This is a genomic window from Pseudomonas trivialis, assembly GCF_001439805.1.
In the GTDB taxonomy this organism is placed as follows: Bacteria; Pseudomonadota; Gammaproteobacteria; order Pseudomonadales; family Pseudomonadaceae; genus Aquipseudomonas; species Aquipseudomonas trivialis.
In genome coordinates this window covers 109,498-167,168 of sequence record NZ_JYLK01000011.1, presented here as the reverse complement: position 1 = coordinate 167,168, position 57,671 = coordinate 109,498, and the positions used below count along the sequence as shown (strand labels likewise).

Sequence of the window (57,671 nt, the reverse complement as noted above, 5' to 3'; positions counted from 1 at the left end):
CCAGAGAAATCTAACCCCCGGTCGGCTCCCCGATCGGGGGTTTTGTTTTTTCAGCCCTCACCACTTTGCACATACACACAAGGAATCAAGCCATGAACTACGCCACTTATTACCGTTACGACACGTGCACTGCCTGGCGATTTAGCCAGCTCCGCTCGGGACAGCCTGCCGCCTCCGATCGGTCACCCGCTGGTGGCAAATCCACACACGTAGCCAACCCGGCCAATTGTCGAACACCCCAGTAGGCCAAGTGCGCGGGAATAGCCCGCCGCTTGCCCAGGAAGCCCTGAATATGAATTCCTCCGTCGCCGCCCTGCCCCTCCACGCCTTGACCTGCGCCAATGAAGCCCTGACCCGGCGCCTGCCCAGCGCACTGGAACTCAAGCACCGGTTGCCCCTCAGCCCGTTCCTGAATGAACAGATCCACGCCCATCGCCAAGCCGTGCGCGCCATCCTCAATGGCGAAGACTCACGCTTGCTGGTGATTGTCGGCCCGTGTTCGATCCACGACCCGGCATCGGCCATGGAATACGCCCGCAACCTGAAGAAGCTGGCACTGGACGTCAGTGACCAGATGCTGCTGGTGATCCGCGCCTACGTCGAGAAACCCCGCACCACCATTGGCTGGAAAGGCCTGGCCTACGATCCGCACCTGGACGGCAGCGACGATATGGCCGCCGGCCTCACGCTGTCGCGCGAGCTGATGCGCGAGATGCTGCGCCTGGGCCTGCCGGTCGCGACCGAGTTGCTGCAGCCCATGGCGGCCGGCTACTTCGATGACCTGCTCAGTTGGGTCGCGATTGGCGCACGCACCACCGAATCGCAGATCCACCGCGAAATGGCCAGCGGCCTGGGCATGCCCGTGGGCTTCAAGAATGGCACCGACGGCGGCGTCGCCATTGCCTGTGACGCGATGCGCTCGGCCGCCCACCCCCATCGCCACTTCGGTGTCGACAGCCAGGGCCACCCGGCGATCATCCAGACCCCGGGAAACCCCGACACCCACCTGGTGCTGCGCGGCGGTCACCGCGGGCCAAATTACGATGCGCAGAATGTGGAACAGGTAAAGCGAGACCTCGCCAACGCCAAGGTGGCCGCACGCGTCATGGTCGATTGCAGCCATGCCAACAGCGGCAAGGATCCGCTGCGTCAGCCGGCCGTGTTCAACGAGGTGCTGGAGCAACGCTTGCAGGGCGACACGTCGCTGATCGGCATGATGCTCGAAAGCCACCTGTTCGAAGGCTGCCAGCCGCTGAGCGCGTCGATGAAATACGGCGTGTCGGTGACCGACGGCTGCCTGGGCTGGACCGCCACCGAGCAATTGCTGCGCAGTGCGGCCGAACGCTTGCGCGCGCCCCGCCCACTCGCCTGACCGATAAAGCTCAACGTGTGGGAGGGGCTTGCTCCCGATAGCGAGGTGTCAGCCGGCACATGTATTGCTGACGCACCGTCATCGGGAGCAAGCCCCTCCCACTGTTGATCGAGTCGCCCCGCTATTCGTGCCACTCGGTCAACAGTCCTTTGCGGATTCAGCGGTTTTTCCAACGGAACGACGCATGGATACTCGACTCCATTGTTCACACCCGTTCAGGAGCATCCGATGTCCATCCCAACGCAAAAAGTCCCCGCCTTCGGCCTTGGCACCTTCCGTTTGAAAGGCCAGGTGGTGATCGACTCCGTCAGCACCGGTCTGGAACTGGGCTATCGCGCCATCGACACGGCGCAGATCTACGAGAACGAAGCCGAGGTTGGCCAGGCGGTTGTCGACAGTGGCGTGCCGCGTGACGAGCTGTTCATCACCAGCAAAATCTGGGTCGCCAATTTCGCCCAGGGCCAGTTGATTCCCAGCCTGCAGGAGAGCCTGCGCAAGCTCAAAACCGATTACCTGGACCTGACGCTGATTCACTGGCCGTCACCGGAAAACCAGGTGCCCGTCGCCGAGTTCATGGGCCAGTTACTCGAAGCCAAGCGCCTGGGCCTGACGCGTCAGATCGGCATCTCCAACTTCACGGTCGGCCTGATGAAACAAGCGATTGCCGCCGTTGGCGCGGAAAATATCGCCACCAACCAGATCGAGTTGCACCCCTACCTGCAAAACCGCAAGGTGGTGGAATTCGCCCACGCCAACGATATCCAGATAACCTCGTACATGACCCTGGCCTATGGCGAAGTGCTCAACGACCCGGTACTCAAGCAAATCGCCGAACGCCATCAAGCCACTGCGGCGCAAGTAGCGCTGGCCTGGGCCATGCAACTGGGCCACGCGGTGATTCCGTCGTCGACCCAACGCGCCAACCTTGCGAGCAACCTGAGAGCCCTGCAACTGACCTTGAGCGCGGACGACATGGCGCACATTGCCAGCCTGGAACGCGGCCATCGGTTGACCAGCCCCAAGAGTATCGCACCGCAGTGGGATTGAACTCAGGCGGCCGGCTTGCGGGACAACTCCCGCAGCCACGGTAAAACCCGCAGACCCCTGGAGGCTCCGGGCGGGTCAATGATGTCCATGAAGTGTTCCAGATTGACCGTGTCCGGCACGCCGGGCAAACGTACCAGCAACGTCGGCGTTGCGCCGGCGGGTGCTGCCAGGTCCAGGTGGTCGTACACCAACACATGACGGGCCTGGGGCTGTGGCCCACTCGCCTGGGCCGCCAGCCCCGCATTGATGATCAATACATCGAAGGGCTCGGCAGGAATCGCCGTCAGGATCTGGACTTCTTCGAAGGTTTGCACCGGCAGGATGCGGTGATACCCCAACTGATTGAGCATTTTCTCGATGTGCAGTCGTTGCAGGTGCTGTTCATCGGCAATCAGGATGGTCAGTGCTTTGTTCGGCATGTCGGGTACCTGCGCAGGCGGAGCTCGTCGGTGAGCAGGGCCCATTTTCCAGACATATCCCGCAGACAAAATCAGGCTTGTTCCCCCTTCGCGTAGGACTTGTCCCAAACTTACCGAATGGCCATAAAGCACAGTCAAGGCTGGTTGCAATAAGCATTCAAGCCGTGATGCACATCGTCAATCGCCACACCTACCGCCTCTACCGCCGCAACCAGTGCATCGCGTTCCTGGCGCAGACAAGCCTCCTCCAGCGTGTCGCAACACGCGACCAGCACCTGAGCCCTGACCATGCGCGCCCCGCCTTTGACGCGGTGAGCCAGATCATGCAACGCGTGAAAGTCGAGCTCATTGTGCAACGTCGAAAGCAGCACGCGGTCAGCCTGCAGGCTGTCGAGCAACGGCGCCAGCAGTTCAAGCAGCGCGGCGCGATCATCCCCGGTCAGCGAGACCAGGGCGCCCAGATCAACTACAACGGCGGGGCCCGCAACAGGCGATTGATCGGTGAGCGCGGCCAACGCCGACCGCAAGTCTTCCAGGCCCGCCGGCTTGAACAGGCAACCGTCCATGCCGGACTCGCGACAGCGTTCGGTTTCTTCAGGTTGCGCATTGGCGGTAAAACCCAGCAGCAGGCAGGGCTCCCGGCCATGCTCGCGTTCATACGCGCGAATATCACGGGCCAATGCGTAGCCGTTCTTGAGCGGCATGTTGCAATCGGTAATCACCACGTCCGGCAGCGCGGCTTTCCATAGCTCGAACCCCTGATCACCCTCCTCGGCAGTCTTGATCCGATGCCCCAGAAAGCTCAATTGACGGGCCAGCAGCACGCGGTTGGCCGGATAGTCATCCACCACCAGGATGTCCAGTGCCCTAACCGGTTGCACACGCGCAACCGGCGCCGGATGCTCGGTGGGTAACCGCGCGGTGCGGGCCAGCGTCATGACCACGTCCACCCGCGAGCCCTTGCCGAGCACGCTGCTCAGGTGCAGTTCGCCGCCCATCATTTCACATAGGTTGCGGCTGATGACCAGCCCCAGCCCCGACCCGCTCCGCGCTGGCTGCTCGCTGTTGCTGCCCTGAATAAACGGGTTGAACAAACGCTGCTGGTCCTGGGCACTGATGCCGATCCCGGTGTCTTCAACCCATAACGTGAACGCCAGAGCGTCGTCATCAAAAGCCGAAGACGCGCGCCCCCCCAACCGCACTTGGCCCTGAGCAGTAAACTTGATCGCGTTGCTCAGCAGGTTGGAGACCACCTGCTTGAACCGCAACGGATCAACCAGCACCGCGCAATCCATCAACGGATCCAGTTCCACCAGCAGCGCCAGGCCCTTGGAGCGCGCAAGACCTTCGAACACCCGCGCCACCGACAGCAGCAGCTCATGCAAATTGGCGGGCTCCTGCGCCAGCGAAAGGTGGCCGGACTCGATCCTGGCAATGTCCAGAATATCGCCGATCAACTCCAGCATGCCGCGTGATGCCACCGACGCCACCTGCAGGGCGTCGCGGTCGGGGCGGCCCTGCTCGGCGTTCGCCAGGGCCAGCTCGATCATGCCGATCACCGCGTTCATGGGCGTGCGAATCTCGTGGCTCATGGTCGCCAGGAACGTGGTCTTGGCACGGTTGGCGGCGTCTGCGTCTTCCTTGGCCTCCTGCAACTGGCCGAGCAACCGTTGCCGTTCGCTCACATCCACCCAGCCGGCAATCATGCCCACCACATTGTCATCGCCGTCGCGGTACGGCAGCATCCATTGGTAAATAGTCAGGACTTTGTTACCCGGCACCTTGAGGATTCTGTCTTGAATCTGCGGCACGCCGCTGTTCATCAGGCGCATGTAGTCCTCATGGAACAGTTGCGCCTGAGGCGGATTGCCGGTGTCGGTTTCCATGGCGGTCTTGCCGATCACCTCTTCAAGCCTGAAGCCGAACACGTCGAGGTACGCGTTATTGCACGCCATCAACCGCCCCTGGCGATCACGCACGTAAATCGGGTGCGGCGTGCCGTCGATCAGTACGCTCATAAAGCGCATCTGATCGCTCAAGGCCCGCTCGGCGTGCACGCGCTTGCGGATGAGGCTGCGCAGATAAATGGCCCAGCCCAGGGTCATCACCAACAACAGCGCGGCCAAACCGAACCCCTGCATGATCACGTTACGATGGCGCAGCCAGTAACTGTCCTCGATGATGACCTCATTGCGCCAGTGGCTGATGATTTCATCCATTTCCTGCGGCGTGATGCTCAGCAGTGCCTTGTCGAGGATCGAAAACAGCTCCAACTGGCTGCGATTGACCCCGAAGGCGATACGCACAGGATCCGAGCCGATCGTGCTGCTGACGCGCAGAATATCGCGATAAGAGCGGGCGATCATAAAGCGCGCACTGAGCAGCGAGTTGACCGCGCCCTCTGCGCCGCCATTGGCCACCAGCGCCAGCGCCTGTTCCGGATTTTCGACGTCCACGAACCGGATCCCCGGGAAATTCTGCGCAATCGTATCGTGCAGACCACTGCCACCGATCAGCGCCAGGCGTTTACCCACCATGTCCTCCAACGTAAGCGGGCTGCGCTCTTCGCCACGGGTCACCAGCACCAGCGGGTTGGTCAGGTAGGGCCGTGTGAAACGAACTTTTTCGGCACCCTCGACACTGGGCGTCACCACCGCCAGCATATCCGCACCGCCCGCGCTCACCTGGTCGATCTGGCGCGGGATCGAGCGGCCTGGCACCGCATCGAATTTCAGACCAGTGCGCAGGCTGATACGGGACAGCAACTCGGCGCTCAACCCTTCGAATTGCCCCTGGTCATCGATCAGAGACAGCGGCATGAACTTGTCGGGTACCGCAATTTTGATCCGTGGATGTTTCTCCAGCCAACGCTGCTCACTGGCACTCAATTGCAAGCGCTCGGCCCCGGCAATCCCCAGATTGCCGCCACTCCAACGGCGCAGAATCTCCATGTGTTCACTGGCCGGCACCGCCGCCAGCGCAGCGTTGATAATCGGCAGCAACTGCTTGTTGTCCCGCTTCAGGGCGAAGCCAAACGGACTGACTTCCAGGGTGGAAAAATCAACCATGCGCACGTTGTTCAGGTGGTTACGGTTGATCAGGTAATTGGTGCTGATGGCATCCCCCAGATACACATCGGCGCGACCAAACGCCACTGCGCCGATTGCCTCGAACGTCGAGGAAAACAGCTCCAACCGCGCATCGGGGTAAAAACCGCGCACCATCTCGGGTGGCAAGTAGTGATAAAGCATCGCCACACGCTTTCCCGCAAGGTCGTTGGTCAGCGCCAGGCTCTCACCCGTGCGGGTGACCAAGGTCGGCTGGTCGTTGGCGTAGGCGCGCGACATCACCAGTTGCGGGTCTGCGGCTTCATAGCCATTGGCGGAACCGATGAAGTCCACGGCGTCCTGCTTGAGGGCTTCGATCACTTCATCGCGGGTTTCGTAGGATCGGACCTCGATGGTCACATTCAGGGCCTGGCTGATCAGCGCTGCAAAATCAGCGGTGATGCCCTGGAACTCACCGTTGTTGTTTGTCAGGTCAAAAGGGGCGTAATCGGGGGCGGAAATCCCCATCAGCAACGTGCGCCGCTCACGCAGCCAGCGCCAGTCGGACTCCTTCAATACCGGAGATGGACCATGAAAACTCGAATGCGCCAATAAACGCAGGGAGGATGGTTCGTCAACGGCCGTCGCCACCATCGGCAGCCAGCCTGTCAGTAGGGCCATGATGAAAAGGCAAGTCTTGACGAACCTCATGGGCAGTCAAATCAGGTGATTGCGCTGGGCAAATTTTGCGATGTGCACCACCGAAGACATGCGCAGCTTCTCCTTGAGACGCGTCTTGTAGGTGCTGATCGTCTTGTGGCTGAGCAGCATCTGCTCGGCAATCTGATTATTGCCAAGCCCCAGCGCGAGCATGCGCAACACTTCCAGCTCGCGATCCGACAGCGACTCCACCAATTGCAGCTCGGTGGATTGCAAGTCATCACGCCGTACCGAGCTGCTCGGCAAACTGGGAAAACAGCTGTAATTGGACATTACCGCCTTGATCGCCTTCTGCAGCTCGTCCAACTCACCGGTCTTGGCCACAAACCCCATGGCGCCAGCACGCATGCAGCGAGCAGAAAAAAACTCAGCAAGGGATGCGGTCAGCACCAACATCTTGCAGGGCAAGCCCAATGCCTTGACCCGACTGATCACTTCCAGCCCGCCCAGTTTCGGAATGGCCAGGTCGAGAATCATCAAGTCCGGGCGACCTTCCCGAGCCTTCTGTACCGCGTCCGCGCCATTACCCGCTTCATCGATCTCGGTGAACCCTTCCTGCTTGAGCAGAAACCGGACGGTTTGGCGGATAAACGGGTGATCATCGACGATTAACGCTTTACTCATAACACTCCCCTGAGACGCAAGTACACTCACACATCACACGGGACGCAGGTACCTGTGAGAAATGACAGTTCCGACTGGCGGCACTGCGCTTGCTCAACACCGGGTCAAACCTGGTCCCTTCGATTGAAAGCATTTTCGGATAGGCACAGCCGAATCTTCGCCGCCGGATAGCAGCTAGGGCGCAACCTTAGCAACGTAATAACGCCTGAACCGAAGGGATATTCCTGACCAGGCGTAGGACTTATCCTCGCAACGCCTGAAGATCCGGCATCCTGGACGCGTATTGCGCGCGCCTTGTCAGTCGGTGGTACTCGGGCTCCAGAACGCCTGCACCACCAGGGTGGAGCCGGAAATACGCGCCACCAGCGCGTCCAGCTCGTCGCCGTCCACCGATGTCGCGGCCAGGGTGGCCTCGATCTCCACCTCCTCGCTGCCGAACGGCCGCACATCAATGTCACTGGCCGGGTAGTTGCAGCGCGCCAGCTCGGCTTCCAGCAGCACCATCACCGCCTGTTGCTGGCTGCGTCGCGCGATCACATAGAGGATGTTGGTCACCTCGGCGGACACCACGTCCAACGGCTGGCGGTTGATGTTATTGACGATCGGGCGCAGCAAGGTATTGGCTGCCAGCACGAACAGGGTTCCCAACAGCGCTTCCAGGATCAGGTCGGCGCCGGCACAGGCGCCCACCGCTGCCGAGCCCCACAGCGTGGCCGCCGTGTTGAGCCCGCGCACATTGCCTTCTTCGCGCATGATCACACCAGCCCCAAGAAAGCCGATGCCGGAAACCACATAGGCAACTACCCGCACCGCACCCTCCGCGCCGCCAAGACGGCTGGCCATGTCGACAAAAATCGCCGCGCCCACCGCCACCAGCACGTTGGTACGCAGGCCCGCCGTGCGCTGGCGGTACTGGCGCTCGAAGCCGATCAGGCCGCCGAAGATAAACGCCGCCGTGAGGCTGACCAGGGTGTCGATCAGCGAGTCGAGGTTGATGTTATGGATTGCCTGCATAAAAAAATCTCCCTGTCTGCAGCCATTGATTAAAACGACCCTGCCCCTGTGAGAGCTGGCTCCCACAGGGGCAGGCAGAGTTGCCAATAAAGTCTTACTGCCAGCCAAATTTACGGATGTAGTAGCCCTTCACCGCCTGGGTCAGCGCCATGTATGCCAGCAGAATCACCGGCAGGAACACGAAGTACAGCGACGGCAGCGCCTGCAGCTTGAAGTAATGCGCCAGCGGCCCCATCGGCAGAAAAATCCCCACCGCCATGATCACGCCGGTCATCACCATCAACGGCATCGCCGCGCGGCTTTGCAGGAACGGAATTTTCGGGGTGCGGATCATGTGCACGATCAGCGTCTGGGTCAGCAGCCCCACCACAAACCAGCCGGACTGGAACAGGGTCTGGTGGTCCGGAGTATTGGCATCGAACACGTACCACATGAGGGCGAACGTGGTGATGTCGAAAATCGAACTGATCGGCCCGAAGAACAGCATGAAGCGCCCCACGTCCCCCGGCTGCCAGCGTTGCGGCTTGGCGAGCATCTCCTCGTCGACGTTATCGAACGGAATCGCGATCTGCGAAATGTCATACAGCAGGTTCTGCACCAGCAGGTGCATCGGCAGCATCGGCAAAAACGGAATAAACGCACTGGCCACCAACACCGAGAACACGTTGCCGAAGTTGGAACTGGCGGTCATCTTGATGTACTTGAGCATGTTGGCGAAGGTACGACGGCCTTCAAGCACGCCCTCCTCGAGGATCATCAGGCTCTTTTCCAGCAGGATGATGTCGGCCGCTTCCTTGGCGATATCCACCGCGCTGTCCACCGAAATTCCGATATCGGCGGTACGCAGCGCCGGTGCGTCATTGATGCCGTCGCCCATGAACCCGACCACATGCCCGTTGGCCTTGAGCAGGCGCACGATGCGCTCCTTGTGGCTGGGTGTGAGCCTGGCGAACACATTGGTGGTTTCCACCGCCTTGGCCAGCTCGGCGTCGCTCATGTCTTCGATGTCATTGCCCATCAGCAAGCCTTGCTGTTCCAGGCCCACTTCGCGGCAGATTTTGGCGGTCACCAGTTCGTTGTCGCCGGTGAGTACATTGACTGCGACACCGTGAGCCTTGAGCGCCTTCAGCGCCGGCGCGGTGCTTTCCTTGGGCGGATCGAGGAACGCGACATAGCCAATCAGCGTCAGGTTGTTTTCATCCGCCAGGCTGTAGGTATCGCGACCCGGCGCCATCGGTTGCGCGGCCACCGCCACCACGCGCAGGCCTTCTTCGTTGAACGCTGCAGTGACCTGGCGAATACGCGCCAGCAACTCGTCGGTCAGCTCCTCGTTGACGTCACCGTGACGCACGCTGGTGCACACCGACAGGATTTCTTCCACGGCGCCCTTGCAGATCAACAGGTGCGGCAAGCCTTGCTCGGCGACCACCACCGACATGCGTCGGCGATTGAAGTCGAACGGAATCTCATCGACCTTGTGGAAGGCCGTGCCCACGTTCAACTCACGGTGCACGTCGACGTGCTCCAGCACCGCCACGTCCAGCAGGTTTTTCAGGCCGGTCTGGTAGTAGCTGTTGAGGTAGGCCATTTCCAGTACGTCGTCCGAATCCTGGCCCCACACGTCGACATGGCGCGCCAGGAAAATCTTGTCCTGGGTCAGCGTGCCGGTCTTGTCGGTGCACAGCACGTCCATGGCGCCGAAGTTCTGGATCGCGTCCAGGCGCTTGACGATGACCTTTTTGCGCGACAGAAACACCGCCCCCTTGGCCAGGGTGGAGGTGACGATCATCGGCAGCATTTCCGGGGTCAGGCCCACGGCAATCGACAGCGCAAACAATAGCGCTTCGGTCCAGTCGCCCTTGGTAAAACCATTGATGAACAGCACCGCCGGCGCCATCACGAACATGAAGCGGATCAGCAGCCAGCTGACCTTGTTCACGCCATGCTGGAACGAGGTGGTGGCGCGGTCGGTGGCCGTCACGCGTTGGGCCAGCGCGCCGAAATAGGTGCTGTTGCCGGTGGCCAGGATCACTGCGGTGGCAGCGCCGGACACCACGTTGGTGCCCATGAACAGGATGTTTTCCAGGTCCAGCGGGTTGCGCGTGGCGGCGTCCTGCTGCTGCACGAATTTCTCCACCGGCATCGATTCACCCGTCATGGCCGCCTGGCTGACGAACAGGTCCTTGGCCGTGAGCACGCGGCAGTCCGCCGGGATCATGTCGCCGGCCGACAACACAATCAGATCGCCCGGCACCAGTTGCTTGATCGGCAGTTCAATGCGCTTGGGGGCGTCTCGGCGCAGCACGGTCGCAGTATTGCTCACCATCGCTTTCAGCGCATCGGCAGCCTTGTTCGACTTGGCTTCCTGCCAGAAGCGCAGCAGGGTCGAGAGCACCACCATGGAGAAAATCACCGTGGCGGCTTTCATGTCCTCGGTCAGCCACGAGATCACTGCCAGCAGGGTCAGCAGCAGGTTGAACGGGTTCTTGTAGCAGTGCCACAGGTGCACCCACCATGGCAGCGGCTGCTCATGCTCAACTTCATTGAGGCCGTACTGCACGCGCAGGGCGTCGGCGTCCTGGGTGCTCAGGCCCTCGGCATGGCTGCCCAGCGTGCCGAGCAATTGCCCGGCATTACTGTTGGCGGCGGCCACCAGGGTTTGCGCCAACGTCGGCGGCACTTCACGGCTGACGCTGGCGTCGGTCACGGTTTCGAGCATGGCCAGGCGGCGAAAATGCCGGGCGATATGGCGGGTCCGCAGAAAGCCTGCGAAGAACTCTTTGAGCAGCGTGAGTTTCATGGTGTTACTCCTGCGCGAGGTAAAAACCCGTCGTGCAGGTACTGCCCTCTGCACCGCGCCCGTTTCACAGGCACAGACAGATTTGGCCCGCCTGCCGTTACAGGCAGGCGCGTCCGTAGCCTCCCGAGGTAATCGGGTGGCTGGTCAGCGTCGATGAGAGAGGATCGAGGCAGGGCCAGGACTGGCCGCTACCGGGATGCCGCTTCTCGCTTTTCTGGCGAGACAACGGCATCGAAAAGAATGCGCGTTACCTTGCCAAGTACGTGCCGGTTACCGAGACCGGCCGACAACTGTCGCTCGAACAAGTACCCACTGAGGGTCTCCGCTATTGATGAAAACGCGCGAAGCTTACGCCCCGGTGCCGGCAGAGTAAACCGTGGGAAAGTGTCGAAATGGTGAATACGAAAATTCTTCAGGGTGGGTTCAGGAAACCGTTTCCCGGCGCCACCGAAGATCAAATGTGGGAGGTTTCCGAGAGGATCCCAAGCAGCCTCAATAGCCTCAAACATTGGCGACACCTACGCGAGAACACGATATTCCCTATCCAACAATCACTCCCGGCTTATTCCCGTCTATCAGCACCCGCGTTCACCCTGTCAGCAGCTACTCAAAACTGAACAGGGAATATCAGGATGACCATCGGCTCCAACTTCAATTACCCGGCAGACATCGCCTCGCAGTCCCCTCGAAAAAAACGCTCAGCAGATAACAAGTGGCAAGCAACATTCCCAGGCCCGCCGGATTTATGCTTTGACTACCGCACGCTGGTGGAACAGGAAAACGGTGTTGCTCAAGCAACGGATACCCACCATAAAATCTGCATCATTGGTGCAGGCATCACCGGCCTGACAACCGCACGCGAATTGCATCGATGCGGCTTTAAAAATATCACGCTGATTGAAAAGTCGCAGCGCATCGGCGGCAGACACCTCACCGCCTTTGGGAAAAACAACACGCGCACCTATGGTCGCCCCCCTTTTGAAATGGGGGCAATGAGAATGCCATTCTTCAACACATCAGCTGAACACCCTAAAGAGGGCCGCTCGCTCATGGCCTATTACGCTGATGCATTCGAATTAGTGCATTCAGACTTCCCCAATCCGGGCAGCCCTACAGTTCGATCAACGGGCATCTACCTCAGGGAAGGCAGCGTAGAGGGAAATGACGAGCCGACCCTGCTTGTATGGAAGAACACCGATGGAAAAACACCGCCTCCCGGAACAGCCTTAAGCACGGTTTTTGCGAAATGGAAAATATTCGCTGAACGCATGACATTAAAAGTGTCCGAGCATTATGGCGCTGAACGCTGGGATGACATGTGGGCAGCCATTGTCAAAAAATATGAAGGTATTTCATTCAGGGATTTGGTGAAAATGCCCGCCATCGATACATGGACACACGATGACCCCGGCAATTTTGGCGGGATGGGCATGAACGCTCAGGAGTCGGCAATTTTTTATGCCATAGGTATTGGTGATGGTAGTTGGGGAGCGTTTTACGACGTCTGTTCGCTTTATCCACTTCGCACCGCAATATTCGGTTTCAGCAGTCATTTACAGTTGATCCATGGCCGCGTGAATGAAGACGGCACACCGAAAGATTCACCCTACTTGAATGCCCTGGAGACCCTCGATTCAAGAGGCCTGCCGTTCAGCAAACCCAGTTACATCGGCCTTGGTTCTTTGGCAGAGTCACTGCTATTCATAAAGCCTGACGAGACCCGGCAATCGCTATACGAACATTTGGTTGGGCATCGGCACGGGTTACTGACCAGTCGCTCAGTAACAAAACTAAAAAAGTTGAACAGCGGAAAAATACGGGTTTACTACGATTGGAACAGCGCCGATCCAGAGGGGGCAAAAAAAGAGTTTATCGACGCTGACTCCGTCGTCATGACCCTACCCTCCTGGCTAATAGAAACGCAGATATCACTCGAAAATTTCGATCAGAAAATGCTTCCCTTCGAAATAGTATCAGCCTACAAAACGGCCCACTGGGAAACCAGCTGCAAGGTTTATGCGCCGCTAAAAAAATCGTTTCTCTCGCATAACACGACGATCCCGCAAACCATCGTAACGGACAGCCTGATACACGACGTATACACTTACCGCTATAACAACAACCACACGTACGACTGCATTCTACTCAGCTACACCTGGGAAGATGACGCCACGAAACTGGTGTTCTTCAGCGATGAAGAGCTGGTCGAAAAATGCATAGATGAGCTGGACAGAATTCTTCTGAAATCGACCAACATAAATCAGAAGATCTCGCCCTATATAGCGCGCGAACAGGCTGTCGTTCAACGATGGATGAATGACAAAAACTCACTGGGCTGCGCAAAACTTTATCGCGCGGGCACTTACTACGATGCGGTAAGCCTGATGAAGTACAACAGGGATTACTCACATGCTTCAGGGCTTTACCTATGCGGCGAGTCGTTTTCGGTTGACGCTGGCTGGACGGAGCCGTGCTTCAGGGGAGCAATAGATACCGTGATCAACATCTGCGCAAAGACACAGGCATCCTTCAACGGTGGCTTTACCCTGCGCGATTATCCAGAGTATCGGGTTGAGCGTTGAATCGAAAGAAACAGGCCACAACTCAATAGGAATTATCTGACTTTTATATAAACACATTGTCGCCTCTTATAAACGCCCAGCCATTCCGGCTGTATAAAAACAAGAGGCGACACTCATGACCGAAGCAGCAAGCCCCGCCCGCGTAGCCGTGATTCAGCTTGACCCCCAGGTCGGCACCGCCAACCGCGCCAACAACCTGCGTCAGACCCTGACCCTGGCCACCGAAGCCGCGAACGGCGGCGCCAACCTGATCGTGCTGCCAGAGCTGTCCAATTGTGGCTATTACTTCACCAGTCGCCAGGACGCGTTCGATCACGCCGAGGCAGTCCCGGAGGGAGCCAGTGTCAGGGCCTGGATGGATTTTGCCAGCCGACATCAGGTGTATCTGGTCGCTGGGTTGAGCGAAATAGACGGTACGCAGCTGTTCAATACGGCAGTGCTGCTTGGCCCGGATGGGTTCATCGGTAAATACCGCAAAGCCCATTTATGGAACAGGGAAAAGCTGTGGTTCACCCCGGGCGACACGGGTTTTCCCGTTTTTGAAACGCCCATCGGACGCATCGGTTTGCTGATCTGCTGGGACATCTGGTTTCCGGAAGTGCCGCGGATTCTAAGCCAGCAAGGCGCCGATATCATTTGCAGCCTGAACAACTGGGTGTGGACTCCGCCGCCGCTGTTCGATGAGGCGGGCAAATGCATGGCGTCCTACCTGACGATGACGGCCGCCCATGTCAATAACGTGTTTATCGCGGCCGCCAGTCGCATTGGCGAAGAGCGCGACGCCCGTTACCTCGGCTGCTCGCTGATTGCCGGCACCAATGGCTGGCCTATCGGTACCATCGCCTCGGCCAATCGCCAGGAAATACTGTTTGCCGACATCGACATCACCAGCGCCCGCAGCGCGCCGATCTGGAACAGCCTCAATGACCTGCAGCGCGACCGACGCTGCGATCTCTACGATCAGATGCTCGGGTATGCCCAACACCCTGCCCTTCCACGCTGATCGGAGGGCACAGCATGGAGATGTTATCAAGCAAGTCCAAGGCGGCGCGCTCAAGGGCCGACACAGTGGCGCTCAGCCTGTTTCTCATCAGTGCATTGCTGGTGCTGTGGATTGCCATCCGCCACGGCGGCTCCTGGCCAGGCTACAGCGACATGACGCAAAGCCTTCCCCATCCCATTGCCTGGCTCCGCTGGGTACTGGGAGACATCAGTGAAGTCGCTTTCTACAAGCATGAACTGGCCTCCCTTGGCCTGCTGGCCGGTGCGTACCTGGCCTGGTGGGCAAGTACGCGCAATAAGGCCTGGCAAGGCTTTTCGATTTGCTACGGCAGCGGAGTATGGCCCTGGCTGGTGACCAGCTCACTGCTCGGGCTGCTGCTGAGCAATCTGCTCTGGGGCTGGAGCGTCACTGCGCAGACATGGCAACCGACATTCGCAGCGTTTGTGTCATTACCAGCCGCCATGGTGCTGATGTTCGGCGGCGGCTGGAAAGTGGCGATCAATGGGGCGGTACTGGGCGCATTACTGGTAACGCCGATGTGCCTGTTGATCGTGAACTTCGTGTGCGTGCCGCTGGGCCTGCCCGTGGTGATCGGCAACGTGCTGGGCATGGCGCTGGGCAGCGTCGTGGCCTTTGTACTCTGCCGTCACGTGCCCTCGTTGGTGCGCTCGGATTACCTCGCGCCCACCCGGCCAGCCCCTGTCAAACCGCCCACCTACGGCGTAGTCTGGAGCGCGCGCAGGGTGTTGGCGGACTTTTCCGAAGCGCCGTTTTTTGGCAATGAATGGGCCAGCCTCGGGCTGATTGCAGGCGTTTTGCTGGCCTATGCACTGAACCCCGCCAGCCCGGCCTATGGCTCAGGCCTGGTCCTGCCACTGCTTGGCGCACAAGCCCTGACATCGGCGTTGGGTGTGCTGATCTGGAGGCAACAGTGGATCAAGCGCGGCTGGTTCCCCACGTATGTGCCGCTGGTATCGGTCGTGCCTGCCGCCGTGTTGAGCCTTGGTGGCAGCTGGATGGTCGTGGGCTCAAGCGCGCTGTTGGGTGCGCTGATCGCACCCCCATTGGCCTGTGCGATAGCGGCGCGATTGCCGGCACATTTTCATCCCTATATTGGCAATGTGATTTCAATGGCACTGAGTACGCTTCTGGTAGTGCGCTGGTGGGCTGGTTAAACGAAATGTAAAGACAGCACCACCGAATCCGGCAGCAACCGGAGACCTCTGTGGCGAGCGGGCTTGCCCCGCGTTGGGGGGGGCAAGCCCCCCTTCCAGAACGGGATACTGCGCATCGGCTGGATTTGGGGCTGCTGCGCAGCCCAACGCGGGGCAAGCCTGCTCGCCACAACCGCAATCACAGCCATAACACTGACCTCAATCCTCGCGCGTCAACACTTCCAGCAACTCGATCTCAAAGCGCAGGTTGCTGTTGGGCTTGATGTGCGCGCCCATCGACCGCTCGCCATATGCCAGGTGCCGATCACGCACTGGAACGGCTTGCCCCGCTCCCAGGACGAATCGAACACCGTGCCGTCTTCCAGGGTGCCGGTGTATTGAGTGGTGATCAGCGCGCCCTTGACCACGGCTTTGCCGGTGCCCGTTCGCGTGTCGATGATCTGCAGTGAGTCTTTGTTCATAGCGGCCTTATTGACGAATACGGTGACTAGTGCGCCAGCACCGGGAACAATCAGGTGATCACCCTACAACCACCGCCAGAACCGGCTCCACCAGCCCCGCCCCAGATCATCCTTGCAACCGGCATACTGGCGCGCATACATCTGCGAACGCGCCTGCACCTTGCCCGCCACCGGCAGCAGCCAGGGTTTGCCGGCGTAGGTGCGCTGGCGATAACCGCCCCAGCCTTCGTGGTAGTTCAGGTATTGGCCGTAGGCGTCGTATTTGTAGACACCGTTGATGGTGTAGGTCTTGTCCATGTACCAGCCGACGAAGTCGATGGCATCGTCGAAGTCCTCACGATCGGCGCCGCTGCGACCGGTGCTTTTGCGGTAGTCGTTCCACACTTCATCCTTGGCCTGGGCGTAGCCGGACGCAGTGGAGACGCGGCCCCAGGGGATGATCCATAGCAGGTATTTGCGCGGGGTCCTGGCGTCGTGGCGAAAGCCCGACTCCTGATACATGATGGCGAACGGTACTTCGATGGGCACGCCCCAGCGCTTTTGCGTGACCTTCGCGGCGTCGTACCAGTCGTCCTTTTCGCGGAAGATGGCACACAGGTCGTTGGGACTGCGCGGCGGCGAGGTGCCGCACGCGGCCAGTAGGGAAGTGAGGACCAACAGTCCGACAGCTTTGCCTGCGCTCAAGGGGCACCTTTGCGTGATATGCGAAAGGCGCCCATTTTACGCACTCATTGACGCCGATGCCGACTGCTCATCGCGTCTCCAGCGCCTGCGCCACAACCGTGGCGCGAGCGCTGGCTTGAATCAGGCCAGTGGCACGCGACGGCTGGTCAGTGCGAAACGGCCTACGAAGAAGCTCAAGGCCGCGCCCAGCAACAACATGGCCAAGGTGCTCCAGGCAGCGCGCGACAGTTGCTTGGCGGCCACTTCACCGGCTTCGCGGGCTTTCTGCTCGGCTTGCTGCTTGAGTTCTTCAACCTTCTGCATGGCTTGCTGATAAGCCTGGGCATAGTTGTCGACGATCTGGGTAGCTTCTGCCTTGCTCTTGCCAGTACGCGCAGCAACGATATTGACCAGTGCTTCCTTATCGGCAGCGTTCAGCGCCGGTTCGCCCGAAGCCTTGACGCGTTCGAACCACTGCTTCAACTCATCGCTGGCCTGGGCAGGATTGTTCGCAGCATCGGTTGCCGACTGCTTGCCATCAGCGGCAGCCTGATCGGTTTTCTGCTCGACGTTGGACGGGTCCAACTCAGGCTTGCCGGTTTGCTTGAGCAAGGTGTCGAGTTGACCTTGCAGGCTGTTCCAGTCCAGCTGGATGCCCTGCTCGTTCAATTGCTGCTTGATGCTGTCGCCGATGCCCGGTGCGGCGGCGGCGATACCGCTGCCGGCAGCCGACAGGCCTTTGCCCACCACATTGCCGGCGGTGCCGACCACGCTTGAGGCCAGGCCGGCCAGCAGCCAGGTGGTGAACAGGGTGGTCAGGGTCCAGGTCAGCACGCCGTGCAGACCGCCGCGATCCGGCGCAGTACGCCCGGCCACGAATGCACCGACGGCGATTGCCACCAGCGTCGAAACAAACAGCCAGATCCCGGCACCGGTGCCGAAACCACTCAGCGGGTTACCCGCTTCCATCGGGTTGACGGCGCTGGCGCCGATTGCAGTGCCGAGCACGCTCAAGACCAGATAGGTCACCAGTGCAATTGCACTACCGGCCAATACCGAGCTCCAGGACACGCGAAACAACGAGCGGTTGGTTTCATAGACAGGGGTCATACAAGAGGTCCTTCACAAGTTATAGGAGCAAGGCAAAGTGCCTTGATGTTGTGAGTGTGGCGAAACGACATACGTTCAGTCCTGGCCCATCTGCACTAGATCGATTGGTGCATTCGCACCTCAATGGGCTCATTTTTTCTGCACGTTCGCGAACCTCCCCTGTCGTAGTTTCATGCACTTAAAGACCGGAGAGCCCATGACACAGGACGTTCTTGCCAAAGAAACCAACCGCCGCCAATTGCAGCAGATCATCTCGGGTTTATCCGATGGCGTGATCCTGGCCGAGGTCGACCAGACCATCCTCTGGGCCAACGAAGCCGCGCTGGCCATGCACGGCGTTGGCGATGTGATGGGCCTCGGTGGCGACGGCCAGCAATACGCCGAACGCTTCGCTCTGCGCTATCGGAACAACCACCCGCTGCAAGCGGACAGCTACCCTCTTGCCCGCGCCGCCGCCGGCGATGAGTTCAGCGACGTGGTGGTCGAAGTCACGTCCACCGCCGACCCGGACAAAACCTGGGTGCACCGCCTGCGCAGTCTGGTGATCACCGATGCCAAGGGTGAGCCGGAATTGCTGGTGCTGATTCTCAGCGACGCCACCGAGTGGGCCAGCGCCGAGCAGCGCTTCGAAAAAACCTTCAACGCCAACCCGGCGCCCGCGGTGATCTGCCGCCTGAGTGATCTGCGCTACATCAAGGTCAACCAGGGCTTTTTGGAAATGACCGGCTATAACCGCGATCAGGTCATCGGCAAGTCCGTGTATGAGCTGGACGTATTGGAACAGGCCGAGCGCAAGGACCTGGCCATCCAGCGCCTGGGTGAAGGCAATACCATCCCGCAGATGCAGGCCGAACTCAGACTGCCCGAAGGTGGCAGCAAACTGGTGATTGTCGCCGGGCAGCCGCTGGACATGAACGAGGAAGACTGCATGCTGTTTTCCTTCATGGACCTGGAGCCACGGCGCAAGGCGGAAATCGCCCTGCGCCAGAGCGAGGAGCGCTTCGCCAAATCCTTCCGCCTCACGCCCGTGCCGACGCTGGTGTGCAATGCCGCCAACCGCCAGGTGGTGGACGTCAACGAAGCCTTTATGAACATCACCGGCTACATCAGCGAAGAGCTGATCGGCAAGGCCATCGAAGACATCAACTTTATCGACAGTGCCTCGGCCGGCGCGCAGCTGTTCACCACCCTGGAAAAAGTCGGCAACCTCGACGGGCAGGAGTTGAAAGTGCGCAAAAAGGGCAACGAAGTGATCGACTGCGTGGTGTCAGCCGACACTGTGAGCATCGAAAACGTGCCTTGCTACCTGCTGGTATTGATGAACATCACCGAACGCAAACGCTCTGAGCTGGAGCTGGTGGCGGCCATCGAAGAAGTGATGCAGGACGCCTCATGGTTCAGCCAGACCCTGATCGAGAAGCTGGCCAACGCCAAGAGCGTCAACAGCCCCAACCTGCCGAACGTGGCCTTCACCGACCTGACTGCGCGCGAACGCGATGTGCTGGGGCTGATCTGCGAAGGCCTGGCCGACAAGGAAATCGCCTCGCGCCTGAAGCTGGCGCCCAATACGGTGCGTAATCATGTGGCCACGGTGTATTCCAAACTGGGGGTGCACAGCCGCAGCGCAGCGATCGTCTGGGCCCGTGAACGCGGGCTGTTTGCCGGAGAACTGCGCCTGAAAAACAAGCCTTAGGCATGCAAATGCACTAGTGCCTCTAGTGCGAATTCGCCTTCTGGCGCGGGGGAGCGATCAATAACCTTGGAGGGACCGCATTGAATGCCCTGAAGGAAACTGCATGCTCACCGTCTCTCAATTGCGCAATTGCATCGAGGAAGGCCTGTTGCCGTTAACCTGCGAGTTCACCCTGTGCCGGGATGCGTCACTGACCCTCAAGGTCTACGACGCCGAGACCGGCCGGGTGGACCTGGTCGTCACCGGGATTACCACCAACCGGCTGCACACCCCGGAGGAAGTGACCAGAATGGTTGAAGAGTTGCGCTACGAACTGCAAAGCAACACCGTGGGCAAGCTCACGCTGGATGATTGGCCTTCCATCACGCCCCGATAAAACAGCACACCTTCTCCCAACGATAAACTCCCCCATCTGCAGGAAGGTAACGCGACCCTTGCGGCCGGTTACCTTGATCCAGAACGCTGCGCGCGATTATTTCTTCGCCGGGGTGATCTCAAGAATGGTGCCGTTGGTGGTCTTGAGCAGCACGTACTTGTCGGCCGCCTTAGCCCACTGGTTGTTTTCACCTGGGTCCTTGAGGCCACGTTTTTTCCAGTCTTTTACCGCCGACTCCTCGCGCATCAGAATATCCGGCGCGCGGTCGCCCTCTTTCAAGTCACGGGCATTGATGTTGGAAGGCTGCACGGTTTCCTGGGGGGTATCACCGGCCTGGGCCACAAAGCTGGCGGTGGACAGGCTTGCAGCAACGAGAACGCAGGCAGCTAGGGATCTGGACTTCATGGGTGCTCCTTCAATTAATGACGCGTACCCAGATTCGGACCTCAGCCGCGCGGAATCATTCAGGCCATGTTTTTGTGACACGCGGGCTTGCCCTGATGCCGTTCAGTTAAACGCAAACTCCCTGTGGCGAGCGGGCTTGTTGTGGCGAGCGGGCTTGCCCCGCGTTGGGCTGCGCAGCAGCCCCCAAGACCAGGCACCGCGTTTTCCTTGATTGGGGGCGCTTCGCACCCCAACGCGGGGCAAGCCCGCTCGCCACGGTTCGGCATAGATCCTTGGCACTGGTTGCCCATATGAAATTTATCCTGTAATTTTTCATGAAATTTATCGACATTAATTTCATGAACCAGCAAGAAGAACTCGCCACCCTCGCCGCCCTGATCCACGACCTGCGCAAGCACAAGAAACTCACCCTCGCGCAGCTGGCGCAAAAGATCGAGCGTTCCGTGGGCTTTGTGTCCCAGGTGGAACGCGGCCTGTCGCGCCCGACCGTGGCGGACCTCACCGCCATCAGCCACGCCCTTGACGTGCCCACCACCTATTTCTACAGCCTGCCCAAGCCCAAGGCGGTGGATTGGGTCACGCGTCCCAATGAGCGGCGCACGGTGTATTACGCCAATGGCATCACCGACATCCTCGTCTCGCCGAGCATGAACGGCGCCTTCTCCCTGCTCGACAGCCTGCTGGCGCCCGGCGCCAACAGTGGTGAACAGAGCATGAGCGACCGCGCCGAGCAGGCCGGCTTCGTGCTCGAAGGCGAGTTGACGCTGTGGGTCGAGGGCGAGGTCGACAGCGTCACCCTCGGCCCGGGCGACAGTTTCCATCTGGCCAGTTTCGCCCACTGTCGCTACGCCAACCTTACCGATGTGCCTGCCCGCGTGCTGTGGGTGTACAACTAGGAGCAACCCCTGTGAAAACCCCATCCTGCGCGTTGCTGGCCGAAGTCCGCGCGTTTCGCCAGACGCACCCCGATGTGCGCTATGTCGACTTGATCGCTCTGGACATACCCGGGCATTTCTACGGCAAGCGCTACCCGGTGGAGATGCTCGAAAAAGTCGCCGCCGGCAGCCCCCTGAAACTGCCTCAGAACGCCGTACTGCTGGGGGTTCAGGGCGGGCTGTTCAAGATCGGCGATTACTGTTTCAACGACGGCGACCCGGATGCCAATCGCCGCCTGGTGCCGGGCACGCTCAAGCCGGTGAGCTGGGAGTCGCAGCCATTGGGGCAGATGCTGATCACCTCCGACGGCACCGACGCGCCCATCGAGTTCGAACCCCGCGAGGTGCTGGCCAGGGTGTTGCAGCGCTTGCAGCACAAGGGCATTCACCCGGTGGTGGCGTTCGAGCTGGAGTTTTACCTGTTCGATAAAAAGCTCGCCAACGGCCTGCCGCAATTCCCCCGCGACCCGCTGAGCGATGACGCCGACGACCAGCCCAACCTGCATATCGAACGGCTGTCGCGATTCAGCGTCGTGCTCGACGACATGGCGCAAACCGCCAGGGACCAGGGCATCGACAGTACCGTAATCACTGCCGAGATCGGCCCCGGCCAGTTCGAGATCAATTTCGGCCATTCGGCCGACGCCCTGCGCGCCGCCGACTGGGCCGCCCTGTTCTGCCGCAGCACACGCGGCGTGGCGCTCAAGCATGGCTACCGCGCCAGCTTCATGGCCAAGCCCTACCTGCAATTTCCCGGCAGCGGCATGCACGTGCACGTCAGCCTGTACGACGGGGCGGGCAACAACCTGCTGGCCGCGCACCAGCAGCAGCCGCTGCGCCACGCGGTGGCCGGCTGTCTGCAATTGCTGCCCCATTGCATGCCGATCTTCGCCCCCCACCACAACGCCTTGCGCCGCCTGGGCGGCACGGTCAACGCCGCCACCCGCGCCAGCTGGGGCTTCGAAGACCGCGACGCGTGCGTGCGCATCCCCGAGTCCGACCCGCGCAACCTGCGCATCGAACACCGCCTGGCCAGCGCCGACGCCAACCCCTACCTGGTGCTGGCGGCGATCCTGGCCGGCCTCGAACACGGGCTTGAAACCCGACAAGAGCCCATCGCCCCGCTGAACGACGACCGCAGCAGCGGCACCGACTTCCCCGTGGAAATGCTCGACGCCGTCCGCGCCATGCAGCACCACACGGTCGTGCGCGACACACTGGGCGCGGAGTTTGTTGACGTGTATTGCGAGAACAAACGCCAGGACCACCTGGCGTTTCAGCAGGAGATTAATGCGCGGGAGTATCGCTGGTTTCTCTGAACCTGGCGTTGTTCTTCAGGGACGAAAATCACCTTTTCAGGCGATTACAGACTTGTGGCGAGCAGGCTTGTCCTGCGTTGGGCTGCGCCGCAGCCCCAAAACCAGACGCTGAGCCGTATCAGGTACACCGCGTTTTGCTGGATTGGGGGCGCTTCGCACCCCAACGCGGGGCAAGCCCGCTCGCCACAAGAAGCCCGCTCGCCACAGAGGCTGCAACTGGCTGCACGACAGCGCCACGCCTCCCACCTTTTTACCCGGTTTCGTCAGGTGGGCGCGCCGAGCAACAGCGCTTGCTCCCGTGCGCACAGCTCCACCACGTAATCCCACAACACTCGCAGCCGCACCGATTTATGCAGTTCACGGCGCGAGCTGATCCAGTAGCTGCGCTGAATACCCTCTTCCGGCAGCAACGCGATCAGGTCCGGGTCGCCGGCGGCCATGAAGCATGGCAGTACGGCGATCCCCAAGCCGGAGCGCGCCGCTTGATGCTGGGCGATGACGCTGGTGCTATGGAATACCACTTTGGGGGTGCGGCAGAAGCTGCTGAGAAATTTGAGCTCCTGGCTGAACAGCAGGTCGTCGACGTAATCGATCCAGGCATGGGCCGCGAGGTCTTCGCGCTTTTCAATCGGCGGGTGGCGGTCCAGGTAGGCACGGCTGGCGTAGAGCGCCAGGCGGTAGTCGGTGAGTTTGCGGGTGACCAGTTGGTCGACGCTGGGACGCTCCAGGTGGATGCTGATTTCCGCCTCGCGGTTGAGGATGCTGACGAAGCGCGGCACCGCCACCAGCTCCACTTCCAGGCCGGGATAACGCTCGAACAGGCCGCCCATGCGCCCGGCCAGGAACATCACGCCCAACCCTTCCGCCACGCCCAGGCGAATCTTGCCCAGGGGCGCGGCAGAGTGGGTGAGTTCGTCTTCGGCCAGCAAGGCAAGGTTTTCCATGGCTTCGGCGTGCTTGAGCAGCGCTTCGCCGGAGGGCGTCAGTTCATAGCCCTGGGCATGCTGCACAAACAATGCGGTGCCGAGGCTCTTTTCAATCGCTTCGATATGCCGGGCCACCGTGGCGTGCGTGGTTTTCAGGCGCTGCGCGGCGGTGAGCAGGCGACCGCTGCGCTGTAATTCAAGAAAAAACCGCAGGTCATTCCAGTCGAACATGTCGCCTCCATTGCGTGGCCCTGGGCAGCGCTGTTTAAAAACGCACAGCAGCTGGGCAAAAACTAACATTTTTAAGACGAAAACTAACAACTAGGATGAAACCAATAAGAAAAACAAGCGAGACCTCAAATGCCTCTTGCTACCGCGCAATACGATTACGTGGTGGTCGGTGCCGGCCCCGCAGGCTGCCTGCTGGCCAATCGACTGTCCGCCAACCCCGCCCACCGCGTCCTGCTGCTGGAAGCCGGTGGCCGCGACAACTACCCCTGGATCCACATTCCCGTCGGCTACCTGTTCTGCATCGGCAACCCGCGCACCGACTGGTGTTTCAAGACCGAAGCCCAGGCAGGCCTGCAAGGCCGTGCGCTGAGTTACCCACGGGGCAAGGTGCTGGGCGGCTGCTCGTCGATCAACGGCATGATCTATATGCGCGGCCAAGGCCGGGACTACGACGGTTGGGCGGCCGCCGGCAATCCCGGCTGGGCCTGGAAAGACGTGCTGCCGCTGTTCAAGCACAGCGAAAACCATTTTGCCGGTGGCTCGGAATTCCACAGTGACGGCGGCGAATGGCGCGTCGAGCAGCAGCGCTTGCACTGGCCGATCCTCGATGCCTTTCGCGAAGCAGCAGCGCAAAGCGGCATTGCCTCGGTCAGTGATTTCAACCAGGGCGATAACGAAGGCTGCGGTTATTTCCAGGTCAACCAGAAAGCCGGGGTGCGCTGGAACGCGGCCAAGGCGTTTCTCAAACCCGTCCGCCAGCGGCCCAACCTCACCGTGTTGACCGACGTGGAAGTCGACCGCGTGGTGCTGGAAAACGGCCGTGCATCAGCGGTGGTCGGCCGTCAACATGGCCAGCAGATGACCTGGAAAGCGCACAAGGAAATCGTGTTGTGCGCAGGTGCCGTGGGCTCGCCGGGCATCCTGCAGCGTTCGGGCATTGGCCCCTCCAGCGTGCTCAAGCCGTTGGGCATCGAGGTGCTGCACGAATTGCCGGGCGTCGGCGGCAATCTGCAGGACCACCTGCAACTGCGGCTGATCTACAAACTGGAAAACGCCCGCACGCTTAACCAGATCGCCGGCACCGTGTGGGGCAAGATGGGCATGGGCCTGCAATACCTGTATGACCGCACTGGCCCGCTGTCGATGGCGCCCAGCCAGCTCGGCGCGTTTGCCCGCTCGGGGCCGGAACAGGCCTCGGCCAATCTTGAATACCACGTGCAGCCGCTGTCCCTGGAGCGTTTCGGCGAACCGCTGCACGCATTCCCGGCGTTTACCGCATCGGTGTGCGACCTGCGCCCGCAGAGCCGCGGGCGTATCGATATTCGCTCGGCCAACCCGGCAGATGCGCCGCTGATCCAGCCCAATTACCTGAGCCATCCCGAAGACCTGCGCGTGGCCGCCGACGCCATTCGCCTGACCCGACGCATCGTGGCCGCACCGGCGCTGAGCCAGTTCAAACCGGTGGAATACCTGCCCGGCGAGGCGTTGCAGACCGAAGAACAACTGCACGAAGCCGCCGCCCGTATCGGCACGACGATCTTCCACCCGGTGGGCACCTGCCGCATGGGCAGCGACAGCGATGCCGTGGTCGACGCACAACTGCGGGTACACGGCGTACCGGGGCTGCGCATTGCCGACGCCTCAATCATGCCGCGCATCACCTCCGGCAACACCTGCTCACCCACGCTGATGATTGCCGAGAAGGCCGCGCAGTTGATCCTTTCACCGCCCACAAGGAGCCTCGCCCCGGAGAAAGAACGGGTTCATGCAATCTGAACAGCGGCGTCAACATTGACGCCGACAGTGGAACAACAATAAATAATCACTGTGAGGACTACCCGATGTCAGAACATGCTCAACCGCTCGGCGCCGCACTGCCTGCCAGCGCCGGTAACGACTCTAGAAAAGTCATCTTCGCCTCGTCCCTCGGCACGGTGTTCGAGTGGTATGACTTTTTCCTCTACGGCGCCCTGGCGGCCGTGATCAGCAAGCAGTTCTTTGCCGGGGTCAACGACACCACGGCGTTCATCTTTGCCTTGATGGCCTTCGCGGCGGGGTTCGTGGTACGCCCGTTCGGCGCGCTGGTGTTCGGCCGCCTGGGCGACATGATCGGACGCAAGTACACGTTTCTGGTCACCATCATTTTGATGGGCGTCGCCACCTTCTGCGTCGGGCTGTTGCCGACCTACGCCAGCATCGGCATCGCGGCGCCGATCATCCTGATCGTGCTGCGCATGCTGCAAGGCCTGGCACTGGGCGGCGAATACGGCGGCGCTGCGACTTACGTGGCCGAACACGCTCCAGCAGGCAAACGCGGCCTGCACACCAGCTGGATCCAGTCCACCGCCACCCTCGGCCTGCTGCTGTCGCTGCTGGTGGTGCTGGCCTGCCGTTACTTCACCGGTGATCAATTCGAAGTGTGGGGCTGGCGCATACCGTTCCTGTTCTCCATCGTGCTGCTGGGCATTTCCACCTGGATCCGCATGAGCCTGCATGAGTCGCCAGCGTTTCTGAAGATGAAAGAGGAAGGCAAGGCCAGCAAGGCGCCGATCCGCGAGTCCTTCGGTAAATGGGAAAACCTCAAGGTGGTGCTGATCGCCCTGTTCAGCATCAACGGCGGGCAAGCGGTGACCTTCTACGCGGCGCAGTTCTATGTGCTGTTCTTCCTGACCCAGTTCCTGAAAATGGACCCGGCCCTGGCCAATATGCTGCTGATCATCAGCGTGGTGATCGGTGCGCCGTTCTTTATCTTCTTTGGCTGGCTGTCGGACAAGGTCGGGCGCAAGCCGGTGCTGATGCTCGGCCTGCTACTGGCCACCGTGCTGTACTTCCCGATCTTCAAGAGCCTGGCGCACTACACCAACCCGGCCATGGACCAGGCCAGCCGACAGGCGCCGATCACCGTACTGGCCGACCCGGCCACCTGCACGTTCCAGTTCGACCCGGTGGGCAAGGCGCGGTTTGACAGCCCCTGCGACAAGGTCAAGACCTTCCTCGTCAAGCAAGGCCTGCCCTACACCAGCGCCGCCGCACCGGCCGGCAGCCCGGTGCAGGTGAGCGTGGGTGACGTGCGCATCGATGGCTTCGACGAAGCCGCCCTGCGCGGCGCGGTGACCCTGGCCGGCTACCCGAGTTCGGCGGATGTGGCCCAGGTGAACAAGGTGATGGTGGTGGTGCTGATCGTCGCACTCATCCTGATCGCGGCCATGTGCTACGGCCCGCTGGCGGCCCTGATGGTGGAGCTGTTCCCGACGCGCATCCGCTACACCTCAATGTCCCTGCCCTATCACATTGGTAACGGCTGGTTTGGCGGGTTCCTGCCGACGGTGTCGTTCGCGTTGGTGGTGTACACCGGGGATATTTTCTACGGGTTGTGGTATCCGGTGGTGGTGACGGGTGTGAGCCTGATTGTCGGGCTGTTCTGCCTCAAGGAAACGCGCCATGTGGACATCGATAACAACTGATTGATCGGTGGAAATCCCTGTGGGAGCAAGCCTCTCCCACAGGGTTTTGCAATGAATACACAAATAGCTGTACATCCATACAGATAATGGTTGCTCAATTGCCTTCGACTAAGCATCCTGCAAGGCATCAACCCAAGCTGATGTGATGACCATGCGGCTGTACCTCTGTGAAAAACCCTCCCAGGCCAAGGATATCGCGGCCGTGCTCGGCGCCAGCCGCCGCAGCGACGGTTGCTGGCTGGGCAATGGAGTCACCGTTACCTGGTGCATCGGCCACCTGCTGGAAACCGCTCCGCCCGACGCCTACGACGCCAAATACAAACGCTGGGTATTGGCCGACCTGCCGATCGTGCCGGAAAAATGGAAAATGCAGGTCAAGCCCAAGACTGCAAGCCAGTTCAAGGCGGTCAAGCGTCTGCTGGGAGAAGCCCAGGAACTGATCATTGCCACCGACGCCGACCGCGAGGGCGAGATGATTGCGCGTGAGCTGGTGGAACACTGCCGTTATCGCGGGCCGATCCAGCGGCTGTGGCTGTCGGCGCTGGACGATGCCTCCATCCGCAAGGCCCTTGCCGCGCTCAAGCCCGGCGCCGAAACCTTCAGCCTGTACCACTCGGCCCTGGGTCGCTCGCGCGCCGACTGGCTGATCGGCATGAACATGAGCCGCCTGTTTACCTTGCTGGGTCGTCAATCCGGTTATCAGGGCGTGTTGCCGGTCGGCCGCGTACAAACCCCGACCCTGCGTCTGGTGGTGGACCGCGACCGCAGCATCGCCGATTTCGTACCGGTGGCGTACTGGGCCATCGATGTCGACCTGCGGCACGACGCCATCACCTTCACTGCTCAGTGGCGTGCCGCAGAGGATGCCTGTGACGACCAGGGCCGCTGCCTCAACCCGCAAATCGCCCGTGACGCCGCCCAAGCGATGACCCAGGCCGCCAGCGCCCGGCTGGTGAAGCTGCGCACCGAGCGCATGCGTGAGGTGGCGCCCCTGCCCTTCGACCTGGGCACCCTGCAGGAAATCTGCTCGAAGAAGCTCGGGCTCGGCGCCCAGGAAACCCTGGATATCGCCCAATCCCTCTACGAGACGCACAAGGTCATCACCTACCCGCGCAGCGACTGCGGCTACCTGCCACTGAGCCAGCACAGCGACGCACCAAAGATTCTCGCGGCGCTGGGCCGCGCGGATGCCGCGGTGAACGAGCTGATGCCCCATATCGACCCCCAGCGCCGCTCGCGGGCCTGGAACGACGCCAAGGTCAGCGCCCACCATGGCATCATTCCCACCGGGGCCGGCAAGGATGTCGGGCAACTCGCCGGCAAGCAGCGAGCGGTATACACGTTGATTCGTGCGCGTTACCTGGCGCAGTTTCTGCCCAATCATGAATACGATCGCACCCAGGCCGATTTCGACTGCGCCGGCCAGGCGTTGCGCGCGGTGGGTAAGGTGGTGATCGAGCCGGGCTGGAAGCGCGCCCTCCCCGAAGCACTGGCCCCCGCCAAAGGCCGCGAAACCTCTGCGCCCCAGGCGTTGCCGACGCTGGCGCAGGGCCGGGAGTACGCGGTGGCCAGGGTCAACCTCAAGGACTTGTGGACACAACCGCCCAAACCGTTCACCGAAGGCGACCTGATCAAGGCGATGAAGAACGTCGCCAAGCTGGTGCAAGACCCGCTGCTCAAGCAAAAACTCAAGGACACCACCGGCATCGGCACCGAAGCCACCCGCGCCGGGATAATCCAGGGCCTGCTGGACCGCGGTTACCTGGTGAAGAATGGCAAGGCGCTGTCGGCCACGCCGGCGGCGTTCAGCCTGATCGACGCGGTGCCCCGGGCCATCGCCGACCCCGGCACTACCGCCATCTGGGAGCAGGCGCTGGACATGGTGCAAAGCGGCGAGATGAGCCTGGAAGAATTCGTCGCCAAACAAGCGGCCTGGATGAGCAAGCAGGTGGCGCGCTGCAATGGCATGCGCATGACCATCACCGGCCCGGCCAGCCCGGCAGGCCGGGGTGCCACGCCCTGGAAAAACAAACGCAAGAGCGCCCCGCGCAAGGTGGCGAGCAGCGCCAAGCGCGCGAAAAAGCCAACCAAAGCAGGGTAAATCACGAAAAAATCCGGTAAATGACGTTTTTCGACGGGTTTAACGCCGCTTTGGACCTTGCCCGGTTGTGGGCCGTCTAGGATTCTGTAGGACCCTGACTCACCAACAACAATATCGGAGTGGCCGCCATGAAAACCGTTGCACAACTGCTCAAAGCCAAGGACCAGAAGCATCACGACGTGCATACCATTCAATGGGACCACACCGTGTTCGAAGCACTGGTGCGCATGTCGGAAAAAAACGTCGGCGCCTTGCCGGTCGTCAAGGACGGTGCGGTGGTGGGGATCATCAGCGAACGTGACTACGCGCGCAAACTCATCCTCAAGGGGCTCTCATCGGTGACCACACGGGTCGATCAGGTCATGAGCTCTCCTGTGATCACCGTTGAGCCCCACAAGAGTATCGATGAGTGCATGAACATCATGACCGACAGTCACCTGCGTCACTTGCCGGTGGTGGAAGATGGCAAGCTGCTGGGCTTGCTGTCCATTGGCGACCTGGTCAAGGAAGCCATTGCCGAACAGGCTGACCTGATCAGGCAACTGGAGCAGTACATTCGCGGCGAATAGGGGAAACCATGCTCGACACGCTGGAACATCTTGCCGATCACCTCGACACCCTGTACCGGGGGATGAGCGAACGGCGCTTTCTGGTCCTGACCGGTGCGGGGATCAGCACCTCCTCGGGCATCCCCGATTACCGCGACAGCGAAGGCGTGCGCCGTGGCAAGGCGCCGATGATGTACCAGGAATTTCTCGCCACACCCCAAGCGCGCCGTCGCTACTGGGCGCGGGCAATGCTGGGCTGGCCGAAGGTGCGCATCGCTCAGCCCAACGCGGCCCACCTGGCACTGGCGACCCTGCAACACCGCCAGCGCATCAGCGGGCTGATCACGCAAAATGTCGACACCCTGCATGATCAGGCCGGCAGCCGGGATGTGATTGAGCTGCATGGCAGCCTGCATCGGGTGCTGTGCCTGGACTGCCAGCAGCGCAGCCCGCGCGATGGGGTCCAGCGGCAGATGGAGATCGACAACCCCTACCTCGCCCAGGTCCATGCCGTGCAGTTGCCGGACGGCGACACCATGCTCGACCCCACATTCGAAGAACACTTCCAGGTGCCCCGATGCCCACGCTGCAATGGCGAGCGGCTCAAGCCCGACGTGGTTTTTTTTGGCGAAAATGTGGCAGCGCCTACCGCCGCCAGGGCCATGACGGCGGTGGCGCAAGCCGATGGACTGTTGGTGGTGGGGTCTTCGTTGATGGCCTATTCGGCGTTTCGCCTGTGCAAAGCGATGGTTGAACAGGACAAACCGGTGATTGCCATCAACCTGGGCAAGACCCGTGGCGATGAGCTGTTGCAGGTCAAGATTGCAGCGTCCTGTGAGCATTTGCTGCCCTTGCTTGCCGAGCGATTGAGCTAGCAAAACACTGCACACCAAAAAAGGCCTTGTGGCTTGCCACCGAAGCGACCCGCCGCTCCCAAAATGACGCCTAGGTCACGTTTTTACGCATTCTCCCGTCACCAAAGCATTTTATGTAGTGCGCAAAAATAATCACTACATAATCATTGACGCGACGTTTTAGTCCTTGCATGATCTAGACGTCTCCCGCATCGGGAGCGTTCGTAACACGCGTTTTGACAGCACTCATCTGACCGCCGAGCTGTTTTTTCCGGATGTGCACTGCCCACAAGGCAGATTGATGAAGCTGACCTGCCCCTCGAGGGTTGGGTACAGGCGCTCAAATGCTGCCTGTCTTCGTTATGAATGCATTGCGTAGCAGTTCATCAACAAGACTACATGCATCAGTTTCAAGACCCTGCCCGTATTTGGCAGACCGTCACTGGCGCCCGGTTTTCAGAGCCGGAGACAACTAAGCAGTTTTAACGGAATTAACGGATAGATCACCAACTGGTCAAGGGGCTTACACATGAATCTGAACAACCAACCCACTATCGATGAATTGGCTGAAATGTTCGCCGCGCAAAAAGACACACTGGACGACCATATCCTGTGGGTGGAGAAGTCGGGCGAAGTAAAAATTGACTGCCTGGCGCCCCACTCCGAAGAAGCCGACTTCGACCGCAGCCACCGGGAGCTGGCGGCGCGCCTGAAGATGTACCGCCGCGGCCAGGGTTATGTCGGCAAGAAAGCAGCCGCCGATCGCAACTTTATCGAGCAGGTATTCGACACGATCAACAATGCCTGGGCCTCTTTCAAAGACAGCTCGCAAGTTAAAGTAATCGATCGTTACTACTAGCCAAGTGCAACTTCAGGGAGCAGGTTTGCCTGCTTCCTGAAGTGACTGCGCAGTCATTCAGAAAGTTGGAAAACTTCCCCTCCGCGCCTCATCCCGAAAGATATCAAACAGCACTTGCGCCGCCGCCGACAACTCATGCCCCGGTTTGGTCAGCACGCCAATCGGCCGTTCGATCACCGGACCGGTCAAGGTGATGCACCGCGCGCCCGCCTCCTCCATCTGCCCTCTGCATAACGCAGGCACAGCGCTCACGCCCAGGCCACTGGCAACCATCTTGCCCACCGTCGCCAGTTGATGGCTTTCCAACGCCACCGGCAGCTTCATCTGCAAGGCACCCAAATGTTCTTCCAGCATCACCCGCACCGTGGAGGGTCGCTGCAAGGTAATGAATGGGTATTCGAGCAAGGTTTGCCAGTCGATTGCCGTGTGGTGCGCCAGGGCTGAATCACCGGGCACAACGGCGATGAAGCGGTCCAGATACAGGGGCGTAAACGCCAATGACGAACCCTCACCCGGCTCGAACGCCACGCCCAATTCCACCTGGCGGTCGCGGACCATTTCCAGTACCTGCTCATTGATCAGGTCATGCACGGTCACGTTCACCTGAGGGAAACGCGCGCGGAATAGGGTCAGGATCGGCGGCAGCAGGTTGCCGGCAAACGACGGCATCGCCGCCACGGTCACGCGCCCGCGCTGCAAGGTAAAACGCTGACGCAGTTCGTCTTCGGCATTGTCCCAGTCGGCAATCAACCGGCGCGCCAGCGGCAAAAGGGATTCGCCCTCGGGGGTGAGCGCCACATTGCGCGTGGTGCGGCTGAACAGACGACCGCCCAGGCCTTCTTCCAGCCCTTTGATGGTGAGGCTGAGCGCTGACTGGGAGAGGTGCAGGCGCTCACACGCGGCGGCGAAACTCAGGCTTTGCGCCACGGCCAGGAAGGCACGCAGCTGTTTGACGGTCATGACTGCTCCGGGCGGTGGCTCGACTATGCTGTTTTCTAAATCAATCAACCTTAAAAAACAACTTAACAAATCAATCTGGCGGCGCAACACTCGGCTCATTGGCTGGCCCACACATAATAAAAGAGGTGCATATGGCAGGTTTCGATAAACGCGTGGCGTCCTACGAGGAAGCCCTGGCAGGCCTTGAAGACGGCATGACCGTCCTCGCCGGTGGTTTTGGCCTGTGCGGCATTCCGGAAAACCTCATCAACGAGATCAAGCGCAAGGGCACCCGTGACCTGACCGTGGTCTCCAACAATTGCGGTGTCGACGGTTTCGGCCTGGGCGTGCTGCTGGAAGAAAAGCAGATCAGCAAAGTGATCGCGTCCTACGTGGGTGAAAACGCCCTGTTCGAGAAGCAACTGCTCAGCGGCGAAATCGAAGTGGTGCTGACCCCGCAGGGCACTCTCGCGGAAAAAATGCGCGCAGGCGGCGCAGGCATTCCGGCGTTCTTCACCGCCACCGGCGTCGGCACCCCCGTGGCCGAAGGCAAGGAAACCCGTGAATTCAACGGCCGCCCTTACCTGATGGAAGAATCCATTACCGGCGACTTCGCCATCGTCAAAGGCTGGAAAGCCGACCACTTCGGCAATGTCATCTACCGCCACACCGCCCAGAACTTCAACCCGCTGGCCGCCACCGCCGGCAAGATCACCGTGGTGGAAGTCGAGGAAATCGTCGAACCGGGCGAGCTGGATCCGGCGCAGATCCACACCCCTGGCATCTACGTCGACCGGATTATCTGCGGCACCTTCGAAAAGCGCATCGAACAGCGCACCGTCCGCACATAATCTGCCTCTGGCCCTGACAATAAGGACTCAAGAAATGGCGCTTACCCGCGAACAAATGGCTCAACGCGTCGCCCGCGAAATGCAGGACGGTTTCTACGTGAACCTCGGCATCGGCATTCCCACCCTGGTGGCCAACTACATCCCTGACGGCATGGAAGTGATGCTGCAATCGGAAAACGGCCTGCTGGGCATGGGCCCGTTTCCTACTGAAGAGACGCTTGATGCCGACATGATCAACGCCGGCAAACAGACGGTGACCGCGCGCATCGGCGCTTCGATCTTTTCCTCCGCCGAGTCCTTCGCGATGATTCGCGGCGGCCACGTCGACCTCACCGTACTCGGCGCGTTTGAAGTCGACGTGCAGGGCAACATCGCCTCGTGGATGATCCCCGGCAAGATGGTCAAGGGCATGGGCGGCGCCATGGACCTGGTGGCCGGTGCGGAAAACATCATCGTGATCATGACCCATGCGTCCAAGGACGGTGAGTCGAAGTTGCTCAGCCAATGCAGCCTGCCGCTGACCGGTGCCCACTGCATCAAGCGTGTGCTCACGGACCTGGCGTACCTGGAAATCGACAAGGGCGCGTTTATCCTCAAGGAACGCGCACCAGGCGTCAGCGTTGAAGAAATTGTCAGCAAGACCGCCGGTAAACTCATCGTCCCCGACCATGTTCCGGAAATGCATTTTCAGTGAGGACCGATGCCATGCAAGACGTCGTGATTGTTGCTGCCACCCGCACCGCCGTGGGCAGCTTCCAGGGTTCGCTGGCGACTATTCCGGCACCGGAACTCGGCGCCGCCGTGATCCGCCGCCTGCTGGAGCAGACCGGCCTGGATCCGGCCCAGGTGGATGAAGTGATCCTCGGCCAGGTGCTCACCGCAGGCTCGGGCCAGAACCCGGCGCGCCAGGCCTCGATCCTCGCCGGCTTGCCCCACGCCGTACCGGCCCTGACCTTGAACAAGGTCTGCGGCTCGGGCCTCAAGGCCCTGCACCTGGGCGCGCAGGCGATCCGCTGCGGCGACGCCGAGGTGATCATCGCCGGCGGCATGGAAAACATGAGCCTGGCCCCCTATGTGTTGCCGGCCGCGCGCACCGGTTTGCGCATGGGCCACGCCAAAATGGTCGACAGCATGATCACCGATGGCCTGTGGGATGCATTCAACGACTACCACATGGGCATCACCGCCGAGAACCTGGTGGACAAGTACGGCATCAGCCGTGAAGCCCAGGATGCCTTCGCCGCCGCGTCCCAGCAAAAAGCCGCTGCGGCGATTGAAGCCGGGCGATTTGTCGATGAGATTACGCCGGTCCTGATTCCCCAGCGCAAGGGCGACCCCGTAGCCTTTACCGTGGATGAGCAACCACGCACCGGCACCACGGCCGAGTCCCTGGGTAAACTCAAGCCCGCGTTCAAGAAAGACGGCAGCGTCACGGCCGGCAACGCTTCCAGCCTCAACGACGGCGCAGCGGCGGTGTTGCTGATGAGCGCGGACAAAGCCAAGGCACTCGGGCTGCCGGTGCTGGCGCGTATCGCCAGCTACGCCAATGCCGGCGTCGACCCGGCCATCATGGGCATCGGCCCAGTGTCGGCGACCCGCCGCTGCCTGGACAAGGCCGGTTGGACACTCGCCGACCTGGACCTGATCGAAGCCAATGAAGCCTTCGCCGCGCAGGCTCTGGCGGTGGGCAAGGAACTGGAGTGGGACGCCGACAAGGTCAACGTCAACGGAGGCGCCATCGCCATCGGCCACCCGATCGGCGCTTCAGGCTGCCGCGTGCTGGTGACCCTGCTGCATGAAATGATCAAGCGCGATGCCAAAAAAGGCCTGGCCACCCTGTGCATCGGGGGCGGTCAGGGCGTGGCCCTGGCCCTCGAACGCAGCTGATTTCACAGGCCAACACAGTCCAACTGTGGGAGGGGGCTTGCTCCCGATAGCGGTGGTTCAGTCAGCGCACCCGTGACTGCATCACCGCTATCGGGCAAGCCCCCTCCCACATGGTGCTCTTCATCATGACTGGAGAGGCTCAGCGTTTCATGCAGCGTTGATAACGCTCATCCACCCGTTTGGCAAACCATGCCGTGGTGAGGTTTCGGGTGATCTTCGGACTCTTGAGCACAATGCCCGGCAACACGGCACGCGGCAGCGGCTTGCCGGCTGCCTTGTCGGCCAGGGCAAACACGCGTTTGTAGAGGGTCGTGTCCTCGAAATCCAATTGCTCGCCCTGTTCCAGCTGGCTACGGATGCTGGGGTTGCGCATGTCCAGTTTCGCACCCAGCGAGCGCACCGCCAGCTCGGTGGTGCCGGGCAGCACCGAGCCGTAGCGAATCAGGTCCCCATCCAACGCCAACTCACTGCCGGAAACGCGGCTGACCGCCGCCTGGAACGCGGCATTGCGGCTTGCGTACCACCCCGCATTGAAGTCGGCAAAGCGATAAAGCGGCTGGTCATAATTGACCGGGTAGCCCAGCAAGTGAGCGATGCCGAAGTACATGCCGCCACGGCGGGTGAACACTTCGCGGCGAATCGTGCCGTCCACCGTGTACGGATAATCGCGCGCCTGCTTCTGCGCAAACTCGATGCTGACCTGCATCGGGCCTGCGGTGTGCACCGGGTTGAAACCGCCGAACAGCGTATTGCCCAGGGGCACCATGCTGATGAAATCGTCGAAGATACCGCTGAGGTCCTTCTCGGTGCGCGCGGCATTCAGACGCTCGGCGTAGGTCTTGCCGCCGGGCGAACGCACCTGCAAGGCGCTGCGCACCACAAACGCCGGCACATGCACCTTGCCGGCACGGCGCAGGATTTCATCCTGGGCGATCTTGCCCATATTCGGCACGGGCGGGTCGACCTGGTAGGTAGACTCCTGCTCGGTCACCGCCAGCACGGCGCAGATATTTTCGGTGCTGGGGTAGATGTGCTGGGTGTCGAACGCGGTGTAAATGTCATGGGCCCAACCGTTGCGGTCGGCGACTTTAGCGGGCAGCAGGCGCACGATCTGCGCCTTCACCTCGGCCTCGCTGCGTTCCGGCTGCTGCGGGCCGCGTGACGTTGAGCAGCCGGCCAGCACCAGCAAAGTCGTGAGGCTGAGGATCAAGCGTGTTGAGTACATGGAGCTTCCTTGGATAACAACGGGCCAGACAGTGCGGATATCGACAGGCAAGTCTAACGCGGGTTCGCCACTCTGCCCTGCGCCATTTGCAAGAGGGCGCATACTGCTGAAATCTCCCACGTGAGCCTCGGATAACCTCTACTCCCCTCCTACCCCGACCTCGGCAAAGTCCGTCGCCTGATCACACAGTGCGAGGGATTGCAGATGGATTTGTTCGTTAAGGCCCTGGTTGGCGGGGCTGTCTCATGATCAACCCTACCAGTCAGGCCATTGGCTTTCTGGTGCTGGCCGCCATGGACTCGAAGACACGGGATGTCGAATCCGTTCTCGGCGATTTCCGGCGTTGCCTCAATTCCTACGATCTATGGGCGCAAAGCTATTTCAGCTTTTCCGCGCTCGATATCGAGCAGGTGTTCAAGGTCGGCGACGAGGTGGTGGTCGCTCCGATCACTCGTCCACTCTTCCCCAGCAGCACCGTCGCCGCCTGCCCTGCTGACGGCACGCTGACGCTGGTGCATATGTTCGAGAGTTCACGCTTTGTGCCCATTGGCAATACGCCGGTGGTGCTGCAGCGGATTGACTCGAACGGTGGGCCGCTGGGCGAGCCCATCCATCACACCATCGGGCCCGGCGGCATTCTTGAGGTCAAGGAATGTGATCGTAACCAGCGTTACCGCATCAGCTTTTACCCCAACGTTTCCCAGGAGCACTTCAAGGCGCTGTACGCCTCCTATCAATCGGTGATCGCGCCGCTCGAAAGTTGGCTGCGCAATGAATGGCACGACACATTCGAACCGTTGTGGAAGGGCTATTCCGAGGCGAATTTTCTCAAGCGCTACCTCTCGTTGCATCGAGCCTACGCCCAAGGCTTCAGCGAAGCGCTGTATTCATTGTGGGACAGCATCAAGCAGCTGTTGGAGTGGCTTTCAGCCCCGTTGGCAAATGCTGAAAAGCTGCTGCATTACCTCTCACAGGCAGAACTTGACCAGTTACTGGCGTTGAGTGCCGAGACCCTCGCCAAGGGGTTACTGGTGCTCAGCGATGAACCCTTGTTGTTCGTGTACCTGACGGCGCTGGTCAGTTGGATGCGCCTGCTGCCGCCGCCCTACATGAACGAAATGCTGGGAGAGCTCGGCGCCGAAGTACTGATCAATTTGTTGCTGGGGATGGCGACGGCCGGGATGGGCATGGCGGTGCGCATCAGTACGAAAGTGTTCGGCCGCATCAAGTCTCACCGTACACGCCAGTGGTTGCAGCAGATAGCCAGTCACTTTGGCAAGGCGAACCTGGACGAGCATACCGATGCGCTGAAGCCGGTGTTGTTAGCCAGTGCGGCCACGCCGATCAAGACGGTGGCGCCGCTGAAGGTGGGCGAGGAGCTGGTGCCGAACGCCGTGCCGGCGGTGCGCAGCAAGAAGCAGCGCACAGCACTCGTGCACGAATCGCCCGTGGATGACGTGCCGGCTTCGGCGAAGAACCCGGCGGGGGATGCAGCTGCTTCTTCCGATAAAACCGTGACCCACGGCTGCCCGGTGTCGATGGTCACCGGCGAGGAATTGCTCACCCTCACCGACGGCACGCTGGACGGGATTTTACCGTTTGAGTGGACGCGGGTGTATCGCACCAGCGCGGTGGGAATCGATGTTGGGCTGGGGTTTGGCTGGAGTCATGCCCTGGCGCAGCGGCTGGTGGTGTCCGGCGATTCGGTGGTGTGGACCGACCATGAGAATCGCTCGACCTCGTTTCCCATGCCGACCGTTTCGCGACCGGCGATCACCAACAGCCTGGCGGAAGCAGCGATCTTTTTGGGGGACTTGCCGGATGAGCTGGTGCTGGCCCAGGCGTCGCGGTTTTACCACTTTCGCGATGGCGTGCTGGTGTCGATCAGCGATGCGTATGACAACCGGCTGCGCATTTCCCGCGACGTGCTGGGGCGCATTGAACGGCTGGATAACGGCGCCGGGCGCTCGCTGTGGTTGCGCTATGCGCAGGGCCGGATTGGCGCGGTGGACTACCAGGTGCATCGCGCCAAGGGGCGTGAGCCTTACGAGTGGGTGACTGAACAGACGGTGGTGTCCTACGCCTACGACGCCGGCCGGCTGGTGTCAGCGACCAATGCCGTAGGTGAATGCGAGGTTTATCGGTACGACGAACAGCACGTGATTCTGGAGCGTGAGCTGGCCGGTGGGGCGAGTTTCTTCTGGGCGTGGGAACGTTCCGGCAAGGCGGCGCGCTGTGTGCGGCACTGGGCCAGTTTTACGCAGATGGACACGCGCTATGTGTGGGGTGATGACGGGCGCGTCACCGTGCATAACGCCGATGGCAGTCAGGAAGTGTATGTGCACGACCCGCGGGCGCGGCTGGTGCAGAGGGTTGATCCGGATGGCGCTCAGCACTTCAAATCCTACGATGAAAAAGGCCGGCTGACGGTTGAGCAGGACCCGCTGGGCGCGGTGACAGCGTATCAGTACGACGAGGCTGGACGCTTGGTAGCGCTGTTTCCCGGGGACGATGAGCCGACGTCCTACGAGCATGACAACGGGTTCGTACGGGTGGTGCGCCGGGGTGAGGCGGTTTGGAAATACGAGCGTAATGAACAAGGCGACGTAACGCGCAAGACCGATCCTGACGGCCATGTCACCGACTACAGCTACAACAAACACGGGCAACTGATTGGGGTGTGGTATCCCGATCACAGTTGTCAGCGGCTGGTGTGGAATGAGCGCGGGCAACTGCTTGAGGAGCAGTTGCCCAATGGCGGGATCAGGCGCTATCGCTATGACGACCTGGGACGGGAGGTTGCCCGCGAGGATGAGCATGGCGCGCTGACCCAGTATCAGTGGGACAGCGTAGGTCGGTTGGTCCGTTTGGTGCTGCCGGGCGGTGCGTGTCGCGAATACAGCTACAACGCCTACGGAAAAATCACCGCCGAACGCGATGAACGGGGCCACGTCACCCGCTACGAGTATGCCGATGGGCTGCACGTGATCAGTCGGCGACTCAATGCCGACGGCACCCAGGTCCAGTACCGCTATGACAACGTGCGGCTATTGCTGACCGAGATCGAAAACGAGGTCGGCGAGACTTACCGGCTTGCCTATCACCCCAACGGGTTGATCCAACAGGAAATCGGCTTTGACGGCCAGCGTACCGCCTACGTTTATGACCTCAACGGCCATCTGCAGGAAAAGACCGAACATGGCGACGATGGCAGTCAGTTGGTTACCCGCTACGCGCGTGACCACGCCGGACGTCTTGTCAGAAAAACCCTGCCGGACGGCAATAAGGTGGATTACACCTACGACCGCCAGGGCAATCTCCTCAGCGTCGAAGACGGCCACTGGGCGCTGGCCTACGAATACGATCGACAAAACCGCCTGACCGCCGAGCATCAGGGCTGGGGCACCTTGCGTTATGGCTATGACGCCTGCGGACAACTGCAGCGCCTGCGCCTGCCCGATAACAACCGCGTCACGTTTAACCACGATAAAGGTGGTCACCTCGGCACCGTCGAACTCAACGGTGAAGTGCTCACCTCGCATCTATTCAAAGCCGGTCAGGAGCAGCAACGACAGCAAGGCCAACTGCTCAGCCATTATCATTACGACGACCAACACCGCCTGCACGCCCACGCGATCACTCAGCAGCACCAAAACCTCTACCGCCGCCAATACGACTACGACAAATCCGGCAACCTCGCCCGCATCCTCGATACGCGCAAAGGCGAACACCACTACGCCTACGACCCGCTCCACCGCCTGACCCGCGCCGACCATTCGCAGGACTTACAGGAACGCTTCGGTCACAACCCGGCCGGCAACCTGCTGATGCACGACCGCCCCGGCCCGGATATCGTCGCCGGCAATCGCCTGCTGATCCAGGGCGACCGGCATTACGACCACGACGCCTTCGGCAACCTGATCCGCAAACGTCGTGGCAAAGGTCACGCACTGGTCACCGAATATCGCTACGACTGCCAGCACCGGCTGATCGCCGTCAAAAAGCCCAACGGCCAAACCGCCCGCTATCGCTACGACCCCTTTGGCCGCCGCATCAGCAAAACCGTTGACGGCATAACGACCGAGTTTTTCTGGCAAGGCGACAAACTGATCGCCGAACACCACGCCGACCGCCACCGCAGCTACCTCTACGAACCCGACAGCTTCCGGCCATTGGCCCTGCTGGAAGGTTTCGGCCCCGGGGCCACCAAACCCTACCACTACCAACTCGACCACCTCGGCACGCCGCAGGAACTCACCGCCGCAGACGGCGAAATCGTCTGGTCCGCGCACTACCGAGCCTACGGCCAGATCAGCCGCCTCGACGTCGGCAAAATCGATAACCCGCTGCGCTTTCAAGGTCAATACTTCGATCAGGAAAGCGGCCTGCACTACAACCGACATCGCTACTACAATCCGGATGTTGGGCGCTATCTGACGCCGGACCCGGTGAAGCTGGCGGGCGGGATCAATGCTTACCAGTACGTGCCGAATCCGACAGGCTGGGTGGATCCGCTGGGGCTAAGCACATGCCCAGGTGGAGATGGATGTAAATCAAGCACTACAGCTGAAAATCCTGCAGAGAACGTAAATCACGGAGAGCCTGCACTACCGCAATTTTCACGAGCTGAGCGGCAGGCAAGAATTGACGAACTCGCAGAGGCTAATGCCTATAGACGTTTAGCGGAGATAGAAGAAGAATTCCCAAGAGCGCACTTTTTAGAAAAGCATGGAGCACAAACAACTCGAGGCTCCCAGCTTGAAAGAGTTCAGACAGGAAAAAATCCGACCACGGGAGAAATAGAAAGGCATATTGGGGGCGCAAGAAACGGTCAGCCAAAAATACCTAGCGCCGCAACACGATATATCAGCCATAGGGACCAACTGAATTCAATCTACCGTGCAAAACTTATATTTCATAACGTAGGACCTGAAGCATCACGAGATCCTATGGACATGGGAAAAATAATTGGAGAGGGTTACAAAAAGCGCACGCTAGAGTATGGAAAGCAAAGGAAAGCCACAGTAATATTAGATGAAGACGGCAACCCAATCACCGCTTACACGGATTTCTAAATGAAGTATCAACCGAAACTCTCCATCATACGAAGCCTGCTTTTTACGTATAGTTTTGAAAATTACGACGACGTCGAAAGAGAGCTATTTATCACCTCAAAAAACATAAACAACAACAAAGAGCTTTCGGAGTTATTTGACGGACTGACAAAACCCGACTTTATTTCCTACGAACCTGCTCGACGCAAGTGGTACATCGACACACTTAATCACTTCTTAAGTACCGATGAAGATTTTGAATCTGTTTTTCATCTTTTTGATACTTATTTCGACGATGAAATAATCGACAAACGACAGTTCATGCATATTTTATTAGAGTGCCTTGAAAGGTACGAAGCTGAGATAGGCGAAAAATGAAAACCATAGAAACTCGTTCACCACTAGACATCAGCAAACCGCATACAACTGTGCACCCCATTCAAAATCCATAAAATGCAATTAGCCACCATAAATTAAGTAACCACACACGGGCCTCGCAACCTGCCCTTATTTACCTGACTACACCAACAGTGGTCATCAGGAGTGCTATGGCTGAACCATGTAGTAGAAAAATTCGACCGCTGTTTACTCAAAAGATAAGTGATAGAGCGTAAAAAAACCGGTGAACGCAAGCCATGGGGCTGCTACGCAGCCCAACGCGAGCAAGCTCGCTCGCCACAAGGGGAATGCGATAATTCAAATCCCCGCCAACGCCAACTCCATCGCAAAATACGTAAAAATCAAATCCGCGCCCGCTCTCTTAATCGACCCCAACGTCTCCCGCACCACGCGATCCTCGTCAATCGCACCCGCCTGGGCACCGAACTTGATCATCGCGTACTCACCACTTACCTGATACGCCGCCACCGGCAAACGCGAGGCTTCGCGGATGTCGCGGATGATGTCGAGGTAGGCGCCTGCGGGCTTGACCATCAATGCGTCCGCGCCTTCCTGTTCATCCAGCAGCGATTCGCGCACGGCTTCACGGCGGTTCATTGGGTTCATCTGGTAGCTTTTACGGTCGCCCTTGAGGGCGCTGCCGCCGGCTTCGCGGAACGGGCCGTAAAGGGCCGAGGCGAATTTGGTGGAATAGGCCATGATCGGGATGTGGGTGAAGCCGGCGTCATCCAGGGCGCGGCGGATGGCCTGGACCTGGCCGTCCATCGCGGCTGACGGGGCGATCACATCGGCGCCGGCGCGGGCGGCGGCCACGGCTTGTTTGCCGAGGTTGACCAGGGTCGCATCATTGTCGACATGGGCGCCGTGCATCACGCCGCAGTGGCCGTGGTCGGTGTATTCGCAAAAACAGGTGTCGGACATCACGATCATGTCCGGCACGGCGTCCTTGATGATCGACGACATGCGCGAGACCAGGCCGCGTTCCTGCCAGGTGTCGCTGCCGTTGGCGTCCAGGTGGTGGGACACGCCAAAGGTCATCACCGACTTGATGCCGGCGCGGGCGTAGCGCTCGATTTCACCGGCAAGCTTCTTCTCGGGGATGCGCTGCACGCCCGGCATGCTGGTGATCGGCACGAAGTCGTCGATTTCTTCCTCGACGAATATCGGCAGCACCAGGTCGTTGAGGGTGAATTCGGTTTCCTGGAACAAGCCGCGCAACTGCGGTGAGCGGCGCAGGCGGCGGGGACGGGACGCGGGGAACTGGCTGGTCATGGAACTCCTGAAAAACGGCAGAAACAGTGGGGCAAAAGCTTATGCCCCTTGATTGCATGGAACAAACGCCGAAGGCCCAATAGTCTGTTGCATGGTCTGTAACAATTGCCTTGCGCTAGAGCTGCAGACGCCCATCGATACACACCGCAACGGCGCCGCCGACCCAGATTTCATCGCCCTGGCGTTCGATGTGGATGCGCCCTGCCCTGCCCATCGCCGTGCCCTGGCTGACCACGTAGCGTTCAGGCGCCAGCCCCTCACTGAGCAACCATTGTGCGATACCCGCGTTCAGGCTGCCGGTGGCCGGATCTTCCGGCGCGCCGTCGCCCGCGACAAAGGCGCGTACCTCAAACTGAGTGTCGCCCACGTCGCTCGGCGCAATCACGCCGACCGCCAGGCCAAGCAATTGCGCATAATCGGGCTGCAGGTCCAGCACGCTCTGTTGGTCGGCCAGCATCACGGCCAGCCAACCGGCGCCATTGTCGACCCACTGGCTGCGCAGGATGGCACCGGGTGCCAGGCCCAGCCCCAGGCGAACGCGCTCCAGCAATGAGGCCTCCACCGCGCCGGCCCGCAACAACGGCGGCGCAATAAACGCCAGCGCTTCGCCCTGGCGCCGAATACGCACCAGGCCAATTTCACATTCTTGAATGATCTCTTCGCCCTTCGCCACACCGCCGGCCTGCAGCCACGCGTGACAGCTGCCCAGGGTCGGGTGCCCGGCGAACGGCAGTTCCCGCAGGGTAGTGAAGATGCGAACGCGGTAGTCAGCCCGTGGATCGCGTGGCGTCAGCAAAAACGTGGTTTCGCTGAGGTTGGTCCACTTGGCGAAATCGGCCATCTGCTGGTCGGTCAGGCTGTCAGCGCCCAGCACCACCGCCAGCGGGTTGCCCTTGAGCGGCACGCTGCTGAACACATCCAGTTGCTTGAAATCGAACGTCGGCATGGGTCAGCTCGGTATGCTCAGGCCACGGATCACCGCTGGCCGGGCGACGAAGCCATCCAGCGCGCGCAGTACATTGGGGAAGTCGGCGATGCCCACCACGTCGCCGGATTCATAGAAGCCGATGAGGTTGCGAATCCAGGGGAAGGTTGCGATGTCGGCGATGCTGTAGTCGTCGCCCATGATCCAGGTACGGCCCAGCAGGCGTTTTTCCAGCACCTCGAGCAGGCGCCGTGATTCGGCGGCGTAGCGGTCGCGGGGGCGTTTGTCTTCGTAAGCCTTGCCGGCGAACTTGTTGAAGAATCCGAGCTGGCCGAACATCGGGCCGATGCCGCCCATCTGGAACATCAGCCATTGCAGGGTTTCATAACGGGTGGCCGGGTCTTCGGAGAGCAACTGACTGGTTTTTTCCGCGAGGTAGATGAGGATCGCGCCCGACTCGAACAACGCCAGCGGCTGGCCGCTGGGACCATTGGGGTCGATGATGGCGGGAATCTTGTTGTTGGGATTGAGCGACAGGAACTCGGGGGAGAACTGGTCCTGAGTGTCGAAACTGACCTTGTGCGCCTCATAGGGCAGCCCCAGTTCCTCCAGCATGATCGAGACCTTTACACCGTTGGGCGTGGGCAAGGAATACAGCTGCAGGCGTTCGGGGTGCTGGGCGGGCCATTTGGCGTTGATCGGAAAGGCAGCGAGCGGATTCATCGGGAAACCCCTGGGCGGAAACCCACCATCATAGTCATCTGCCCGCTCTCGTGCATGGGTCATCATTGCGCAACATTGGCGCGCTAATCTGCCGCGAGCGCGAACCAAAGTGCCCCGATGCACTCTTAAGTGCGCCCTCATGGGTGAATGGAGGCACCTTGCTATATCGACAAGGAACACCGCAGCACGCGCCAAGCGCCACTGTGGCCGGGCCTGTCGGCCTTAACCTGACGCACGAAGACTCGAACCTATCATGAAGATCAAGCCTCTGCGCCTAGTGCAACGTTTCAAGCGCTATTCATACATTATGTTACCGATGCTGCTGGTCAGCAGCGCCATGGTTGCCATCCTCGACGCCCGTGAAAGCCGCGCGCAGCCGGTGGACGGCGTGCAAACCCTGGTATTTCTGCGCCACGGCGAAAAACCGGACGGCGGCCTCGGCCAACTCAATTGCCAGGGCCTGAACCGTGCAATGAACCTGGCCACGGTGCTGCCGGAAAAATTCGGCAAGGCCAATTACGTGTTTGCAGCCAACCCGACGCGCAACGTCGAGGAAGGTGAGAAAGACAATTCCTACAGCTACATTCGTCCGCTGATGACCATCAGCCCCAGCGCGATCAAGCTCGGCCTGCCGGTCAACATCAAGTTCTCGGCCAACGACACCAGCGCCCTGGCCGACGAGTTGGTGGAAGACAAATACCACAACGCGACCATCTACACCGCCTGGTCCCATGGCTATCTGCCGGAATTGATCAACAAGGTGGCCAGCGAAGCGGTGGGCGAGAAGCACACCATCACCGAAGACTGGTCCGGCAGCGATTACGACACCCTCTACGTGCTCACGCTGACCTGGCACAACGGCAAGGCGTCGTTGTTGAGTCGCAACTATAAGCAGGGCCTGAACAACGGTGAGCAAAGCTGCCCGGAAGCGACACAGGTGAGTGCAGATATCTGAAGGTTGGGCGGCAGGGGCGTATGATGCTGCGCTATCGACTCCTCTGCGGATTATCAGCATGTCCAACCTCATCTCCACCCAGCCCAACCGGGGCTGGTCCTTCTGGTGGAAGCCGGCGCTGTTTCTACTGGTGGCCTGCGTGGGCCTCTACTATGTGAAGTGGTCGCCCTACTACTTCAAGGCGTTTGTCGCGGCCGACAACCACAGCATCGGCACCTCGATTCTCAATGACCAGCAAAGCTCGCCCCTGGCGGCCGCGCTGGCCTACGCCCAGGTGTATTTCCTCGCGATCTGGAAAGCCGCTGTACTGGCGGTGATTCTTGGCTCATTGCTGCAAGTGCTGATCCCCCGTGACTGGCTGCTGCGTCTGTTCGGCCGTGCCGGGCTCGGCTCGACCCTGCGCGGCGGGCTGTTCGCCCTGCCGGGGATGATGTGCAGCTGCTGCGCCGCGCCTGTCGCGGCGGGCATGCGCCGTCAGCAGGTATCGGTGGGCGCGGCGCTGGCGTTCTGGATCGCCAACCCGGTGCTTAACCCGGCCACCCTGGTGTTCATGGGCTTCGTGCTGGGCTGGGGCTTTACCGCGTTGCGGCTGGTGGCAGGGATTGTGCTGGTGGTGGGCGTGTCCCTCGTGGCGCAGCGTATCGCACGCCCCGAGCAGGTGCCGGAGGCCGCGCTGGAAGCTGTGGCCGATGCGAGCACGGTGGACGCGCAACCGTTTCTCGGCCGCTGGCTGCGTACCCTGTGGCAGCTGTTCTGGAGCACCATCCCGGTGTACATCCTGGCGGTGCTGGTACTCGGTGCGGCGCGGGTGTGGCTGTTCCCCCACGTGGACGGCGCAATGGCCAACAGCCTGGTGTGGCTGGTGCCGCTGGCGATTGTCGGCACGCTGTTCGTGATTCCTACGGCGGCGGAGATTCCTATCGTACAAACCATGATGGCCCTTGGCATGGGCACCGGCCCGGCGGTGGCGCTGCTGATGACCCTGCCCAGCGTGAGCCTGCCGTCGCTGTTGATGCTGCGCAAGGATTTCGATGCGCGGGTGCTGGTGACGGTGGCTGGGTTGACCATGCTGGTGGGAGTGGTCTGTGGCTTGATCGGGGCGGTGATTCTCTAGAGTTTGGGTGAGGCTGAGGGCCTCATCGCAGGCAAGCCAGCGCTTATCAAACACAAAATAACTTATTGATTTTAAAACCTGAAGTTTCAGGCAGCCACATTCCTGTGGCGAGCGGGCTTGCCCCGCGTTGGGCTGCGCAGCAGCCCCCAAACCCTGTTCTGCGTAGTGTCAGGTACACCGCGTTTTCTTTGACTGGGGGCGCTTCGCGCCCCAACGCGGGGCAAGCCCGCTCGCCACAGAGGCGCCAGTTTGCTGCGCGACAGCGCTAAGTCGAAGACTTGGCGGAGCCTCCCACATTTTGAACGGTGTATACATTCATAGGTGGAAGCTGGCTTGCCTCTCAGCTCAGTCTGGCCAACCTTTCGCGCAAATACTCGACAACAGCCCCCTGCTCCCCCGCAAACTCGATCCGTGCACCTTTGCTCTCGCGCTGGAAGGCGTACATCGGGTCGTAGTACTCGCGCAACAACCCCTCAATCCACACGCGGTGCAAATGCACCTCGCCACTGCGCGCCTGCTCGGCCAGAGCGTCCTGCAAAATCGCCTGCAACCGCTGGAAGCGTTCGCCGCCAAGGCGCTTGTGGATATTGGCCAGGCTCTGGGTCAGGCGTTCGGCAAACAGCGCCTGGCCCTGCTCGCCAAACACTGTAATGAACTCGGCACACAGGTCCACCACATAGTCGCGCAGGATCCGTTCCACGCGCCCTTCCACGCTGTCTTCCAGCCACACCATCGCAAAGCGCTGCATGCCTTTGTGCAACGGCAGCGGCAGTGCGCAACTGCCGATCATGCGGCTCTCGTCCTCGACCACGAACTGCTCGATGCCGGCAGCGCGTTTTTTCAGCAGGTCCACCGCCAGGCGGTTCTCGAAGTCGATGTTGGACGGTTGCACCGTGGCACGCTTGCCGAAGCTGGAGCCGCGATGGTTGGCGTGACCTTCCAGGTCAAGGGCGTTGCGCAACTGGCCGAGCACTTCGGTCTTGCCGGTGCCGGTCATGCCGCCAAGCAGCACGAAATCACACTGGGCAGTCGCTTGCTCGATGGTGTCCACCAGGAACGTGCGCATGGCCTTGTAGCCACCGCCGACGCGGGGGTATTCGATGCCGGCTTCGGTCTTCAGCCATTGCTGCACGATCTGCGAGCGCAGCCCGCCACGAAAGCAGTACAGGTAGCCATGGGGGTTGGCCTGGGCGAAGTGCGCCCATTGCTCGATACGCTGAGCCTTGATCGCCCCGGACACCAACTCATGGCCCAGCACGATTGCGGCTTGCTGGCCCTGCTGCTTGTAGCAGGTGCCGACCCGCTGGCGCTCGTGGTCGGTCATCAGCGGCAGGTTGATCACCCCGGGGAACGCGCCCTTGGTGAATTCAACCGGGGCGCGGGTGTCCATCATCGGCCGGTCGCTCAGGAAAATGTCGCGGTAATCGGTGATGTCGGCCGCCATCAAATCACCTCGACCGCGTTGGTCTGTCGCTCGAGCAATTCGCCGATTGGCGTAAGGCTCAGGCCCAGCTCCGTCGCCACCGCATGGAACTCCGCGTCGCCTTCAGGCGTGACGGCGATCAGCAGGCCACCGCTGGTTTGCGGGTCGCACAATACGCGTTTGTGCAGTTCCTGCACGCGCCCGAGCTTTTTCGCGTAGCTGTCAAAATTGCGCAAGGTGCCGCCGGGCACGCAGCCCTGGTCGAGGTAGTATTCCACCCCTGGCAGGCGTGGGACTTTTTCATATTCGATACGCGCCGTAAGACCACTGCCGTCGGCCATTTCCACCAAATGGCCCAGCAGGCCGAAACCGGTGACGTCGGTCATGGCGGTCACCCCGGCCAACTTGCCGAAGCGGCTGCCCGGTTTGTTGAGGGTGCACATCCAGTCACGGGCCAGGCCGATATCCGCTTCGCGCAGCTTGCCCTTCTTTTCCGCCGTGGTGAGGATGCCGATGCCCAGGGGCTTGGTCAGGTACAACCGGCACCCGGCGGTGGCGGTGTCGTTGCGCTTCATGTGGCGTTTGTGCACCAAGCCCGTGACGGCCAGGCCGAAGATCGGCTCGGGCGCGTCGATCGAATGCCCGCCCGCCAATGGAATGCCGGCGTCGTCGCACACCGAACGGCCGCCACGGATGACTTCGCGAGCCACCTCCGGCGCCAGCACATTGACCGGCCAGCCAAGGATCGCGATGGCCATCAGCGGGTCGCCGCCCATGGCGTAGATGTCGCTGATGGCATTGGTGGCGGCGATGCGGCCGAAGTCGAAAGGGTCATCGACAATCGGCATGAAAAAATCAGTGGTGGAGACCACGCCACGCTCGTCGTCGATGGCGTACACCGCCGCATCGTCGCGCGAGGCGTTGCCCACCCACAGGTTGGGGTCGAGGTTCTGCGCGCCGCTGCCGGCAAGGATCACTTCCAGCACCTGGGGCGAAATCTTGCAGCCACATCCCGCGCCGTGGCTGTACTGGGTAAGGCGAATCGGCTCGTTCATGGGAAACCTCAAGCTATCAAGTGGGGCGATTCTAGCAGACAGCAAAAGGCCGGCTGGCTCTTGTGAGCGCAGCCGGCCTGTTTGTTTCAGCGCTTACTGGCGGGCAGCGAGCAAACGCTTGTGGCGGTTACGCCGGGCGATGTTCAGGCATTCGATCACCGCCGAGAAGGCCATGGCCGCATACACGTAGCCTTTGGGCACGTGGGCACCGAAGCCTTCGGCGATCAACGTCATGCCGATCATGATCAAAAAGCCCAGGGCCAGCATCACCACGGTCGGGTTGTCGTTGATGAACTTTGCCAAAGGTTCGGCCGCTACCAGCATCACGATCACCGAGGTCACCACGGCAATGATCATGATCGGCAGGTGCTCGGTCATACCCACAGCGGTGATGATGCTGTCGATGGAGAACACCAGGTCCAACAGCAGGATCTGGCCGATGGCCGCGGCAAAACCGATGGTAACGGCATTGCCGGTGCTGGTCTTTTCTTCCGGCTCCGGGTCCATGCTGTGATGGATCTCGGTGGTCGCCTTCCACACCAGGAACAGGCCACCGGCGATCAGGATCATGTCTTTCCACGAAAACGCCTGGCCGAAGATCTCGAACACCGGCGCCGTCAGTTGCACGATGAACGCGATGGTGCTCAGCAGGCCCAGACGCAGAATCAGCGCCATGCTGATACCGATGCGCCGCGCCTTCGCCCGATGTTTCTCCGGCAGTTTGTTGGTGAGGATCGAGATGAAGATCAGGTTGTCGATGCCCAGCACGATTTCCATGACGATCAGGGTCGCCAGAGCGATCCAGGCGGTGGGGCTGGCGGCCAGTTGTAAAAGGTAGTCCATAGGTCAGTCCTGAGGTTGTGCCGGGAAGTTAAGTGTCTTGGGTATTGGAGTCTGACTCGTTTTTTTCCTGATCGTCCTTTTTTTGCGGGCTGATCAGGCCTTGTGTCGCCTCGCTCAACGCCTGTTCGGCGGCCTTGTGGGTGTCATCGATGGCCTGCTTGGCCGATTCGGTGGCTTTGCCCAACACCTGCTGTGCACTTTTCTCGACCTGATCACACCCGCTGATCATCACCAATGAAAGCGCAAGCAGGGACGCCGTGCCCAGGGAATTGAGTTTCATGATGCATTCCTCGTTAGAACCAATGGGTCCAGAGAGTGGCCCCGTGATAGCGAGGCATTCTATGCAGGCGAACAGTTCAGTAAAATTCGTATTTTTCTCACGTATACTTCGGTTTTCACGAAGTGTAGGTCGCCATGCTCAATTACCGACAGTTGCATTACTTCTGGGTGGTGGCCCGGACCGGCAGCATCGTGCGTGCCTGCGAGCAACTGAACCTCACCCCCCAGACCATCAGCGGGCAGATCAGCCTGCTCGAACAGACCTATGGCATCGCATTGTTTCAGCGGGTAGGACGCCAACTGGAACTCACCGAAGCCGGGCGCAAGGCGCTGCCCTACGCCGAGCAGATGTTCCAGACGGGCAATGAACTGGAGGCGATGTTGCGCGCGCAGCCCGATGAACAGCAGATCCTGTTCCGGGTCGGGGTGGCGGATGTGGTGCCCAAGTCCATCGTTTACCGGCTGATTGCCCCCACCATGGAGCTGAGCGAGCCACTGCGCATTACCTGCCGCGAAGACAAGCTCGAACGGTTACTGGCAGACCTGGCGATCCAGCGCCTGGACCTCGTGATCTCGGACAGCCCGATGCCGACGCACCTCGATATCAAGGGCTACAGCCAGAAACTGGGCGAATGCGGCATCAGCTTTTTCGCCACCCAGGCCTTGGCCGACCGGCATCCCGGCGCTTTCCCACAATGCTTGCAGGGCGCGCCATTGTTGATTCCGGGCGCGGAGACGGTAATACGCAGCCGTTTGCAGCGCTGGTTCGCCGAGCAGCAGATCCAGCCGAAGATCATCGGCGAGTTTGACGACAGTGCCCTGATGCAGGCCTTCGGCCAATCCGGCAGCGGCATATTCATCGCCCCGAGTGTGATTGCCGACGAGGTGGTGCGCCAGTACGGCGTGGCGTTAATTGGCCAGACCGATGCAGTGACCGAGTCGTTCTACGCCATCTCGGTGGAGCGCAAGGTCAAGCACCCCGGCATCGTGGCGATTACCGAAGGCGCACGACGCGAGTTGTTTACCGCCCTGCCCTGACGAGCGCGGGTGACGCAACGCCACACCCATCAGGACGCTTCCTGCAGCGTGCTAGACTTTGCGCCTGCTTCCTACAGCCTTTTGCGCCTGCAATATACGCCTCACTAAAAAATCAGAGACAACCGTTTATGACTGCTGCTCCTTCGCCCCTGCAACGACTTTTGCGCATCAGCCTGGTCACCCAAATTGTCATCGGCCTGGTTGCCGGCATCCTGCTGGCATTGGTGTTGCCCGAGGCCGCCAGGGCCACCGGTTTTATCGGCAAGGTATTTGTCGCGGCGCTGAAGGCCGTCGCGCCGATCCTGGTGTTCGTGCTGGTGATGGCTTCCATTGCCAACCATAAACAGGGTCAGCAAACCCATATCAAACCGATCCTGTTCCTGTATTTATTGGGCACCTTTGCCGCCGCCGTGGTTGCCGTGATTGCCAGCACGCTGTTTCCTTCCTCCCTGGTGCTCGCCACCCACGATGCAGCAGTGACAGCGCCCGGCGGTATCGGCGAGGTGCTGCAAAGCCTGCTGCTCAGCGTGGTGGACAACCCGGTCAGCGCGCTGATGAACGCCAACTTCATTGGCATTCTGGCGTGGGCCATCGGCCTGGGCGTCGCCATTCGCCACGCCAGTGAAACCACGCGCACGGTGCTGGACGATCTGTCCAATGGCATAACGCTGATCGTGCGCATGGTGATCCGCTTCGCCCCGCTGGGGATCTTTGGGCTGGTGGCCTCAACCCTGGCCACCTCGGGCTTCGGTGCTCTGCTCGGCTATGCGCACCTGTTGCTGGTGCTGCTCGGCTGCATGCTGTTCGTGGCGCTGGTGATCAACCCCGCCATCGTGTTCTGGAAACTGCGCCGCAACCCCTACCCGCTGGTGCTGATGTGCTTGCGCGAGAGCGGTATTACCGCGTTTTTCACGCGCAGTTCGGCAGCCAATATTCCGGTGAACCTGGCATTGAGCGAGCGTCTGGGTCTGCATGAAGACACTTACTCGGTGTCGATTCCGCTAGGCGCCACCATCAACATGGCCGGCGCTGCGATTACCATCACCGTGCTGACCCTGGCCGCTGTGCACACCTTGAGCATCGCCGTTGACCTGCCCACGGCGGTGCTGCTCAGCGTGGTCGCGGCGATCTGCGCCTGCGGCGCCTCGGGCGTGGCCGGTGGCTCACTGCTGCTGATTCCGCTGGCGTGCAGCCTGTTCGGTATCCCGAGTGAAATCGCCATGCAGGTGGTGGCGGTAGGCTTCATCATCGGGGTGCTGCAGGACTCGGCGGAAACGGCGCTCAATTCGTCAACCGATGTGTTGTTTACGGCAGCGGCGTGTCTGGGCAAGGAAGCCCAGCGCGCTTAAAAAACCGAACACAAAAAAACCGGGGTGGTTCACTGAAGACCACCCCGGTTTTTTTAAAGGGATGCTTAGAATGCGCCCATGTAATCGCGCTTGCCGACTTCCACGCCGTTATGACGCAGCAGTGCATACGCCGTGGTGACGTGGAAGAAGAACTGCGGCAGGCCGTAGGTCAGCAGGTAGGACTGGCCAGTGAAGCGCTTCTCTTTCGGCGTGCCGGGGCGGGTGACGATCTCGATGCCTTCCTTGCCGTCGATCTGCTCGGGCTTGAGGGTGTCGATGAAGGCCAGCACCTTGGCGATCAGCGCTTGCAGGTCGGCGAAGGTGACTTCGTTGTCTTCGTACTTGGGCACGTCGATCTCGGCCAGGCGCGCCGAGACGCCTTTGGCGAAGTCGACGGCGATCTGCACCTGGCGCACCAGCGCGAACATGTCCGGGAACAGCCGCGCCTGCAGCAGCGCATTCGGCTCGATATTTTTGGCGGTGGCGTGGGCTTCGGCCTTGTTCAGCACATCGCTCAGGGCGCTGAGCATTTGCTTGAAGACCGGGATTGAGGCGGCGTACAGAGAAATAGTCATGACAGTCTCGCGGTTATGGCAGGGTTTGAACCAGCGGCGATTATAGACATGCCAGCCGCTTGTCTTTTATTTTTTCCGGCATAGGCTAGTGCGCTCACTGCATAGGGAAAGCGCGATGACCGCCGAGCACGACACCGACACCCCTGAGCCGCGCCTGAACAGCACGGAAATTCGCCTGCTGGGCTGCCTGATCGAAAAGCAGGCGACCCATCCGGAAACCTATCCCCTGACCCTCAACGCACTGGTGCTGGCCTGCAACCAGAAGACCAGCCGCGAGCCGGTGATGAACCTGAGCCCGGGTCAGGTCGGCCAAAGCCTGCGCGTGCTCGAAGGTCAGGGTTTTACCCGACTGGTAATGGGCAGCCGCGCCGACCGGTGGGAACACCGTGTGGAAAAAGCCCTGGAACTGGTGCCGGCTCAGGTGATTCTTATCGGCCTGCTGTTTCTGCGCGGGCCGCAGACGGTCAACGAGTTGCTGACCCGCAGCGGGCGCCTGCATGACTTTGAAGACGCCGAGCAGGTGGTGCACCAGCTCGAACGCCTGATTGCGCGAGGCCTGGCGCTGTTGGTACCGCGCCACGCGGGTCAACGCGAAGACCGCTACACCCACGCGCTGGGCGACCCGGCGGATATCGAGGTGATCATCGCGGCGCGGGGGAATCCGGCGGAACGCGGGGCGCAGGGCGTTCCGGTGGAGCGCATTGAAGAACTGGAAGCACGCATTGCCGCCCTTGAAGAGCGCCTGGCACAGCTGGAACAGGCCTAACGCGGTGATCCAGGTGGGAGGGGCTGGCTCCCTCTCACAGTTGGATCGGCGCAGGGCTTCAGCTTCGAGCGAAGGCTACTGCCGCCTCGAACTGCTCATGCGTCGGCCGTACACCCGTGTAAAGCACAAACTGCTCCAGTGCCTGAATCGCGATCACCTCCAGGCCAGTAATCACTCGCTTGCCTTTGGCTCTGCCTCGCAGGATGAAGGGTGTTTCAGCGGGAATCGCCACCACATCGAACACCGTGTCCGCGCTATCCACCGCATCGGCGTCAAACGCCAACTGATCCGCTTCCGATCCGCCGGTCATGCCGATCGGGGTCACATTGATCAACATCTGCGGACGCAGTTCGCCCAGGTGCGCCTGCCATTCATAGCCCAGGTTCTGCGCCAGCGCCCTGCCCGCGGCTTCGTTGCGCGCCACGATCACACCGTTGGCATAGCCGCCATCGCGCAGTGCACTGGCCACGGCCTTGGCCATGCCGCCACTGCCGCGCAGGGCAAACGTGGAATCCTTGGGCACCGTATGTTTTTTCAGCAGTTGCTCGATGGCGATGTAGTCGGTGTTGTAGGCCTTGAGATGGCCATCGGTGTTGACGATGGTGTTCAGGGAATCAATGGCCTGAACCGACTCGTCAAGTTCGTCCATCAAGGCAATCGCAGCTTCCTTGAACGGCATGGAAACCCCGCAACCGCGCACGCCCAGCGCCCGGATGCCGCCGATCGCGCCGGGCAGATCACGGCTGCTGAACGCCTTATAGTAGAAATTCAAACCCAACTGCTCGTACAGATGGTTATGAAAACGCAGGCCAAAATTTCCGGGACGCGCCGACAGTGACATGCACAGCCGGGTGTCCTTGTTGGGGTGCATCTGCATGGGTAGCTCCTTGAAAGTAAGCAAATCGGTACAGACCTTACACAACCTTTACCTGGCGGCTGTGCTGTTTTTCAGAAATACGTTGTCTTAAAAGTATCCCCGCGACATTACTTGAGTCTATTGATTGCAGACCACAAGCGCAGGGGCTAACCGAGGAATGACCATGATGCGTAAACTCCCCAGGATCGCCTTGCTTATTGGCGCACTTGCAATGGCCGGCCAAGCCTCCGCCCACGGTGGTGGATGGGGTGGCCCCGCCGTCTTGGGTGCGCTGGTCGGCGCCGCTGTAGTGGGCTCCGTGGTGGCTAATCAGCCACGTGAGGTCTATGTGCAGCAGCAGCCGGTGTATGTGCAACCGCAGCCGGTCTATGCTGCGCCACCGCCGGTCTACTACGCGCCGCCACCACCGGTGTATGTGCAGCGCGAGGTCTACTACCGCCCGGCGCCGGTCTATTACGGCCCACCGCGCGGCTATTACGGGCCGGCTCACTACTACGGCCCGCCCCATGGCTATTACGGCCGCGGCTGGTAAGCGCAATCAGCGTGCATGGACAGGCCCCGCCCACAGGCGGGGCTTTTTTTGCGCGCAATTCTTGGGGGCAACGTCCGATTTGGTCGCACACGGGGTCGCTCTGAGGACAATGGCGAAGGCGTAATCCCACATCATTGAGGTCAAAAGTCTACTTGCTTGACTAGGACCTGCGCTGGCATGTTGGAGCCCACTCGAACGCTCATCACTGCGCTTGTCCACCCAATAACAACAAAGGACGACTGACCATGCCCACGCAAAACCCACACCGCACCGCAGGCCTGTGCACCTCCAGCAAGGTCTACAACGCATTGACCGAACTCAAGCACCTGGAAGGCCACCGCAACGCGAAGTTCCTGGCGTTGCTGGCGGAGAACCTGGTGCGCAAGGGCGTGCTCAGTGAAGCGGAGGTGGTGCACATGCTGGATCAGGTGGTGGACTAACGCCTGGCGTTGATGACGACTATCGAGACAGATGATTTTTCCCGTTCCTTCATGCCGCTTAAGGTAGCCCCATCACCACGTTTGGAGGTCTGTATGCCCACCGTTCACATCATGTCCGTCGTCGGCACCGCCGTTCCCGCCCCCCTGCGCAACAGGGGTCTGCTGGCCTGCTGGTACCTGGTAAGCAATGGCGAGCCCATCAGCGGCCCGCTCCTGTCACTGTCTGACGCAAAACAGCAGCTGCAACAAACGTCGCTTCGCGCTTAAGGCAACGGCAACTTGACCCGCGGCTTGGTCTCCACAAACAGCGCCCAGCTGGACATGAAGAGTGCCGCCACCAGTGGTCCGATCACGAAACCGTTGAGGCCAAACACCGACAGACCGCCCAGGGTCGAGATCAGGATCAGGTAGTCCGGCATCTTGGTGTCCTTGCCCACCAGAATCGGGCGCAGCACGTTGTCGACCAGGCCGATCACGAACACGCCGAACAGCCCCAGCACCACACCCTGCCAAATTGCCCCGCTGAGCAGGAAGTAAACCGCCACTGGCGCCCAGACAATCCCCGCGCCGACCGCCGGCAACAACGATAGAAACGCCATCAGCACGGCCCAGAGCAACGCGCTGGGAATGTCGAGGAACCAGAAAATCAAGCCGCCCAGCGCGCCCTGAGTCACCGCCACCAGCACGTTGCCCTTGACCGTCGCCCGCACCACCCGGTTGAACTTCAATTGCAGTCGACGCTTCTGCGGCTCGGCCAACGGCACCGCGGTGCGTACCTTGCGCACCAGCTCCGGGCCATCGCGCAGCAGGAAAAACAGCAGATACAGCATGATGAAAAAGCTCACCAGGAAATCAAACGTGCCCTGACCAAAGCTGAACGCCTGGGACGCAAAGAACTGACTGCCCTGCATCGCGCCCTTGACGATCTTTTCGCGCAGGCCTTCCAGATTGCCCATGCCAAAACGGTCCAGCAGGTGCTGGAAGTAAGGCGGCAGGAAGTTCTTGAACTGCTCGATATAACCGGCCACATCCAGCTTGCCGCTTTCGATGTTCTTGTACAGCGTGGCACCCTCCTGCACGAGCAACGCGCTGGTGATGATCACCGGCAGAATCGCGATCACCAGGCATGCCGTCAACGTGGTCAGGGATGTGAGGTTGCGGTTCCAGCCGAATTTCGTCTGCACGCGGCGCTGCATGGGCGCAAAGATGATGCCGAGGATCACTGCCCAGAATACGGCGCCGTAGAACGGCAGCAATATCCAGATAAACGCCACGGTCACCAGGACCAGCATCAGCAGCAGGGTTTTGAATTGAAGGTTGGTCGCGTTCATGTCCGGTCCGTGTGAAAAAAGCGGGATGCATCCTGCTGCTTAGTCCGCAGCGAATCCGGCGAGTGCCATCT

The 57,671-nt window shown here is 60.6% G+C and carries 48 protein-coding genes and 2 pseudogenes; 28 read left to right on the top strand and 22 right to left on the bottom strand.

The features are described 5' to 3' along the window. Positions 1-292 precede the first annotated feature (292 nt). Both TU79_RS17110 and dkgB read left to right on the top strand, forming a co-directional pair. Entirely contained in the window at positions 293-1,372 is a 1,080-nt protein-coding gene (locus tag TU79_RS17110; protein WP_057009083.1) for a 3-deoxy-7-phosphoheptulonate synthase, read from the top strand. 228 nt (positions 1,373-1,600) lie between these two features. Beyond that, on the top strand, positions 1,601-2,419 hold the full coding sequence (gene dkgB, locus TU79_RS17105; protein WP_057009082.1) for a 2,5-didehydrogluconate reductase DkgB: 819 nt from the start codon (positions 1,601-1,603) through the stop codon (positions 2,417-2,419). 2 nt (positions 2,420-2,421) lie between these two features. Here the strand turns inward: dkgB and TU79_RS17100 are convergent, their stop codons facing one another. The 5 genes from TU79_RS17100 to mgtA all read right to left on the bottom strand — a co-directional run bounded on the left by TU79_RS17100 (position 2,422) and on the right by mgtA (position 11,043). Then, positions 2,422-2,838 (bottom strand): ANTAR domain-containing protein, encoded by a 417-nt coding sequence (locus TU79_RS17100; protein WP_057009081.1) that lies wholly within the window; start codon positions 2,836-2,838, stop codon positions 2,422-2,424. A gap of 134 nt (positions 2,839-2,972) precedes the next feature. Continuing rightward, positions 2,973-6,566, bottom strand: coding sequence for a transporter substrate-binding domain-containing protein (locus TU79_RS17095; RefSeq protein WP_057009080.1), 3,594 nt, complete (start codon positions 6,564-6,566; stop codon positions 2,973-2,975). Positions 6,567-6,602: 36 nt separating this feature from the next. Next, positions 6,603-7,229, bottom strand: coding sequence for a response regulator transcription factor (locus tag TU79_RS17090; RefSeq protein WP_057009079.1), 627 nt, complete (start codon positions 7,227-7,229; stop codon positions 6,603-6,605). 297 nt (positions 7,230-7,526) lie between these two features. Continuing rightward, positions 7,527-8,243, bottom strand: a complete 717-nt coding sequence (locus TU79_RS17085; protein ID WP_057009078.1) for an MgtC/SapB family protein — start codon at positions 8,241-8,243, stop codon at positions 7,527-7,529. Between the two features lie 94 nt (positions 8,244-8,337). Next, on the bottom strand, positions 8,338-11,043 hold the full coding sequence (gene mgtA / locus TU79_RS17080; RefSeq protein WP_057009077.1) for a magnesium-translocating P-type ATPase: 2,706 nt from the start codon (positions 11,041-11,043) through the stop codon (positions 8,338-8,340). 632 nt (positions 11,044-11,675) lie between these two features. Here mgtA and TU79_RS17070 point away from each other — a divergent pair. The 3 genes and pseudogenes from TU79_RS17070 (at position 11,676) to TU79_RS17060 (ending at position 15,814) form a co-directional block, all read left to right on the top strand. Continuing rightward, positions 11,676-13,625 carry a flavin monoamine oxidase family protein gene (locus TU79_RS17070; RefSeq protein ID WP_057009075.1) on the top strand — a complete coding sequence of 650 codons (1,950 nt, stop codon included), beginning with the start codon at positions 11,676-11,678 and terminating at the stop codon, positions 13,623-13,625. Positions 13,626-13,740: 115 nt separating this feature from the next. Continuing rightward, complete coding sequence (locus TU79_RS17065) at positions 13,741-14,628, top strand: nitrilase family protein (protein WP_057009074.1); 888 nt, start codon at positions 13,741-13,743, stop codon at positions 14,626-14,628. Positions 14,629-14,642: 14 nt separating this feature from the next. Next, positions 14,643-15,814: pseudogene (locus tag TU79_RS17060) on the top strand (hypothetical protein). Between the two features lie 187 nt (positions 15,815-16,001). Here TU79_RS17060 and TU79_RS17050 read toward each other — a convergent pair. The 3 genes and pseudogenes from TU79_RS17050 to TU79_RS17040 form a co-directional block, all read right to left on the bottom strand. Continuing rightward, a pseudogene (locus tag TU79_RS17050) lies at positions 16,002-16,264 on the bottom strand (FKBP-type peptidyl-prolyl cis-trans isomerase). 63 nt (positions 16,265-16,327) lie between these two features. Continuing rightward, a complete protein-coding gene (locus tag TU79_RS17045; RefSeq protein ID WP_057009071.1) occupies positions 16,328-16,948 on the bottom strand; it encodes a transglycosylase SLT domain-containing protein in 621 nt (206 codons plus the stop codon). A gap of 120 nt (positions 16,949-17,068) precedes the next feature. After that, the gene (locus tag TU79_RS17040) at positions 17,069-18,037 is read right to left on the bottom strand and encodes a hypothetical protein (RefSeq protein WP_057009070.1); all 969 of its coding nucleotides are present in this window, start codon (positions 18,035-18,037) and stop codon (positions 17,069-17,071) included. Between the two features lie 196 nt (positions 18,038-18,233). Here TU79_RS17040 and TU79_RS17035 point away from each other — a divergent pair, with 196 nt between their 5' ends. Both TU79_RS17035 and TU79_RS17030 read left to right on the top strand, forming a co-directional pair. Further along, a complete protein-coding gene (locus TU79_RS17035) occupies positions 18,234-19,730 on the top strand; it encodes a helix-turn-helix transcriptional regulator (protein WP_057009069.1) in 1,497 nt (498 codons plus the stop codon). A 103-nt stretch (positions 19,731-19,833) separates the two neighbouring features. Beyond that, positions 19,834-20,106, top strand: coding sequence for a DUF1652 domain-containing protein (locus TU79_RS17030; protein WP_057009068.1), 273 nt, complete (start codon positions 19,834-19,836; stop codon positions 20,104-20,106). Between the two features lie 96 nt (positions 20,107-20,202). On the opposite strand, the gene TU79_RS17025 is transcribed toward TU79_RS17030, so the two are convergent. Then, positions 20,203-20,511, bottom strand: a complete 309-nt coding sequence (locus TU79_RS17025) for an RcnB family protein (RefSeq protein WP_057009067.1) — start codon at positions 20,509-20,511, stop codon at positions 20,203-20,205. 338 nt (positions 20,512-20,849) lie between these two features. Here TU79_RS17025 and TU79_RS17020 point away from each other — a divergent pair, with 338 nt between their 5' ends. After that, the gene (locus TU79_RS17020; protein WP_057009115.1) at positions 20,850-21,407 is read left to right on the top strand and encodes a helix-turn-helix domain-containing protein; all 558 of its coding nucleotides are present in this window, start codon (positions 20,850-20,852) and stop codon (positions 21,405-21,407) included. 11 nt (positions 21,408-21,418) lie between these two features. Continuing rightward, entirely contained in the window at positions 21,419-22,765 is a 1,347-nt protein-coding gene (locus TU79_RS17015; RefSeq protein ID WP_057009066.1) for a glutamine synthetase family protein, read from the top strand. Positions 22,766-23,028: 263 nt separating this feature from the next. Here the strand turns inward: TU79_RS17015 and TU79_RS17010 are convergent, their stop codons facing one another. Further along, the gene (locus tag TU79_RS17010; protein WP_057009065.1) at positions 23,029-23,922 is read right to left on the bottom strand and encodes a LysR family transcriptional regulator; all 894 of its coding nucleotides are present in this window, start codon (positions 23,920-23,922) and stop codon (positions 23,029-23,031) included. A gap of 129 nt (positions 23,923-24,051) precedes the next feature. Here TU79_RS17010 and TU79_RS17005 point away from each other — a divergent pair, with 129 nt between their 5' ends. The 6 genes from TU79_RS17005 to TU79_RS16980 all read left to right on the top strand — a co-directional run bounded on the left by TU79_RS17005 (position 24,052) and on the right by TU79_RS16980 (position 31,748). Next, the gene (locus TU79_RS17005; RefSeq protein WP_057009064.1) at positions 24,052-25,698 is read left to right on the top strand and encodes a GMC family oxidoreductase; all 1,647 of its coding nucleotides are present in this window, start codon (positions 24,052-24,054) and stop codon (positions 25,696-25,698) included. Between the two features lie 65 nt (positions 25,699-25,763). Continuing rightward, positions 25,764-27,386, top strand: a complete 1,623-nt coding sequence (locus tag TU79_RS17000; protein ID WP_057009063.1) for an MFS transporter — start codon at positions 25,764-25,766, stop codon at positions 27,384-27,386. A gap of 151 nt (positions 27,387-27,537) precedes the next feature. Then, on the top strand, positions 27,538-29,487 hold the full coding sequence (locus tag TU79_RS16995) for a DNA topoisomerase III (RefSeq protein WP_057009114.1): 1,950 nt from the start codon (positions 27,538-27,540) through the stop codon (positions 29,485-29,487). Positions 29,488-29,615: 128 nt separating this feature from the next. Then, the gene (locus tag TU79_RS16990; protein WP_057009062.1) at positions 29,616-30,056 is read left to right on the top strand and encodes a CBS domain-containing protein; all 441 of its coding nucleotides are present in this window, start codon (positions 29,616-29,618) and stop codon (positions 30,054-30,056) included. Positions 30,057-30,064: 8 nt separating this feature from the next. Continuing rightward, positions 30,065-30,910 carry an NAD-dependent protein deacetylase gene (locus tag TU79_RS16985; RefSeq protein ID WP_057009061.1) on the top strand — a complete coding sequence of 282 codons (846 nt, stop codon included), beginning with the start codon at positions 30,065-30,067 and terminating at the stop codon, positions 30,908-30,910. 508 nt (positions 30,911-31,418) lie between these two features. Next, positions 31,419-31,748, top strand: coding sequence for a hypothetical protein (locus TU79_RS16980; RefSeq protein ID WP_057009060.1), 330 nt, complete (start codon positions 31,419-31,421; stop codon positions 31,746-31,748). Between the two features lie 57 nt (positions 31,749-31,805). On the opposite strand, the gene TU79_RS16975 is transcribed toward TU79_RS16980, so the two are convergent. Continuing rightward, entirely contained in the window at positions 31,806-32,708 is a 903-nt protein-coding gene (locus TU79_RS16975) for a LysR family transcriptional regulator (protein WP_057009059.1), read from the bottom strand. A gap of 131 nt (positions 32,709-32,839) precedes the next feature. On the opposite strand from TU79_RS16975, the gene TU79_RS16970 reads away from it, so the two are divergent. Genes TU79_RS16970 through TU79_RS16960 form a run of 3 tightly spaced genes read left to right on the top strand, consistent with a single transcriptional unit; the run spans position 32,840 to position 35,425 of the window. Further along, complete coding sequence (locus tag TU79_RS16970; protein ID WP_057009058.1) at positions 32,840-33,538, top strand: CoA transferase subunit A; 699 nt, start codon at positions 32,840-32,842, stop codon at positions 33,536-33,538. Positions 33,539-33,572: 34 nt separating this feature from the next. Continuing rightward, positions 33,573-34,232, top strand: a complete 660-nt coding sequence (locus TU79_RS16965; RefSeq protein WP_057009057.1) for a CoA transferase subunit B — start codon at positions 33,573-33,575, stop codon at positions 34,230-34,232. Positions 34,233-34,243: 11 nt separating this feature from the next. Further along, entirely contained in the window at positions 34,244-35,425 is a 1,182-nt protein-coding gene (locus TU79_RS16960; protein WP_057009056.1) for an acetyl-CoA C-acetyltransferase, read from the top strand. 139 nt (positions 35,426-35,564) lie between these two features. Here the strand turns inward: TU79_RS16960 and TU79_RS16955 are convergent, their stop codons facing one another. After that, entirely contained in the window at positions 35,565-36,650 is a 1,086-nt protein-coding gene (locus TU79_RS16955) for a DUF1615 domain-containing protein (RefSeq protein WP_057009055.1), read from the bottom strand. Positions 36,651-36,895: 245 nt separating this feature from the next. Here TU79_RS16955 and TU79_RS16950 point away from each other — a divergent pair, with 245 nt between their 5' ends. Next, a complete protein-coding gene (locus TU79_RS16950; RefSeq protein WP_057009054.1) occupies positions 36,896-41,725 on the top strand; it encodes an RHS repeat-associated core domain-containing protein in 4,830 nt (1,609 codons plus the stop codon). Then, entirely contained in the window at positions 41,726-42,082 is a 357-nt protein-coding gene (locus tag TU79_RS16945) for a hypothetical protein (RefSeq protein ID WP_057009053.1), read from the top strand. 318 nt (positions 42,083-42,400) lie between these two features. Here TU79_RS16945 and hemB read toward each other — a convergent pair whose 3' ends face one another. The 3 genes from hemB to TU79_RS16930 form a co-directional block, all read right to left on the bottom strand. Then, entirely contained in the window at positions 42,401-43,375 is a 975-nt protein-coding gene (gene hemB, locus TU79_RS16940; protein ID WP_057009052.1) for a porphobilinogen synthase, read from the bottom strand. 115 nt (positions 43,376-43,490) lie between these two features. Further along, positions 43,491-44,321: a PhzF family phenazine biosynthesis protein gene (locus TU79_RS16935; RefSeq protein ID WP_057009051.1), complete on the bottom strand. Its 831-nt coding sequence runs from the start codon at positions 44,319-44,321 to the stop codon at positions 43,491-43,493. 3 nt (positions 44,322-44,324) lie between these two features. Then, positions 44,325-45,023 (bottom strand): glutathione S-transferase N-terminal domain-containing protein, encoded by a 699-nt coding sequence (locus TU79_RS16930; RefSeq protein ID WP_057009050.1) that lies wholly within the window; start codon positions 45,021-45,023, stop codon positions 44,325-44,327. Positions 45,024-45,276: 253 nt separating this feature from the next. Here TU79_RS16930 and TU79_RS16925 point away from each other — a divergent pair, with 253 nt between their 5' ends. After that, positions 45,277-45,978 (top strand): hypothetical protein, encoded by a 702-nt coding sequence (locus tag TU79_RS16925; protein WP_057009049.1) that lies wholly within the window; start codon positions 45,277-45,279, stop codon positions 45,976-45,978. A 58-nt stretch (positions 45,979-46,036) separates the two neighbouring features. Next, on the top strand, positions 46,037-47,092 hold the full coding sequence (locus tag TU79_RS16920; RefSeq protein ID WP_057009048.1) for a permease: 1,056 nt from the start codon (positions 46,037-46,039) through the stop codon (positions 47,090-47,092). 340 nt (positions 47,093-47,432) lie between these two features. On the opposite strand, the gene mnmH is transcribed toward TU79_RS16920, so the two are convergent. The 4 genes from mnmH to TU79_RS16900 form a co-directional block, all read right to left on the bottom strand. Beyond that, positions 47,433-48,536: a tRNA 2-selenouridine(34) synthase MnmH gene (gene mnmH, locus TU79_RS16915; RefSeq protein ID WP_057009047.1), complete on the bottom strand. Its 1,104-nt coding sequence runs from the start codon at positions 48,534-48,536 to the stop codon at positions 47,433-47,435. Next, positions 48,536-49,570 (bottom strand): selenide, water dikinase SelD, encoded by a 1,035-nt coding sequence (selD, locus tag TU79_RS16910; RefSeq protein ID WP_057009046.1) that lies wholly within the window; start codon positions 49,568-49,570, stop codon positions 48,536-48,538. Before selD ends, mnmH begins: the two co-directional genes overlap by 1 nt. Positions 49,571-49,663: 93 nt before the next feature. Next, positions 49,664-50,413 carry a TerC family protein gene (locus TU79_RS16905; RefSeq protein ID WP_057009045.1) on the bottom strand — a complete coding sequence of 250 codons (750 nt, stop codon included), beginning with the start codon at positions 50,411-50,413 and terminating at the stop codon, positions 49,664-49,666. A 28-nt stretch (positions 50,414-50,441) separates the two neighbouring features. Continuing rightward, positions 50,442-50,693 carry a hypothetical protein gene (locus TU79_RS16900; RefSeq protein WP_057009044.1) on the bottom strand — a complete coding sequence of 84 codons (252 nt, stop codon included), beginning with the start codon at positions 50,691-50,693 and terminating at the stop codon, positions 50,442-50,444. A 134-nt stretch (positions 50,694-50,827) separates the two neighbouring features. Between TU79_RS16900 and nhaR the strand changes: the two genes are divergently transcribed. Together nhaR and sstT are read left to right on the top strand one after the other, a co-directional pair. Continuing rightward, the gene (gene nhaR / locus TU79_RS16895; protein WP_057009043.1) at positions 50,828-51,730 is read left to right on the top strand and encodes a transcriptional activator NhaR; all 903 of its coding nucleotides are present in this window, start codon (positions 50,828-50,830) and stop codon (positions 51,728-51,730) included. A gap of 128 nt (positions 51,731-51,858) precedes the next feature. Next, positions 51,859-53,079 carry a serine/threonine transporter SstT gene (gene sstT / locus TU79_RS16890; RefSeq protein ID WP_057009042.1) on the top strand — a complete coding sequence of 407 codons (1,221 nt, stop codon included), beginning with the start codon at positions 51,859-51,861 and terminating at the stop codon, positions 53,077-53,079. Positions 53,080-53,144: 65 nt separating this feature from the next. On the opposite strand, the gene TU79_RS16885 is transcribed toward sstT, so the two are convergent. Further along, positions 53,145-53,654 carry a DUF1993 domain-containing protein gene (locus TU79_RS16885; RefSeq protein ID WP_057009041.1) on the bottom strand — a complete coding sequence of 170 codons (510 nt, stop codon included), beginning with the start codon at positions 53,652-53,654 and terminating at the stop codon, positions 53,145-53,147. 115 nt (positions 53,655-53,769) lie between these two features. On the opposite strand from TU79_RS16885, the gene TU79_RS16880 reads away from it, so the two are divergent. Continuing rightward, a complete protein-coding gene (locus TU79_RS16880) occupies positions 53,770-54,420 on the top strand; it encodes a YceH family protein (RefSeq protein WP_057009040.1) in 651 nt (216 codons plus the stop codon). A 58-nt stretch (positions 54,421-54,478) separates the two neighbouring features. On the opposite strand, the gene TU79_RS16875 is transcribed toward TU79_RS16880, so the two are convergent. Next, positions 54,479-55,297 carry a shikimate 5-dehydrogenase gene (locus TU79_RS16875; protein ID WP_057009039.1) on the bottom strand — a complete coding sequence of 273 codons (819 nt, stop codon included), beginning with the start codon at positions 55,295-55,297 and terminating at the stop codon, positions 54,479-54,481. 157 nt (positions 55,298-55,454) lie between these two features. Here TU79_RS16875 and TU79_RS16870 point away from each other — a divergent pair, with 157 nt between their 5' ends. The 3 genes from TU79_RS16870 (at position 55,455) to TU79_RS26330 (ending at position 56,536) form a co-directional block, all read left to right on the top strand. Beyond that, entirely contained in the window at positions 55,455-55,829 is a 375-nt protein-coding gene (locus TU79_RS16870; protein WP_169896687.1) for a hypothetical protein, read from the top strand. Positions 55,830-56,074: 245 nt separating this feature from the next. Then, positions 56,075-56,269: a hypothetical protein gene (locus TU79_RS16865; protein ID WP_003237965.1), complete on the top strand. Its 195-nt coding sequence runs from the start codon at positions 56,075-56,077 to the stop codon at positions 56,267-56,269. A 93-nt stretch (positions 56,270-56,362) separates the two neighbouring features. Next, on the top strand, positions 56,363-56,536 hold the full coding sequence (locus TU79_RS26330) for a hypothetical protein (RefSeq protein ID WP_057009038.1): 174 nt from the start codon (positions 56,363-56,365) through the stop codon (positions 56,534-56,536). Here TU79_RS26330 and TU79_RS16855 read toward each other — a convergent pair. Next, entirely contained in the window at positions 56,533-57,600 is a 1,068-nt protein-coding gene (locus TU79_RS16855; protein ID WP_057009037.1) for an AI-2E family transporter, read from the bottom strand. The two genes, TU79_RS26330 and TU79_RS16855, sit on opposite strands and share 4 nt — an antisense overlap. Positions 57,601-57,671 lie beyond the last annotated feature (71 nt).

Bases quoted from the DNA above. Each gene is read 5' to 3' on its own strand.
- TU79_RS17110 (WP_057009083.1), top strand. From the start codon at position 293: ATGAATTCCTCCGTCGCCGCCCTGCCCCTCCACGCCTTGACCTGCGCC.
- dkgB (WP_057009082.1), top strand. From the start codon at position 1,601: ATGTCCATCCCAACGCAAAAAGTCCCCGCCTTCGGCCTTGGCACCTTC.
- TU79_RS17100 (WP_057009081.1), bottom strand. From the start codon at position 2,838: ATGCCGAACAAAGCACTGACCATCCTGATTGCCGATGAACAGCACCTG.
- TU79_RS17095 (WP_057009080.1), bottom strand. From the start codon at position 6,566: ATGGCCCTACTGACAGGCTGGCTGCCGATGGTGGCGACGGCCGTTGAC.
- TU79_RS17090 (WP_057009079.1), bottom strand. From the start codon at position 7,229: ATGAGTAAAGCGTTAATCGTCGATGATCACCCGTTTATCCGCCAAACC.
- TU79_RS17085 (WP_057009078.1), bottom strand. From the start codon at position 8,243: ATGCAGGCAATCCATAACATCAACCTCGACTCGCTGATCGACACCCTG.
- mgtA (WP_057009077.1), bottom strand. From the start codon at position 11,043: ATGAAACTCACGCTGCTCAAAGAGTTCTTCGCAGGCTTTCTGCGGACC.
- TU79_RS17070 (WP_057009075.1), top strand. From the start codon at position 11,676: ATGACCATCGGCTCCAACTTCAATTACCCGGCAGACATCGCCTCGCAG.
- TU79_RS17065 (WP_057009074.1), top strand. From the start codon at position 13,741: ATGACCGAAGCAGCAAGCCCCGCCCGCGTAGCCGTGATTCAGCTTGAC.
- TU79_RS17040 (WP_057009070.1), bottom strand. From the start codon at position 18,037: ATGACCCCTGTCTATGAAACCAACCGCTCGTTGTTTCGCGTGTCCTGG.
- TU79_RS17035 (WP_057009069.1), top strand. From the start codon at position 18,234: ATGACACAGGACGTTCTTGCCAAAGAAACCAACCGCCGCCAATTGCAG.
- TU79_RS17030 (WP_057009068.1), top strand. From the start codon at position 19,834: ATGCTCACCGTCTCTCAATTGCGCAATTGCATCGAGGAAGGCCTGTTG.
- TU79_RS17025 (WP_057009067.1), bottom strand. From the start codon at position 20,511: ATGAAGTCCAGATCCCTAGCTGCCTGCGTTCTCGTTGCTGCAAGCCTG.
- TU79_RS17020 (WP_057009115.1), top strand. From the start codon at position 20,850: ATGAACCAGCAAGAAGAACTCGCCACCCTCGCCGCCCTGATCCACGAC.
- TU79_RS17010 (WP_057009065.1), bottom strand. From the start codon at position 23,922: ATGTTCGACTGGAATGACCTGCGGTTTTTTCTTGAATTACAGCGCAGC.
- TU79_RS17005 (WP_057009064.1), top strand. From the start codon at position 24,052: ATGCCTCTTGCTACCGCGCAATACGATTACGTGGTGGTCGGTGCCGGC.
- TU79_RS17000 (WP_057009063.1), top strand. From the start codon at position 25,764: ATGTCAGAACATGCTCAACCGCTCGGCGCCGCACTGCCTGCCAGCGCC.
- TU79_RS16995 (WP_057009114.1), top strand. From the start codon at position 27,538: ATGCGGCTGTACCTCTGTGAAAAACCCTCCCAGGCCAAGGATATCGCG.
- TU79_RS16990 (WP_057009062.1), top strand. From the start codon at position 29,616: ATGAAAACCGTTGCACAACTGCTCAAAGCCAAGGACCAGAAGCATCAC.
- TU79_RS16985 (WP_057009061.1), top strand. From the start codon at position 30,065: ATGCTCGACACGCTGGAACATCTTGCCGATCACCTCGACACCCTGTAC.
- TU79_RS16980 (WP_057009060.1), top strand. From the start codon at position 31,419: ATGAATCTGAACAACCAACCCACTATCGATGAATTGGCTGAAATGTTC.
- TU79_RS16975 (WP_057009059.1), bottom strand. From the start codon at position 32,708: ATGACCGTCAAACAGCTGCGTGCCTTCCTGGCCGTGGCGCAAAGCCTG.
- TU79_RS16970 (WP_057009058.1), top strand. From the start codon at position 32,840: ATGGCAGGTTTCGATAAACGCGTGGCGTCCTACGAGGAAGCCCTGGCA.
- TU79_RS16965 (WP_057009057.1), top strand. From the start codon at position 33,573: ATGGCGCTTACCCGCGAACAAATGGCTCAACGCGTCGCCCGCGAAATG.
- TU79_RS16960 (WP_057009056.1), top strand. From the start codon at position 34,244: ATGCAAGACGTCGTGATTGTTGCTGCCACCCGCACCGCCGTGGGCAGC.
- TU79_RS16955 (WP_057009055.1), bottom strand. From the start codon at position 36,650: ATGTACTCAACACGCTTGATCCTCAGCCTCACGACTTTGCTGGTGCTG.
- TU79_RS16950 (WP_057009054.1), top strand. From the start codon at position 36,896: ATGATCAACCCTACCAGTCAGGCCATTGGCTTTCTGGTGCTGGCCGCC.
- TU79_RS16945 (WP_057009053.1), top strand. From the start codon at position 41,726: ATGAAGTATCAACCGAAACTCTCCATCATACGAAGCCTGCTTTTTACG.
- hemB (WP_057009052.1), bottom strand. From the start codon at position 43,375: ATGACCAGCCAGTTCCCCGCGTCCCGTCCCCGCCGCCTGCGCCGCTCA.
- TU79_RS16935 (WP_057009051.1), bottom strand. From the start codon at position 44,321: ATGCCGACGTTCGATTTCAAGCAACTGGATGTGTTCAGCAGCGTGCCG.
- TU79_RS16930 (WP_057009050.1), bottom strand. From the start codon at position 45,023: ATGAATCCGCTCGCTGCCTTTCCGATCAACGCCAAATGGCCCGCCCAG.
- TU79_RS16925 (WP_057009049.1), top strand. From the start codon at position 45,277: ATGAAGATCAAGCCTCTGCGCCTAGTGCAACGTTTCAAGCGCTATTCA.
- TU79_RS16920 (WP_057009048.1), top strand. From the start codon at position 46,037: ATGTCCAACCTCATCTCCACCCAGCCCAACCGGGGCTGGTCCTTCTGG.
- mnmH (WP_057009047.1), bottom strand. From the start codon at position 48,536: ATGGCGGCCGACATCACCGATTACCGCGACATTTTCCTGAGCGACCGG.
- selD (WP_057009046.1), bottom strand. From the start codon at position 49,570: ATGAACGAGCCGATTCGCCTTACCCAGTACAGCCACGGCGCGGGATGT.
- TU79_RS16905 (WP_057009045.1), bottom strand. From the start codon at position 50,413: ATGGACTACCTTTTACAACTGGCCGCCAGCCCCACCGCCTGGATCGCT.
- TU79_RS16900 (WP_057009044.1), bottom strand. From the start codon at position 50,693: ATGAAACTCAATTCCCTGGGCACGGCGTCCCTGCTTGCGCTTTCATTG.
- nhaR (WP_057009043.1), top strand. From the start codon at position 50,828: ATGCTCAATTACCGACAGTTGCATTACTTCTGGGTGGTGGCCCGGACC.
- sstT (WP_057009042.1), top strand. From the start codon at position 51,859: ATGACTGCTGCTCCTTCGCCCCTGCAACGACTTTTGCGCATCAGCCTG.
- TU79_RS16885 (WP_057009041.1), bottom strand. From the start codon at position 53,654: ATGACTATTTCTCTGTACGCCGCCTCAATCCCGGTCTTCAAGCAAATG.
- TU79_RS16880 (WP_057009040.1), top strand. From the start codon at position 53,770: ATGACCGCCGAGCACGACACCGACACCCCTGAGCCGCGCCTGAACAGC.
- TU79_RS16875 (WP_057009039.1), bottom strand. From the start codon at position 55,297: ATGCAGATGCACCCCAACAAGGACACCCGGCTGTGCATGTCACTGTCG.
- TU79_RS16870 (WP_169896687.1), top strand. From the start codon at position 55,455: ATGACCATGATGCGTAAACTCCCCAGGATCGCCTTGCTTATTGGCGCA.
- TU79_RS16865 (WP_003237965.1), top strand. From the start codon at position 56,075: ATGCCCACGCAAAACCCACACCGCACCGCAGGCCTGTGCACCTCCAGC.
- TU79_RS26330 (WP_057009038.1), top strand. From the start codon at position 56,363: ATGCCCACCGTTCACATCATGTCCGTCGTCGGCACCGCCGTTCCCGCC.
- TU79_RS16855 (WP_057009037.1), bottom strand. From the start codon at position 57,600: ATGAACGCGACCAACCTTCAATTCAAAACCCTGCTGCTGATGCTGGTC.